Annotated in this window: 52 protein-coding genes (2 of these 52 cut by a window edge); 26 read left to right on the forward strand and 26 right to left on the reverse strand. The window is 50.9% G+C overall.

Annotated elements, in window-relative coordinates; all coding sequences use genetic code 11:
- A protein-coding gene (locus AC286M_RS34600; RefSeq protein WP_488208720.1) for a response regulator crosses the window boundary here: on the forward strand, positions 1-154 show its 3' end. 239 nt of this gene lie to the left of the window's left edge; only the last 154 of its 393 coding nucleotides appear in the window; its start codon lies off the left edge, out of view; its stop codon occupies positions 152-154.
- Between the two features lie 124 nt (positions 155-278).
- On the opposite strand, the gene AC286M_RS34605 is transcribed toward AC286M_RS34600, so the two are convergent.
- A complete protein-coding gene (locus tag AC286M_RS34605) occupies positions 279-476 on the reverse strand; it encodes a hypothetical protein (protein ID WP_488208721.1) in 198 nt (65 codons plus the stop codon).
- A gap of 672 nt (positions 477-1148) precedes the next feature.
- Between AC286M_RS34605 and uvrC the strand changes: the two genes are divergently transcribed.
- A complete protein-coding gene (uvrC, locus tag AC286M_RS34610) occupies positions 1149-3053 on the forward strand; it encodes an excinuclease ABC subunit UvrC (RefSeq protein ID WP_488208722.1) in 1905 nt (634 codons plus the stop codon).
- A gap of 421 nt (positions 3054-3474) precedes the next feature.
- Here uvrC and AC286M_RS34615 read toward each other — a convergent pair whose 3' ends face one another.
- Positions 3475-4029, reverse strand: coding sequence for a hypothetical protein (locus AC286M_RS34615; protein WP_488208723.1), 555 nt, complete (start codon positions 4027-4029; stop codon positions 3475-3477).
- A 204-nt stretch (positions 4030-4233) separates the two neighbouring features.
- Positions 4234-4779: a DUF1499 domain-containing protein gene (locus AC286M_RS34620; RefSeq protein ID WP_488208724.1), complete on the reverse strand. Its 546-nt coding sequence runs from the start codon at positions 4777-4779 to the stop codon at positions 4234-4236.
- A 98-nt stretch (positions 4780-4877) separates the two neighbouring features.
- On the opposite strand from AC286M_RS34620, the gene AC286M_RS34625 reads away from it, so the two are divergent.
- Entirely contained in the window at positions 4878-5390 is a 513-nt protein-coding gene (locus tag AC286M_RS34625) for a C6orf136 family protein (RefSeq protein WP_488208725.1), read from the forward strand.
- A gap of 209 nt (positions 5391-5599) precedes the next feature.
- On the opposite strand, the gene AC286M_RS34630 is transcribed toward AC286M_RS34625, so the two are convergent.
- The 3 genes from AC286M_RS34630 to AC286M_RS34640 form a co-directional block, all read right to left on the reverse strand.
- Entirely contained in the window at positions 5600-6100 is a 501-nt protein-coding gene (locus AC286M_RS34630) for an acyl-CoA thioesterase (RefSeq protein ID WP_488208726.1), read from the reverse strand.
- A gap of 153 nt (positions 6101-6253) precedes the next feature.
- Complete coding sequence (locus AC286M_RS34635; RefSeq protein WP_488208727.1) at positions 6254-7822, reverse strand: S-layer homology domain-containing protein; 1569 nt, start codon at positions 7820-7822, stop codon at positions 6254-6256.
- 416 nt (positions 7823-8238) lie between these two features.
- Positions 8239-9000 carry a dienelactone hydrolase family protein gene (locus tag AC286M_RS34640; RefSeq protein ID WP_488208728.1) on the reverse strand — a complete coding sequence of 254 codons (762 nt, stop codon included), beginning with the start codon at positions 8998-9000 and terminating at the stop codon, positions 8239-8241.
- A gap of 258 nt (positions 9001-9258) precedes the next feature.
- Between AC286M_RS34640 and AC286M_RS34645 the strand changes: the two genes are divergently transcribed.
- Both AC286M_RS34645 and AC286M_RS34650 read left to right on the forward strand, forming a co-directional pair.
- A complete protein-coding gene (locus AC286M_RS34645) occupies positions 9259-10308 on the forward strand; it encodes a GntR family transcriptional regulator (RefSeq protein WP_488208729.1) in 1050 nt (349 codons plus the stop codon).
- A gap of 93 nt (positions 10309-10401) precedes the next feature.
- Positions 10402-11070, forward strand: a complete 669-nt coding sequence (locus tag AC286M_RS34650; RefSeq protein WP_488208730.1) for a nitroreductase family protein — start codon at positions 10402-10404, stop codon at positions 11068-11070.
- 306 nt (positions 11071-11376) lie between these two features.
- On the opposite strand, the gene AC286M_RS34655 is transcribed toward AC286M_RS34650, so the two are convergent.
- Positions 11377-12426 (reverse strand): fatty acid desaturase, encoded by a 1050-nt coding sequence (locus AC286M_RS34655; protein ID WP_488208731.1) that lies wholly within the window; start codon positions 12424-12426, stop codon positions 11377-11379.
- 507 nt (positions 12427-12933) lie between these two features.
- On the reverse strand, positions 12934-14916 hold the full coding sequence (locus AC286M_RS34660) for a protein kinase domain-containing protein (RefSeq protein WP_488208732.1): 1983 nt from the start codon (positions 14914-14916) through the stop codon (positions 12934-12936).
- Here AC286M_RS34660 and AC286M_RS34665 point away from each other — a divergent pair.
- Both AC286M_RS34665 and pdxH read left to right on the forward strand, forming a co-directional pair.
- Positions 14848-15003 carry a hypothetical protein gene (locus AC286M_RS34665; protein ID WP_488208889.1) on the forward strand — a complete coding sequence of 52 codons (156 nt, stop codon included), beginning with the start codon at positions 14848-14850 and terminating at the stop codon, positions 15001-15003. The two genes, AC286M_RS34660 and AC286M_RS34665, sit on opposite strands and share 69 nt — an antisense overlap.
- Positions 15004-15446: 443 nt before the next feature.
- A complete protein-coding gene (gene pdxH / locus AC286M_RS34670) occupies positions 15447-16139 on the forward strand; it encodes a pyridoxamine 5'-phosphate oxidase (RefSeq protein WP_488208733.1) in 693 nt (230 codons plus the stop codon).
- Between the two features lie 121 nt (positions 16140-16260).
- Here the strand turns inward: pdxH and AC286M_RS34675 are convergent, their stop codons facing one another.
- Positions 16261-17109 carry an SDR family oxidoreductase gene (locus AC286M_RS34675; protein ID WP_488208734.1) on the reverse strand — a complete coding sequence of 283 codons (849 nt, stop codon included), beginning with the start codon at positions 17107-17109 and terminating at the stop codon, positions 16261-16263.
- A 298-nt stretch (positions 17110-17407) separates the two neighbouring features.
- On the opposite strand from AC286M_RS34675, the gene AC286M_RS34680 reads away from it, so the two are divergent.
- Positions 17408-17605, forward strand: a complete 198-nt coding sequence (locus tag AC286M_RS34680) for an NblA/ycf18 family protein (RefSeq protein WP_488208735.1) — start codon at positions 17408-17410, stop codon at positions 17603-17605.
- A 68-nt stretch (positions 17606-17673) separates the two neighbouring features.
- On the forward strand, positions 17674-17817 hold the full coding sequence (locus AC286M_RS34685) for a CAB/ELIP/HLIP family chlorophyll-binding protein (protein WP_488208736.1): 144 nt from the start codon (positions 17674-17676) through the stop codon (positions 17815-17817).
- A 133-nt stretch (positions 17818-17950) separates the two neighbouring features.
- Here the strand turns inward: AC286M_RS34685 and AC286M_RS34690 are convergent, their stop codons facing one another.
- A complete protein-coding gene (locus AC286M_RS34690; protein WP_488208737.1) occupies positions 17951-19843 on the reverse strand; it encodes a sensor histidine kinase in 1893 nt (630 codons plus the stop codon).
- A gap of 349 nt (positions 19844-20192) precedes the next feature.
- Between AC286M_RS34690 and AC286M_RS34695 the strand changes: the two genes are divergently transcribed.
- Positions 20193-21647: an FAD-binding domain-containing protein gene (locus tag AC286M_RS34695; protein WP_488208738.1), complete on the forward strand. Its 1455-nt coding sequence runs from the start codon at positions 20193-20195 to the stop codon at positions 21645-21647.
- 90 nt (positions 21648-21737) lie between these two features.
- On the opposite strand, the gene AC286M_RS34700 is transcribed toward AC286M_RS34695, so the two are convergent.
- On the reverse strand, positions 21738-22127 hold the full coding sequence (locus tag AC286M_RS34700) for a hypothetical protein (RefSeq protein ID WP_488208739.1): 390 nt from the start codon (positions 22125-22127) through the stop codon (positions 21738-21740).
- 191 nt (positions 22128-22318) lie between these two features.
- On the opposite strand from AC286M_RS34700, the gene queA reads away from it, so the two are divergent.
- Together queA and AC286M_RS34710 are read left to right on the forward strand one after the other, a co-directional pair.
- Entirely contained in the window at positions 22319-23446 is a 1128-nt protein-coding gene (queA, locus tag AC286M_RS34705; RefSeq protein WP_488208740.1) for a tRNA preQ1(34) S-adenosylmethionine ribosyltransferase-isomerase QueA, read from the forward strand.
- 129 nt (positions 23447-23575) lie between these two features.
- Positions 23576-24022 carry a transposase gene (locus AC286M_RS34710; RefSeq protein ID WP_488208741.1) on the forward strand — a complete coding sequence of 149 codons (447 nt, stop codon included), beginning with the start codon at positions 23576-23578 and terminating at the stop codon, positions 24020-24022.
- A gap of 228 nt (positions 24023-24250) precedes the next feature.
- Here AC286M_RS34710 and AC286M_RS34715 read toward each other — a convergent pair whose 3' ends face one another.
- Positions 24251-25312: a potassium channel family protein gene (locus tag AC286M_RS34715; protein WP_488208742.1), complete on the reverse strand. Its 1062-nt coding sequence runs from the start codon at positions 25310-25312 to the stop codon at positions 24251-24253.
- A 267-nt stretch (positions 25313-25579) separates the two neighbouring features.
- Here AC286M_RS34715 and AC286M_RS34720 point away from each other — a divergent pair, with 267 nt between their 5' ends.
- Positions 25580-27757 carry a GumC family protein gene (locus AC286M_RS34720; protein WP_488208743.1) on the forward strand — a complete coding sequence of 726 codons (2178 nt, stop codon included), beginning with the start codon at positions 25580-25582 and terminating at the stop codon, positions 27755-27757.
- Positions 27758-27805: 48 nt separating this feature from the next.
- On the opposite strand, the gene AC286M_RS34725 is transcribed toward AC286M_RS34720, so the two are convergent.
- Positions 27806-28652 (reverse strand): IS5 family transposase gene (locus AC286M_RS34725; protein WP_488203451.1). Its coding sequence is split into 2 segments (ribosomal slippage): positions 27806-28276 and positions 28278-28652, totalling 846 coding nucleotides; the frame shifts between segments, so codons are not numbered across the junction.
- A 240-nt stretch (positions 28653-28892) separates the two neighbouring features.
- Here AC286M_RS34725 and AC286M_RS34730 point away from each other — a divergent pair.
- Positions 28893-33152, forward strand: a complete 4260-nt coding sequence (locus AC286M_RS34730) for a PAS domain S-box protein (protein WP_488208744.1) — start codon at positions 28893-28895, stop codon at positions 33150-33152.
- A gap of 62 nt (positions 33153-33214) precedes the next feature.
- On the opposite strand, the gene AC286M_RS34735 is transcribed toward AC286M_RS34730, so the two are convergent.
- The 3 genes from AC286M_RS34735 to AC286M_RS34745 form a co-directional block, all read right to left on the reverse strand.
- Complete coding sequence (locus AC286M_RS34735; protein ID WP_488208745.1) at positions 33215-33562, reverse strand: hypothetical protein; 348 nt, start codon at positions 33560-33562, stop codon at positions 33215-33217.
- Positions 33563-33596: 34 nt separating this feature from the next.
- Positions 33597-34982, reverse strand: coding sequence for an aromatic ring-hydroxylating dioxygenase subunit alpha (locus tag AC286M_RS34740; RefSeq protein WP_488208746.1), 1386 nt, complete (start codon positions 34980-34982; stop codon positions 33597-33599).
- Positions 34983-35111: 129 nt separating this feature from the next.
- Positions 35112-35582, reverse strand: coding sequence for an OsmC family protein (locus AC286M_RS34745; protein ID WP_488208747.1), 471 nt, complete (start codon positions 35580-35582; stop codon positions 35112-35114).
- Between the two features lie 550 nt (positions 35583-36132).
- Between AC286M_RS34745 and AC286M_RS34750 the strand changes: the two genes are divergently transcribed.
- Together AC286M_RS34750 and AC286M_RS34755 are read left to right on the forward strand one after the other, a co-directional pair.
- Positions 36133-36537: a winged helix-turn-helix transcriptional regulator gene (locus tag AC286M_RS34750; RefSeq protein WP_488208748.1), complete on the forward strand. Its 405-nt coding sequence runs from the start codon at positions 36133-36135 to the stop codon at positions 36535-36537.
- Positions 36538-36602: 65 nt separating this feature from the next.
- Positions 36603-37067 carry a GNAT family N-acetyltransferase gene (locus AC286M_RS34755; RefSeq protein ID WP_488208749.1) on the forward strand — a complete coding sequence of 155 codons (465 nt, stop codon included), beginning with the start codon at positions 36603-36605 and terminating at the stop codon, positions 37065-37067.
- Positions 37068-37371: 304 nt separating this feature from the next.
- Here AC286M_RS34755 and AC286M_RS34760 read toward each other — a convergent pair whose 3' ends face one another.
- Positions 37372-38001: a 4-hydroxyphenylpyruvate dioxygenase family protein gene (locus AC286M_RS34760; RefSeq protein ID WP_488208750.1), complete on the reverse strand. Its 630-nt coding sequence runs from the start codon at positions 37999-38001 to the stop codon at positions 37372-37374.
- Positions 37995-38489 carry a VOC family protein gene (locus AC286M_RS34765; protein WP_488208751.1) on the reverse strand — a complete coding sequence of 165 codons (495 nt, stop codon included), beginning with the start codon at positions 38487-38489 and terminating at the stop codon, positions 37995-37997. The genes AC286M_RS34760 and AC286M_RS34765 overlap by 7 nt, the downstream gene beginning before the upstream one ends.
- Positions 38490-39090: 601 nt before the next feature.
- On the opposite strand from AC286M_RS34765, the gene AC286M_RS34770 reads away from it, so the two are divergent.
- Positions 39091-39636, forward strand: coding sequence for a type IV pilin protein (locus AC286M_RS34770; protein WP_488208752.1), 546 nt, complete (start codon positions 39091-39093; stop codon positions 39634-39636).
- A gap of 124 nt (positions 39637-39760) precedes the next feature.
- On the opposite strand, the gene AC286M_RS34775 is transcribed toward AC286M_RS34770, so the two are convergent.
- Entirely contained in the window at positions 39761-40141 is a 381-nt protein-coding gene (locus tag AC286M_RS34775) for a hypothetical protein (protein ID WP_488208753.1), read from the reverse strand.
- A gap of 204 nt (positions 40142-40345) precedes the next feature.
- Here AC286M_RS34775 and AC286M_RS34780 point away from each other — a divergent pair, with 204 nt between their 5' ends.
- Entirely contained in the window at positions 40346-42034 is a 1689-nt protein-coding gene (locus AC286M_RS34780) for an NAD-binding protein (protein WP_488208754.1), read from the forward strand.
- Positions 42035-42066: 32 nt separating this feature from the next.
- Here AC286M_RS34780 and AC286M_RS34785 read toward each other — a convergent pair whose 3' ends face one another.
- Positions 42067-43707 carry a hypothetical protein gene (locus tag AC286M_RS34785; RefSeq protein WP_488208755.1) on the reverse strand — a complete coding sequence of 547 codons (1641 nt, stop codon included), beginning with the start codon at positions 43705-43707 and terminating at the stop codon, positions 42067-42069.
- Positions 43708-43958: 251 nt separating this feature from the next.
- Positions 43959-44303: a ribbon-helix-helix domain-containing protein gene (locus tag AC286M_RS34790; RefSeq protein ID WP_488208756.1), complete on the reverse strand. Its 345-nt coding sequence runs from the start codon at positions 44301-44303 to the stop codon at positions 43959-43961.
- Positions 44304-44559: 256 nt separating this feature from the next.
- Between AC286M_RS34790 and rpsD the strand changes: the two genes are divergently transcribed.
- The gene (gene rpsD, locus AC286M_RS34795) at positions 44560-45168 is read left to right on the forward strand and encodes a 30S ribosomal protein S4 (RefSeq protein WP_488208757.1); all 609 of its coding nucleotides are present in this window, start codon (positions 44560-44562) and stop codon (positions 45166-45168) included.
- Between the two features lie 236 nt (positions 45169-45404).
- On the opposite strand, the gene trxA is transcribed toward rpsD, so the two are convergent.
- Positions 45405-45725, reverse strand: coding sequence for a thioredoxin (gene trxA / locus AC286M_RS34800; protein WP_488208758.1), 321 nt, complete (start codon positions 45723-45725; stop codon positions 45405-45407).
- Positions 45726-45970: 245 nt separating this feature from the next.
- Between trxA and fabG the strand changes: the two genes are divergently transcribed.
- Complete coding sequence (gene fabG, locus AC286M_RS34805) at positions 45971-46732, forward strand: 3-oxoacyl-[acyl-carrier-protein] reductase (RefSeq protein WP_488208759.1); 762 nt, start codon at positions 45971-45973, stop codon at positions 46730-46732.
- A 156-nt stretch (positions 46733-46888) separates the two neighbouring features.
- Positions 46889-48097: an NAD(P)/FAD-dependent oxidoreductase gene (locus AC286M_RS34810; protein WP_488208760.1), complete on the forward strand. Its 1209-nt coding sequence runs from the start codon at positions 46889-46891 to the stop codon at positions 48095-48097.
- A 70-nt stretch (positions 48098-48167) separates the two neighbouring features.
- On the opposite strand, the gene AC286M_RS34815 is transcribed toward AC286M_RS34810, so the two are convergent.
- On the reverse strand, positions 48168-49928 hold the full coding sequence (locus AC286M_RS34815; protein WP_488208761.1) for a glycosyltransferase family 39 protein: 1761 nt from the start codon (positions 49926-49928) through the stop codon (positions 48168-48170).
- Positions 49929-49945: 17 nt separating this feature from the next.
- Positions 49946-51751: a translation elongation factor 4 gene (gene lepA / locus AC286M_RS34820; RefSeq protein WP_488208762.1), complete on the reverse strand. Its 1806-nt coding sequence runs from the start codon at positions 51749-51751 to the stop codon at positions 49946-49948.
- Between the two features lie 410 nt (positions 51752-52161).
- On the opposite strand from lepA, the gene AC286M_RS34825 reads away from it, so the two are divergent.
- From AC286M_RS34825 to AC286M_RS34835, 3 genes are all read left to right on the forward strand, one after another.
- On the forward strand, positions 52162-52392 hold the full coding sequence (locus tag AC286M_RS34825) for a type II toxin-antitoxin system CcdA family antitoxin (RefSeq protein WP_488208763.1): 231 nt from the start codon (positions 52162-52164) through the stop codon (positions 52390-52392).
- Positions 52393-52494: 102 nt separating this feature from the next.
- Positions 52495-53979, forward strand: coding sequence for an ATP-binding protein (locus AC286M_RS34830; RefSeq protein ID WP_488208764.1), 1485 nt, complete (start codon positions 52495-52497; stop codon positions 53977-53979).
- Positions 53980-54040: 61 nt separating this feature from the next.
- Positions 54041-54172, forward strand: coding sequence for a hypothetical protein (locus AC286M_RS34835; RefSeq protein ID WP_488208765.1), 132 nt, complete (start codon positions 54041-54043; stop codon positions 54170-54172).
- Here AC286M_RS34835 and AC286M_RS34840 read toward each other — a convergent pair whose 3' ends face one another.
- Positions 54173-55372 (reverse strand): IS4 family transposase, encoded by a 1200-nt coding sequence (locus AC286M_RS34840; RefSeq protein WP_488203413.1) that lies wholly within the window; start codon positions 55370-55372, stop codon positions 54173-54175.
- A 72-nt stretch (positions 55373-55444) separates the two neighbouring features.
- On the opposite strand from AC286M_RS34840, the gene AC286M_RS34845 reads away from it, so the two are divergent.
- A complete protein-coding gene (locus AC286M_RS34845; RefSeq protein ID WP_488208766.1) occupies positions 55445-56203 on the forward strand; it encodes a 2-oxo acid dehydrogenase subunit E2 in 759 nt (252 codons plus the stop codon).
- A 149-nt stretch (positions 56204-56352) separates the two neighbouring features.
- On the forward strand, positions 56353-57042 hold the full coding sequence (locus AC286M_RS34850; RefSeq protein WP_488208767.1) for a hypothetical protein: 690 nt from the start codon (positions 56353-56355) through the stop codon (positions 57040-57042).
- 128 nt (positions 57043-57170) lie between these two features.
- On the opposite strand, the gene AC286M_RS34855 is transcribed toward AC286M_RS34850, so the two are convergent.
- Positions 57171-57671 carry the 3' portion of an amidohydrolase family protein gene (locus AC286M_RS34855; RefSeq protein WP_488208768.1) on the reverse strand. It continues 735 nt past the right edge of the window, so 501 of the gene's 1236 nt are visible here — the last part of the coding sequence; its start codon lies beyond the right edge, outside the window; the stop codon is at positions 57171-57173.

The following is a 57671-nucleotide window of genomic DNA, read 5'->3' on the forward strand; positions in this document are numbered from 1 at the left end:
ATCACCGAAATGGCAGCATGTTCCAGTTCTGGTGGTTTCCGCGCTATCGTTTAACCTTGATCGGCAGCGCGCCCTGAACTTGGGAGCATGCGATTATTTTGTCAAACCCGTGGATTTGAGATCCTTACTCGACACGATTAATCAGCACTTCTAAAAGTACTTTGGCTCATGTTCAAAGAACGTGCAAACCCATCTTGAAATAGACAGGTTTAGGTATCGATTTCACATTGTCTGAACATGAGCCAAGTACTTTTATACAGTATTTTTACTCGGTACTGTTAACGTTCCGACGACCCGATGTCTCGCCGGGACTCGTTCAGAAAACGTTCTACAACTTCAGTAAGCTGCTGCATTGAATGAGCAATTTCCGCTGCTTCAGCTTCAATTCGCTGATTGAGCAGCGTTACACTTTGGAGACGATTGAGAATCGAATCCAGCTGGTCACGATAGTTTGACTCAAATTCATCTAGCTTCATATCAGGGTTCACCAACTGCCTCAAGACAACGATAGTTCAGGAACATTTCAGGATAAATTTTCAGTCGATGCACACCTGTATTGTAGTTAAAATCACTTCGATTGAGGCGAAATACGGATGCTCGTATCAAACTCTTACACAATCTCAGAGTTGATTAAATGATTCCTAAATCGTGATCAATAAATCCGGAAAACGGGTATGAGAGAGTGTGGTTTAGACTTTGCTATTCTGCTTCCACGCATCGGGGCTTTTACCCAATTGATCGTTGAATTTGCTTAGATAATCCAGTTTTATCAGCTATGATGCCTGCTTTTCTGGTTCTAGATTCTATGTCTTAGATGATGTTCTAGATCTTGGAATATTAAGTATAAAGAAAGACAAAGTGCTCATTTATACGCAGTTGCCAAGGTGGACGTAGCGTCTCAGTTGGCTAGCCCTTGATCTGAAATTTATTTAACACTAGTGGGTTAGAAAAAATCTGCAGGCATTTCTCCTAAAAAGGAAGACTAAAGATCAGCAACCCTGCGCATTGTGCAATTTGCTTGTACGAATTAATTAGGGTAGGATATCCGTTCCCACAAGCTGCCCACAACCTGATGGAGATTGCTATATCCTAGTCTGTACGGTCGTTGCTGCAACTCTCGGCTGTGTAGATTCGTCAATCGTCATGCTGTGTCTATCCCTGCTGAAACGCCAACTCTGGTCAAAGAGCCTGAACGCCTCGAAGCTCGCCTGAAGGAGATCCCGCTGGAACCGGGGGTCTACTTTATGCGTGATGCTAGCGACAATATTCTCTACATCGGTAAATCTAAAAAGCTGCGATCGCGGGTGCGTTCCTACTTTCGCAACTCCCATACGCTGCCGCCTCGGCTGGCGCTGATGGTGATGCAGGTGGCGGAAATTGAGTTTATCGTCACCGATACCGAAGCCGAAGCGCTGGCGCTGGAAGCCAATCTGATTAAGCAGCACCAGCCTCATTTCAACGTGCTGCTGAAGGACGACAAGAAGTATCCTTATCTCTGCATTACCTGGTCAGAGGACTATCCCCGCATTTTTATTACCCGGCGGCGACGCATGGGCAAAGCTCGCGATCGCTACTACGGGCCTTATGTAGACGTGGGGACGCTGCGCCGGACGCTGCACTTGGTGAAGCGGATTTTTCCGCTGCGCCAGCGGCCCCAGCCGCTGTTTAAGGATCGTCCCTGCCTCAATTACGACATTGGCCGCTGCCCTGGCGTCTGTCAGCAGCTCATATCGCCGGAAGAGTACCGCAAGATTGTGCAGCGGGTGGCAATGGTCTTCCAGGGCCGTACCGAGGAGCTGGTGAAGGTGCTGACCGTCCAGATGCAGGAGGCGGCAGAGAAGCTGAATTTTGAATACGCGGCTCGCCTGCGCGATCAGATTACGGCACTGGAGCATCTCAACGCCGATCAGAAAGTGGCCTCGGCCAGCGATACTGTCTCACGAGATGCGATCGCACTGGCTGCCGATCAGCATCATGCCTGTATTCAGCTTTTCCAGCTCCGAGCAGGTCGCCTGGTCGGTCGCCTCGGCTTCCTAGCCGAAGCGCAATCCGGTGAGCCGGGAGCCATCTTGCAGCGGGTGCTGGAAGAACATTATCAAACCGTTGATCCGGTCGAGATTCCTACCGAGATTCTGGTACAGCATGATTTACCGGATGCAGATTTATTGGCAGCGTATTTAAGCGATCGCAAAGGCCGCAAAGTGACCGTGTTCAATCCCCAGCGGCAGTCTAAGGCCGAACTGATTGAAATGGTGGAGCGCAATGCCGAGTATGAACTGGCTCGCACGCAGCGCTTTGCCGATCGCAACGCTCAGTCGCTCCAGGATTTGGCCGAGGTGTTGGATTTACCCGCTCTGCCGCGCCGGATCGAAGGCTACGATATATCCCACGTTCAGGGTTCCGATGCCGTCGGTTCTCAGGTCGTGTTTATTGACGGTTTACCTGCCAAGCAGCACTATCGCCACTACAAAATCCGCAATCCCAAAGTGACTAGCGGGCGCTCCGACGACTTTGCCAGCCTTGCTGAGGTGATTCAGCGCCGCTTCCGCCGCTACGCCGAGAATCCCGACATCCAGCGGTTTGGTAATCCCGATTGGCCCGATCTGGTGATGATTGACGGTGGTAAGGGGCAGCTTTCAGCCGTTATCAGCGTTCTGCAAGAGATGAATCTGCTGGCCGACTTGAACGTGATCAGCTTGGCCAAAAAGAGGGAAGAGATTTTTCAGCCCGGTGAATCGTTGCCGCTGGTGACTGACTCGGAACAAGCAGGTGTGCAACTGCTGCGCCGTTTGCGGGATGAAGCCCACCGCTTCGCCATCACCTTCCACCGCAAGCGCCGTAGCGATCGGATGCGACGGTCACGACTCGATGACATTCCGGGACTCGGTCATCATCGGCGCAAACAGCTCCTGGCGGCGTTTCGCTCGATCGACTACATTCGCGAGGCTTCGCCAGAGCAACTTCAGACGGTGGAAGGGATTGGGCCACAGCTGGCCCAGCAAATTTATGACTACTTCCATCCCCAAGCTGATCCCGTTACGCCCGGAAATTAAAAGATCCTGCCGTCAAATTGACTTTTATAACGATTGGTTGGCGGTTTGAATACGGCTCGATACACTGAGTCGGACTTAGGACAAATCGCCCCAAGTCCCCTTCAGTTCTCAATGAAAAGCTCCTCAGCGATCTGCCGAGGAGCCAGTGGAGTGTGAGTCTTTTTCCCACGATACTCAAAACTCAAGCAGATGCAAAAGCTGCTTTAGAGATCTTGAGGTTCTTTCATCGTAGAGTGTAGTTCTGAAGGAGCGCTATAGGCAAAGGGAAATACCTTTGTCTATAGCGTTTTCTGTTTGATATCTCTTTTGGGCCGTAGGACTGTGGATGGGTAACTGTAGGCGTCTGGGCAGGGGGGGCAAGGGAGCTTGATAGGTTAGCTGTCATCGAAGAAAGATTTTGGGTTGAGGTTCATTAACGGGATTAAGATGGCCTGTTGTCGAGGTTGAGGTTGAGAATGTTACGAATAAATTGAGCTGCGGAGACGCGATTCTCTTCAAAACCGCGCCGCCGTACGCCCTTCTCTCCGTCGGATGTGACCACTTGTCCCATTGCCTGATCCGGTGCCTGCCACAGTTTCAGATGGTCTACGGCAGGATCAGCGTAAAAATTTAATTCTCCCGCTCCTAACAGCACAGAACTCCAGTGGGTGAAGTGATCGTGGCTCATGCGGTAAATCGGAAAATCTGCCGCTAGCGGCACTCCCCAGCCGTCAATCGCAATAAAATTCGCGATCGCAATACCGCGATGATGCCAATACTGCGCTGCTGCGATCGCACCCACGACACCTGCACTAAAGGCGATAATGCTGACTGGATGATCCTGTAACCCCTGAGCTTGAAGGACCTCACCCATGAACTGCCGACAGTGAAAGCCGGAATAGGGCGGATGGGCTTCAGTCGGATAGACGGCATATTGGGGGCTGTTCATCTCATTCGTTAAACCTAGACCAGCGAGAAACCGATTGGTTAACGTCACGGGATGAACACCGGGGTAGATCAAAATCAAAACACTCTATTTTGAACGCGCCAGTAAACTCAGTAAACCCAGGATTATTTGAGTGGATAGCGTGAGACGCTATCCACTCAAACTGTTGAGGTTTATATTGCTTCTAAACCAAATCCAGGTTGAAAAGTAGAGTTTTCCCTGAGGGAAAACTCTACTTTTCAACCCTGTTGGGGTTTATACAGTGAATTGCTGGCGAATCGCTTCAATCCGCTTGCGGTTAACACCCAAATCCGACTGGCCGAGCCGCGAGGCTGAACGTACTTGAATCACGCCATTAGCTGCGTCAGCGTAAAACTCAACATCATCCACAAAACCCATCAGGTTGCTGGTGAATTCAGCGTAAATGTAGTCGTCACTCGATTCAATAATCTGCGTGCGCTCCATGCCGTTGATGATGCCTTTGAGCTGCGCGATCGCACCTGCGGCATCGCCACTGTAGACAATAGGTTCGATGTAGTGTTCGCCATCGGCTTTATTCGCTTGGCTAGAGACGCAGTTGGGCGAACTGGGACAAGTGGCGAGTTGACCGTCTTTCACGCCTAACGTGGCGGGACGCTTGCCGGAGAAGATCTGAGCGAAACCAGGTAGAGCAGCAATCATAGGATTAAGTGAAGAATGCGAGAGCGGAGTGGCCAATGCGGGAGTGACGGGTGCCCAAAGCGCGATCGCAAGCAGACCCACTACTCCCCAAACTTTGAATCTCGATAAGATTGAAGACATCGTTAACAATAGCTCTAGCAACAGGATGTTGTACCGTTCAGCATACTGTATTACTTTTACAAAAGTTCACGAATCCCGTTGCTTTTTCAATCTCGCTTATGACTTCGCCCAACCTGCCGCCCACCACACCCGATACGGATGCCAGCCCAGCGCCAACGGATTATTCTTCCGGCGTGACACCAGTTCTGGAACTTAGTGATTCTGAGCCAATCAACTACGTGTTGACCAAGTTGGCCAACGAACTGCCGACGCTATTTGAGAAAGACCTCACCTACGACATCTATACGTCAGATATCTATTTCAAAGATCCGGTCAACACGTTCAAGTACAAGTTCAATTACCGGATTATTTTCTGGACGCTGCGGTTTCACGGCCAGCTTTTCTTCTCGGATTTGCACTTTGACCTGCATCGCGTGTGGCAGGATCAGCCGGACTTAATTTTGGCCGATTGGACGGTGCGGGGGACGCTGCGACTACCGTGGAAGCCTGATTTACTCTTCAACGGGCGTTCCCATTACCATCTCAACGAAGAAGATAAGATTTACAAGCACATCGACGTGTGGGATCGATCGCCCAAAGAAATTCTGAAGCAGTTCTGGCGGCGAAAATAAGTAGCGAAATACTCGTGGAATTTGCGATCGCAGTTCCAACCAATCGGCAGCTAATCGAAATATCTTTGGTAAAGCAGGGCTCAGAAAAATAAAATCCCCAGTGCGAGACTGGGGACTGACCAGGGTGCATCTACCACTTCTCTCTTCTGAATGAGGGAACTAAATCCGGAACAATATCCACGATTTTGGAATTTTCTGAGAAAAAGTTACTACGTATGCGCATCTAACGCCTGCTGCAAGGCGGGTGGTAAACGCCGCAAAACCTTCCGAGTGTTTGGATCGAGTGGCACCAGTGAGACCTCAGCTGTAACGTACAGAATCTCTTCGTCAGGTGACTGGATTTGAAAGTCCCAAACCAGCCGCACACCTTGACGGGGCAGCATGCGAGTTTTGACAATTGCCTCACTGCCCATGACCATCCACTGGTGATAACGCAGCGACAAGTCAACGACTGGCAGTTCGCAGCCCATTTCCAGTACGTCTTTATAACTCAGACCGCTGGTTTTTAAATAAGCAATGCGGGCTTCTTCTAACCACTGGACATAGGTGCCATGCCAAACTACACCAGCATAGTCCGTATGATGGGGATGAACCTGGATCGGATAGTGGAACCAAGTCGGTTCGCTTGTCGCTGCAATGGGCTTGTCGGGTTTGACGGACTTATCTTTCGATGCTGACTTACCTTTAGAAGCCGACTTATCTTTTGGCATTGCTGGAGCAGATTGATACAAGGATGAGCAATCTTAGAATACTGGATTATGCTCTAAGGATTGTGGATTAAACAACCTGTAAACCGTTACACCTAGGGACACAGCAATGCCGTATCCCTACCCCAAAGATTTCACCTGATTAAGTCCGCATTCCTAAGTGCCTGTATTGGAATTTTGGGCATCCCGATTCAGCACTTCCTCAGCGGTCACGCCCTCGTTTTGATTACCAATTCGCCACAGCACTGCTGCTGCTTCAGCACGGGTCGCCGCTTTTTCCGGTTGCAGCAGCGTTGTGTAGCCAAATGCTCGCGGAATATTGGCAAAATCGCCATTTTGATGATCCGCCAGCACCGCCCGCAGTGCAGCCGGATTAATCTTACTCGCATCCTGGAAGCCCCAGGCTTCCTGCACGGCTTCCACACTGGCGCTAGGGAGTGCCTGTCGCGTATCCAGCGGCACTTTCCACAGCAGCAAGTCTTGGCGAGTTAGCGGCGCATCGGGTCGGAAGTTAACAGCCGTCGCATTGCCTGCCAGCGCACTGGGCACGAGTCCAACTTCCGCTAAGCCTTGAATTACGGCAAAATCTGGATCAGATTTAGGCACATCCTCAAAGGCTGGATTAGCGGATTCAACCGCTAGTCTAATCCGCTCCTTCGCTTCGTCGGCGTAAATGGTGTTGTTAGCTTCCACCAGCCAGCGAGCAAACTCGCGGCGAGTAATGACTTGATTTGGCTGAAACTGATTGGCTGCTGGCTGACCTTCACTTTCTTTCTCGCCTGCTGGAGCAGCTGTCACAATGTCCAATTCCGCCAGATCGCGAATGTAAGGCCGTAAATCTGTCGGAGCCTGATTCAGATCAGTAAACGTACCCGTACTCGTACTGTCCTGATTTTGCGGACTAGCTGTGCTGCGATTTTGCTCCGGCGAGTTCACTGGCCGAATCGAAAATCCCTCAGCATCATCAGACGCAGCGCTATCGGTTGCCTGTGAGTCCCGCTGATACTGAATCGTAAACGCCGTTTCTTCTGGATTGGCCGCATCCGGTTGAATCTCTACGCGCACCGTCAAATCCTGATTGCGAGCTGCGATCGCAGTCGGTTGATCCGCCTGAGCGTCAGCCGCCTCAGTTTCATCAGTGGCCTCGGCGGATTCTGGCGCTGGTGCTGCGTCCTGTGAGCCGTTTGCAGGATTGCTCGACTGAGCGCTACCCAACGGCTGCAAGGTAGCTGTATTTGAAGTATCCGCAGTCGTTGAGCCAGTGTCACTATTCTCCGCTGCATCTGAACTGGGTACAGTTTCCTCAGCCGCTTCCTCTGAGTCGATTTGCCAACCGTTGCTGCTCAACTCGTCGCGGTAAAACTGCCCAACCTGCTCGGCTGAGTCAGCCGTAGTGAAGTAGGTAAGGCGACCATACTGCTCGTCTGCATTGGCCTTAACGTCTGCTGGAGCCTCTTGTTCCTCGGCTTCTGGGTAAATGGGGATTTCTGGGGGCAAATCGGCTGATGCACTAGTGTCTGAGCCTCCCAACGTAGTGTCGTTCTGTAGCTGTGGATCAGCTTCTAAGGATTGCTGCATCTGTGCGCCCCAAGGCGTGTTGGCACAAGAGGATAGGGTCAGTAACCCCAGCAATAGTCCTCCAACCCACCAGCGTCGGGGGGTTTGTCTCTGAGGTTGAGGGTGTGGTCGTACTGGCTGATGACGTGCAGACTCCGCTTCAAACATGCCGTTTCTCGATTCAAATATGATTAAGGGGACGTTCCTTTACGCTAGCGCTGCCGTTCCCTAAACGTCTAACGATTGATGTCATTTTAGTTGGGTAAATACCGTACGAGTTGTCAAGATGTTCATGCAACCCTAGCGTATGACTCCGATCATCTGGATAAAATTCGGCAAGCTGTCCGTGAGAGTGAAGCTCTAGCCAATCAGTTTGCGGTTCAAACGCCATCTATTTTGGGGTGCAAACTGTGAGAACCAAATACCATCGCAGATGAAGTTGCACTTTGCCCCAGACATGCAAAACCATCTCTGATCGACGATAGACCCCAGTGGCAAGGGCGGGTTTAGCCGATAGTAGGTGTGACGCTTCTGTAAGAATTGATCAACAAAAACCGTCCCTACCGAGATTTTGGGGATATGTCTTACAACGTGGCAAAGAGTTGTTTGACTTGCTCCCAAGCAGCGGCAGCGGCTTTGGCATTGTAGCTGGCTCTGCGATCGCAAAAGAATCCATGCTCAGCGCCGTCATAGCGGAAAATTTTGTGATCAATCTTGTATTGATTGAAAGCTTGCTCAATTTCCTCAACATGTTCGGGCGGAATGCTGCCGTCCTCGTTGCCGAAAAAGGCGTAGATTGTGCCACTGATATCTTTTGTTCGGCTGACCGTTGGTTCTTCCTCTCCCGGTTGCCAGGTGGGAATGCCAGCACCATAGAACGAAGCCGTCGCTTGAATATCCAGTAAGGTCGCAGTTAAGTACACCACATGTCCGCCAAAGCAGAAGCCGATAGAACCCAGGCCACCCGATTTCACCTGCGGTAGTGATTTTAAGTAATCCGCTGCGGCCTGCACGTCTTGCAGTAGCTCTGTGGCTTTGGTTTTTTCCTTGTACACCCGGCCAATCTTGACATCTTCAGCGGTGTAGCCCACTTCAAAGCCGGGAGCTTGGCGCTGATAAATCGGTGGTGCGATCGCAACATAACCCTCTTTGGCGATACGTTCAGTGACATCGCGAATGTGCTCATTCACGCCAAAGATTTCCTGAATGACAATAATGCCCGGAAAAATGCCCGGAAACGACTGCGTAGACTGACTATCAACATCGGGCTGAGCGAGGTAACAGGGCAGGGTAACATCCCCACTCTGGACATGAACAGTCTGAGTTTTAATAGCGGATACGGTCATAGTTCAGGTGCGTAGACGACTGCAACAGGATTGACATCGGTTACGAGTGCATTATGGAGCATTATGGATAACTGGTGTAGGCAACGAGGAGATGAATCGTCTGGATTGTCTGGATCGGCTTTGGTGGGGACGGCTGTGGGCAACTGTCATCCTCCGTACATATTCTGTTGTGACAAAGTATTAAATCCTGTGACAATTTGGCTGGGCTTACGTCATGAACTCTAAGAGCGTCGCTATGGAGTCATAAGGTTAAAATCAATGAGTTCCAGCCTATTATCTGACCGTTCACACACCAGAACGCTCAATTCGGAGGTTTACCGCGTGGTGCAGTTTCACATCCAGCCGGATAGCGAAATTCCGGCTTCTGCTCAGCTTTATAATCAAATTCGCTTTGCGATCGCATCACGGCAGTATCCACCCGGAAAGCGCCTGCCCAGCACCCGACAGCTTGCCATGCAAACGGGGCTGCACCGCAACACCATCAGCAAAGTCTATCGGCAACTGGAAGAAGCTGGCTTTGTCGAAGCATTACCCGGCTCCGGTATTTATGTCCGCGATTCTGGCAATGGTGAAAATCTACAGGCTCCTTCGCCACTGCTGAGAGAATATCCCCAAGCCCGTAAGCTGATTCAGCGCAATTTGGACGAATTACTGCGGGAAGGCTTTTCGCTCAATCAAGCCCGCGAACTGTTTTTAGCCGAAGTAGACTGGCGGTTGCGCTGTAGTGCCCAGGTTCTCGTCACTACGCCCGCACAGGACATTGGCGCAGGTGAACTGATGGTGCGGGAACTAGAGCAAGAGCTGAAGATTCCGGTACAGCTTGTGCCGCTAGAAAGCCTAGAGCAAACGCTGTCCCAAACTCGCTCCGGGACGGTCGTGACCAGCCGTTACTTTATTGCCGAAGCCGAAGCGATCGCAGCTCCCAAGTCGGTTCGCGTCATCCCAATTGATATCTACGACTATGCTCAAGAGCTGAGCCTGCTGAAGGATTTACCGAAAGAAACCTGTCTGGGTCTAGTCAGCTTGAGTTCGGGAATTCTACGCGCGGCTGAGGTGATTATTCACAGTCTGCGGGGTGACGAACTGCTGGTGATGACGGCGCAAACCAATGATGCCTATAAGCTCAATGCCATTGTGCGCAGTGCCCAGACTATCTTTGCGTTCGATCAGGCCAGTTTCCCAGTCGTCAAGCGAGCTATCTCGGAAGCCCGTGAAGATCTGATTCGTCCACCCGAAGTGATCACCACCGATAACTATATTGGCAGCAAGTCTATTAGTCTCTTGAAGCGAGAACTCGGCTTAGAGTAGGAGGTGCGATCGCAGTTATCGCGCTATTCTGGAACGGAATCTGTCTGAAAAATTGACAAAACGATTCTGTGCCAACCGTTTGGGCGTTATTTTATGACCATTGAAGCTCAGCCCTCCATGGGGCTGCAAGATGCCATCCGTCTGCGTCGAGCATCACGGGCGTTTAATCCCGATCCGATTCCAGATGTGCTGCTGGAAAGGATTTTGGAGCTGAGTATTCAGGCTCCGTCGGGGTACAATTTGCAGCCTTGGCGCTTCATTGTGCTGCGCGATCAGGCCAGTAAAGAAAAACTCCAGCCCTGCGCCTTTGGTCAAGCTCAAGTGGTGCAAGCTCCAGTGGTTTTGATTTGCTGTGGCGATCGCAATGTTGGCAGTCCCGACTATATCGAGCAGGTGATTGAGCTAGGCGAAGCCAACGACGCGATTGATGAGAACTACGCCAATATCATGCGTAAGCAAATTCCGCTGGGTTTTGAGCAGCAGCCGAGCTACGGTTCGATGGAGGTTTGGACGAACCGCCACGTTATGCTGGCAGTTGCCCACATGATGATTGTGGCGAAAAGCTATGGGGTTGATAGCTGCCCAATGGAAGGTTTCTCTTCTGAACAGGTCAAAGAAGCGTTCAATATTCCCGATCACGTCGATGTCTGCTGCTTGCTGTGTTTAGGTTTTGCGACCGAACCCCACAAAAAATATAGCGGACGATTCGACCTGTCTAAGCTGTTTTATGGTGAGTCCTACGGTGAGATGTTTTCACTGTAGAATGCCCTATTAAACACATCAGAATTTCCGTGAACGCATCATAGGGCATCATAGAAACCTATTTCCTTTCGCCATGATAGGTAGGGTGACGGCTATAGTTGCTAAACCTGCCCTGGTAAAACGTTTTGAGGCTTAAAGAAACAGGCGGGAGCGCAATACGTTCCCGCCTGTTTCTTTCAAAGTTGATTCATACGAAGCTGGCTCATAAAACCAGTTTTGTTTTGTTTTGTTGTGAACGTCGGGTTGTGCCCGACGCTCACAACAAAACTGTTTTTTTCCTAGTCGGATGCGGTGTCAGAATTGAGCCTATTTTAGTTTCGCAGCGCGGAACGTTTGATAAGCCTGCTCAGGATGATAGAGATGGCAGTAGTCAACAATATCCTTCATTAATGCCCAAGAGAACTTACGTTCCTTCAGATAAGGCTGCCAGTTTTCTTTCAGGCTGCTGTGGGCTAACCGCAGATTGTACGAGGGGATGGCGACAGACAAGTGATGCGGCACATGCACATTGATGTCGTGGCAGAGAATCTCAACCCAGCGGGGATAGCTACAGTGAATGGTGCCCTCAAGTTGGGCAACCGCTTCGTTCCAAGAATCGACGGGTTGAAATGGTACGTCCATCGTGGTGTGATGCACGATGGTGAACGTGCTCATCCAGAAGTGATAAACCAGCCAGGGCAGCAGCCAAAACTTGACGAAGCCCCACAGCCCGGTGGTTGCAATCAAAACGGGGAAGAAAATCGCCGCGAATACGAGTACGACGGTAATCGAGAGTTTCACCTTTTTGCGATCGCGCTCAGCAAACTGCGACGGGTCAAAGTGAATGCCTGCCCAGTGAGCAATGGAACCCATCCACCACAGCCGACCCCGCAGCACTTCATACAGCTTGCGCATCACGATAGGGGTGTTGCGGTACTCTTCTACTTTCCAGGGTTGCCACGCATTGTCTACGTCCAGCTTGTTGGTGTGGATATGGTGATAGTCATGTCCCAAACGCCAGCAGTGAAAGGGATAAATCAGTGGCAGCATGGCAACATGACCGACTAAATCATTCACCCAGCGGCGCTTAGCAAACGAGCGATGGCCGCAGTCATGCCCAACAACGAAAAAGCCTGTTAAAGCAGTACCCGTGAAAATCCACGCAATCGGTAACAAGAGCCAGGGGGAATATGCGATCGCAACATAACCTAGAGTGACTGCCGCGACGCTGAGTAACGCTTGACTCCAAGCTTTGCGGCGGTTTTTCTGGAAACATTCCCGTGGCAGGGTTTTGATGATGTCCTTCAGTGTGACGTTGTTGCGTGCCAGTTCTGACAGCTCGTTATCAAGTTCAAATTTTTCAGTCGTAGCAACCATGAATTCGATCAATTCTCCATAATTGGCCAAGATAGCGCCTGCCACACCAAATCCGCTAGAACATAAGAAGAGAACAGTTTTTACCGTCCTAAATCTATACGTGATTTATGTCTAGTGTTGTGTTCCAGCTAAATCGCGACCGTGCCCAGCCAGTTATTGAGATGGATTCGGGACGTATCCCTTCAAAGGTTCCCTTTCAACCATGACAAATCACCAACTGAACAGGTTCGGTATGACGCTGATAAATGGGTGGTTCTTTCACAGCTAACTCATCAAAACACTGCCTCAAGCCAAACCTTGCACCACAACTAGCAGAGGCTATTTTGCTGCCGCATTGCGGCGGCAAAGTGCCCTTTGGGGTTCCAGTTATGAAAAGTACAAGATCCGAGCTAACGTACACTGCTAAAGCCTGAGAGCCGTTAAAAAACCTTAACATTTATACCATGCTCGTCGGCCATTGTTGCCGGACAAAATCGTAGATCTGCCAAGAGTAGTAACGATTTTATGCTAATTACCACCTGATGACGGCGGGGATGGAAAGTATTGCCAGATTTTCACGGTTTTATCGAGACTGCCACTGACCACAATGCTGGCATTGGGCGTCACGGCAACGGATTTCACGGCGTTAACATGATTGCTCAAGGTGTGCATCAGTTGCCCGGACTGGAGATCCCAAATCCGCACCGTGGCGTCACTGCCGCCGCTGACCAAAATTTTGCCACTGCTGCTGATGGCGACAGCGTTGACCTCGCGAGTATGGTCAGTCAGGGTATGCAGCAAATTCCCCGATGCCACATCCCAGAGCCGAATGGTTTTATCTTTGCTGGCGCTGGCGATGATTTTGCTGTCGGGACTAATGGCCACGCTGTTGATCGAGTTGAAGTGGCCGGAGAACACCTGCGTCATTTCGCCCGTTTGCAGATTCCACAGGCGCACTTTATTGTCTAAACCGCCGCTGACCAGAAGCTGATTTAGCGGATCAAGTGCGATCGCTTTAATCATGCCTACCGAACCCGTCAGGGTTTGCATCAGTTCTCCACGCTGTATGTTCCAAATTCGAATGGTTTTATCTTCACTGCCGCTGGCGACAAAGCGGCTGTCTTGGCTGATTACGACCGTGTTCACATCGCGTGTGTGTTCGGTGAGCGTGTAGACTAAAGCACCTGTGCTAAAATCCCAGAGCTTGACCGTATCGTCATCGCTACAGCTCGCCACGATGCGACCGTCGGGACTGACCGCCACATCATTCACGCCCCGCGAATGGCCCTTGAGCGTATGAATATTTTGACCCGTGCGGGCATTCCACACCTTGACTGTGTCGTCCATGCCGCCGCTGACAATGGATGGCGGCTTTAAACATAAATCAACCGCCATCACCCAAGAGCCATGCCCTTCTAGCGTACGAATGCAGTTCCAACCCGTGCGGCGGCCCGAAGTCGGTGGACGTAAGGGGCGCGATCGCGGCGGCGAGGTGGGCGGTGAAGTCGGTGGAGAAGAGACAGCGCCAGGCGGAGAAGAAGAAGGTGAAGATTGTGACTCTTTACGAGACGGCAAGGCCGAACGCGCCTCAGAAGAATATGTATTAGCGTCTCCTCCAGCCGATGCATTGAGATCCTTCAGTACCTCATCGACTGACTGGTATCGCTGACTGACCAAATCTTCCACCAGCTTGTTCAGCACGTTGGCCAGGGCATCACTGACATAAATTTTGCGTCGTTCTAGCTTCTCGCGCCACAGCCACTTACCGTCCAGGGGATTGTAAAGTTCATCCGGGCGGGTCAGCGTCATCAGGTACAAGCACGTCGCTCCCAGGCTGTACAGATCGCTGGATGGATAGACCTTGCCGCTGCGCAGTTGCTCAATTGGCGAGTAACCTTCGGTGCCAATTTTGGTTCCCGGTTGCGACAAACCCTCTGCCGTCAACTGTTTTGCCACGCCAAAGTCAATCAGCACTACCTTCTGGTCAATGCTGCGTCGAATAATATTGGACGGTGTAATATCGCGATGCACCACCTGCCGCTGATGCACAAACCGCAGAATCGGCAGTAGATCATTTAGGACAGCGCGAATTTCGACCTCGTTAAATCCCTGTTTCTCCTGTGCTTCCTGAGTCAGTGTTGGCCCTTCGATAAACTGCTGGACTAAATAGAGATACTCATCTTGCTCAAAATAGGCCAGCAGCGCCGGGATCTGCGGATGTTCGCCCAGTTCATGCAGCCGCACCGCTTCTTGATTAAACAAGCGGATTGCTTTTTCGAGCGACTTCGTGCCCTGGGTCTGAGGCGCAAACTGTTTGATGACGCACTTTGTCTGGAGGCGATCTTCATCCAGCGCCAGATATGTCCGCCCGAATCCGCCCTGACCAATCAGTTGCACAGGTCGATAGCGCCCCCGCAGCGTCGGCATCAATTTCTCACCACAGTGCTGGCAGAAGTCTTGATCATCCAGATTCTGGGGTCGCTGGCATTTAGGGTTCAGGCAGCAGATCATCGATGGGTAGAAGCACTAAACGGCAATTGGCAGGGCAGCGATCGCAAATGGCAAACCATTCAACGACACTATGCGATGATTCTCTAAAGCTTATCCCAGAGCCTTCCGTTTAATAGCGACAAGATTCACAATTCAGAATCTTTCGGATCACAGGTTTGAGACGTTTCGGTCACTTAATATGAAGTCCGGTTAAAAAACTATAATTTATTTTTTGTGAAACGCTTGCTCCGCAAGCGTTTCACAAAAAATAAATTGGGTTCTTATACACAGACTTGACATAACAATGTGGTGGAATTGCTGATTTTAAGTCTGAATTGCGATGTAGGGTTGGTGTCCCTACATCACCATTCATCCCAGATTAAGCAGCGCCGCGAGAAGAACTCTAGATATTTCTCAGATAGATTCAGTGTTCCCACGCAAATGGTTTTCCTGTCAGTCGGGGAATAGATTCCTTACAATCGGTATTCAGGTGATAACCCAACCTAGAGATAGCGCATTTATAGACAGTTTAGAGAGATCTGCGATCGCACATGGATATTAGCCAACTTCGCAAAGAATATACCCAGGCTGGACTAACCCAAGAGACGATTAATCCCAATCCTTTTCAGCAGTTTGAGCTGTGGTTTAAACAAGCCTGCGATGCAGATTTATTGGAGCCGAATGCAATGGTGATCGCCACCGTATCCGCGACGGGACAGCCCACCCAGCGCACCGTGCTGCTGAAGTATTTTGACACCAACGGCTTTGTCTTTTTCACCAACTACGAAAGCCGCAAAGCCCAGCAGATTGCCGAGAATGATCAGGTCTCGCTCCTGTTCCCCTGGTATGCCTTGGAGCGGCAGGTTCACATCACGGGCACAGCAGCAAAAATCCCTACAGCTGAATCGCTGAAGTACTTCCTAACGCGGCCCCGTGGCAGCCAGTTGGGCGCGTGGACATCGCAGCAAAGCTCGGTGATTTCGAATCGTCAGCTTTTAGAGATGCAGTTCGAATCGATGAGGCGCAAGTTCCAAGATGGCGAGGTGCCGCTGCCGCCATTCTGGGGTGGTTTTCGAGTGCGACCAACGAGCTTCGAGTTTTGGCAAGGTCGCCCCAGTCGATTACACGATCGGTTTCTATATACGCTGACAACCTCGGCTAGCGCGGCATCATCGCATGAATCCACGAAGCAGCCTGATTTAACTAATCCAGAACTCTGGAACATCAACCGCTTATCGCCATAGAACAAGGCTATTCTTTCCTGAATCAGAATTCAACCGCAGACATTGTGTAAGGGCGGGTTTCGTTGACCAATTTGATCTTGAAACCGCAATTCGTCGGCTAAACCCGCCCCTACAGAAGGGTTTAGGGTTTTGTAGAATTTTCAATCGAACGCAGACCAAAGCGACGCTGTAGGATCTGATCCAGCCAGGGACAGGGCAAAACGGTTTTCAAAAATGGTAGTAGCCTGCTTTTCTTGCCGATACGTAGCACAGCAGGCGGATTTGGCCGCAGGGCCGCTTGAACCAAACGGGTAGCAAAATCCTGAGTCGGTGTCGCATCAACTTGAGACAGTTCAGCTCTAGCGCGAATCGTATCCTTGATACCGGAATACCAGGACTGATCGGTTAAGTTCGCCTCCGTGCGCTGACGAGCCGCAGTGCCGAAGTCTGACTGAATGGCTCCGGGCTGTACCGTCATCACTCGAATACCAAACGGTGCCAGCTCCATTCGTAGCGCATCCGATAAACAGTGCAGGGCAGCTTTAGACGAAGCATAAGCACCGGAAAACGGCGTAGGCATGATGCCGGAAATGCTGCCGATGTTGATGATCAGGCCAGATTGTTGCGATCGCATCATTGGTGCAGCAGCCTGAATCAACTGCAATGGCGCAAACAGATTGGTTTCAAACTGCTGTGCGAGCTGATCCGCTGATATATCAAGCAGCGGTGCAAATAGACCATATCCGGCATTGTTGACCAGCACGTCTAACCGCTGCTGCTCCCGCTGAATCTCGGTGAAGACAGACCGAATCTGGTCAGGGTTAGTCACGTCCAGCTCTTTGGTCAGCATTCCAGCCTCTTGCAAGGGCCGCAGTGTCTCCAGCCGCCGGGCCGTTGCGATGACGCCATACCCAAAGCGGTGAAATTCGTATGCCAACGCACGACCAATTCCAGATGAGCAACCTGTAATCAGAACAACTTTTTGACGCATTTTGCGTTTTTTATTCCATCATCCATCCACGCTATCACTCATCCACCCTCATCACTCAGGACTCAAAACATGAGGTGAATGAATAGATAATCAAACTGTGGCAACCGCTACAAATAGCGAAACCTTATTATTACTATTGGTACATTTTGGCAAGTTTTATTGCTGAATCGTAATACTCCGTGTTAAGTTAGTTTACAAGAAGATATGTAACGCCGCAGCTATACAGATACGAGCAGGTTTGCTAGTTGGGTGTTGCTCAATCTCGGTAACCCCTTCACTTCGTGTTAAGGAGACGGACATGGACAGTTCTGCGCAATTATCTCTCGAACAGCAATTTAACTTACGGACATTCTCTGATCAGGTTCAGCGGATGTCCCGCGAACAGGCTCAGGAGTTCTTGATTAAGCTGCAAGAGCAAATGATGCTGCGGGAAAACATGTACCAAGCCTTCTTGCGTAAGGATTGGGGACTAGATTCTGACGCAATGTCAATCTAGCTTGCTTTAGCTGAACGGTTCGCGGTCTTTGGAATCATTGTTCATTACTGATAGCAGAGGTAACTTTCATGGATAACCAAGAGCAAAAGTTCGGTTTTACAGAATTCGCAGAAAACTGGAATGGCCGTTTGGCTATGCTCGGTTTCGTTATTGGTTTGGCAACTGAATATCTAACTGGACAAGGCATCCTGTCTCAGCTAGGCCTAATGTAAGGTGCTTCGATATTTGATGAAACAGCCCTCGGTGCAGTGCATCGAGGGCTGTTTGCTTGGCATTCAAAGCATGAGGCGAAAGGAGTAAGGAGTGAGCGCGATTCAGCACTTAGTCTTAATCATCGCTGTATGGCTAGTTTGCGACGATCGCAGTTTGAGCTTGATTCGACGGGGCTAGAGGAAGTTGAATTGTAATGATCAAGGTGCGATCGCGATTGGTGGCAGTGATGGTACCGTTTAGGCTTTGAACGAAGCGTTTAACTAACGCTAAGCCTAAGCCGGTACCGCGATGCTGCCAGCGATCGGATTGGGGCAACCGATAGAACCGATCAAAGATGTGATTCAGCTCTTGCGGCGGAATGTGAATGCCAGAGTTGCTGACTTGAATCAAAACAGTATCCTGCAGCCGACGGGCAGAAATCTGAATTGTTTCACCCGCTGGTGTGTATTTAATGGCGTTTTCCAGAAGTTCCCGCGTAATTCGCTGGATTCGCTGACCGTTGAGGGCCAGATTGTTGAGATCCGCTGCAAGATTGACGTGTAAAACACGAGCATGCTGCTGTAATTGATCCTGATATTCACTCAGCAGTTGCTGGATCAGCTCCTCTAAATCTAGCTGTTCTCCCCATCTAATAGGCAGAACGGATATGGCCGTGTTGTCTGAGACGGACTGCCGCAGATCGCTATCATCAAGCGAAAAATCCAGCAAATCGTTGATCAGATCAACTTCCCGCTGACATTCGGTTTGTAGAATATCGAGATACTGCTGTAAGCGGGGCTTGATGTGTAACGGCACGATAGTAGTTGTTATCTGTGCCGAATCTACCGGATTTAATAGTGTCGGATCAAGCTGAGCCAACATAATGCTGAGCATTTGGGTGGCCATTTTAATGCTGGCCATCGGCGTTCGCAATTCATGGGAAATTGTGCTTAAGAAATCATCTTTAATCTGATTTAAGCGTTCGAGTTCTTTTACCTGAGCTTGGGCAGCCTGATAGAGCTTGGCTTGGCGTAGCGCAATCACGCACTGATTGGCCACCTGCTGCACTAAGCGAATGTCTTCTGCTTTAAAGCCGTAGTAGCTCTGATTAATCAGCCAAATGTCGCCAATGACCTGATCTTGGTCAATCAGCGGTACAGCCAGCAGTGCTGAGCGGCCTCGTTCGGGGTGGGGCAGCAGGGAGCAAAATTGAAATGACGTACCCTGTAGCAGCTGATTATAAAGTTCCGGAAATTTTTCCATCTGTGCCACTCGGCCCTGTCTCGATCCTGCCGAATGGGTAGACTCGTACACCACTTTTGAAACATTCTGATCTAAATCATAGAGTGCTGCATTGCAGCCATATACACCAACTGCGATCGCAAGTTCCTCAACCGCTGTTTGTAAAATTTGCTGCTCGTTTAGGCTGTCACGAACCTTATCGGTAATTCGTTTCAGAGTCGCTTCAAACTGATTTGCTAGCTCCAGCTGCACCGTCCGCAGCTTCACCTGCCGCTCTAGGGACTGATTGAGGTGCCGCAAATTATTCTCGGACTGTATCGCATCGGCGGCTTCCATAGAGGCAGAAACCGACGCCAGCACCGATGATGATTCCGCCACATTCAGGATCTGGACAATGCTAAGCGGGTCGATCTGCGAGTCGTCCACTGGTAGCAGTGCTTCTTTAAGCAAAACAGGATAAGTTTGGCCATCGGCAGGGCGATAGGTATAGACCATCTCAATCTGCTCAATTTTGCCAGTCCACAACTGATGGTGAAGCGCTGCATAAGTTGGCTGATCGGGTGCTTGAATGAGTTCTACCAAAGATGACCACTGCGCTTTCTGCACGCTCATCTCAAACGTCATGCAGAACGCTGGATTGACATAGACAAAGGTTCCGTTACGTTGCACAATAGCGGTTCCGATGGGAGCAAAATCAAGAATTTTTTGCCACGATGCCGTCTGCGTCAGCCAATCGCGTAAGCCGCTCGCTTGATTTCCTCGCGGGTAGCACTGTAAACGATCGAAAGGTGACGGCTTATCCATAGAGTGTGAACGCTTTATCGTCCGTGAAGGCTGCTAGTGGTGTGTAGAAATCCTGATTTGAGATTCCGTCAATTCGATAGCGATGGCTCATGACGACTCGAAAAACAGCTAGAGAGCAGATACCTAAGGCTATTGTCTGTATAGATTTTTCATTTAGTGTCCCCATATAACAGACCTAGATCCCATCCCAAACCTAAAGAAGACATTTAATTTCATTAAACTGGTATAAATGAACTAAAAATAAGATTGAATAATCCCCGGTCGGGACTCCCTCTTAATTTGTCGGATTTGAGTGGTCTTATGTTTAGCGACTTTTAAAGCCTGCAGCCGTTACTTTATCGATTGACACATGACAAAAAAAATTATCTTTTGGCATCGCCGTGACCTGCGCTTCTCCGATAATCGGGGGCTGGCGTCTGCCCGGCAGGAGAGCGCCAAGGTGATTGGCGTCTTCTGTCTCGATCCCAAAATTTTGGATCGTGATGATGTGGCTCCGGCGCGCGTTACATATATGTTGGGTTGTTTGGAGGAACTGCAGCAGCGATATCGAGCCGCAGGCGGACAACTGCTGATTGTACAAGCTGATCCCACAATTGGATTGCCGAAACTGGCTAGGACACTGCAAGTCGATGCTGTGCATTGGAATCAGGACGTTGAACCCTACGCTCAAAGTCGCGATCGCACCGTTGCCGATGCCTTAGAAAAAGAGAACATCACGGTCAAAACTGGCTGGGATCAGCTGCTTCACGCTCCCGGCGAGATCCTGACCAAGACCTCGGATCAGCCCTACACGGTCTACACCCCCTTTTGGCGCAACTGGAATAGTCAGCCAAAAGGGGCTCCCTACGCGGCACCGACCGGACTGGAATCGCTGACAGAAGCGGAGCAGAAAGCGGCCCAGGCAGCGGGTGTGATCGAACTGCCCAAGCCGGAAGATTTAGGATTTCGCTGGGACGGAATTATCCCGCTCAATCCGGGTGAAACGGCGGCTCAAGAACGACTGGACACATTTTGTGATGGTGACCAGCAATCAGCCCGCGATCGCGGTTTGTGGGAATACGACGAACAGCGCAACTTTCCTGCTCATCCCGGTACCTCCCAGCTCAGCGCAGCCTTAAAATTTGGTGCAATCGGCATTCGCCAGGTTTGGCAGGCGACTCAGGGCGCTTACAGCCGTGCCCGCAGCGATGACAGCCGCGCCAATATTCAATCCTGGCAGCAAGAGCTAGCTTGGCGCGAGTTCTACCAGCATTCCCTCTATTTCTTCCCCCGTCTAGCCGAGGAACCATACCGCGACGAGTTTCGCGATTTTCCTTGGGACAACAACGAAGAACATTTCCAAGCCTGGTGCGAGGGACGAACGGGCTACCCTATTGTCGATGCTGCCATGCGGCAGCTCAACACCATCGGCTGGATGCACAATCGCTGCCGCATGATTGTGGCTAGTTTCTTAACCAAGGATTTGATCATCGACTGGCGCTGGGGCGAAAAATACTTTATGCAGAAGCTGTACGACGGTGATTTGGCCTCTAACAACGGTGGTTGGCAGTGGAGCGCTTCCTGCGGGCTTGACCCAAAACCGCTACGGATTTTTAATCCGGCTAGTCAGGCGCAGAAGTACGATCCCGAAGCGGAGTATATTCGGGCCTGGCTACCGGAACTCCGCAGCGTTGATACCGAAGCACTGGTTACAGGTAAAATTTCTCCGTTGGAGTGTGCTCGCTGTGATTATCCCACTGCTATTGTGGATCACAAGCAGCAGCAGCGAGAATTTAAGGCCCGCTATCAGGCCCAAAAGGGCTAACGTTCAGTGGTGTGAAGCAAAAAAAATCCAGGTCGAAAGACCTGGATAAGCAGAAGCATATTCTCCCTATGTGTCTAGACTCACAGATGCCTAAGCAAGTGTTTCCGGACAGTAACCGAGTCCCGATACAAACTGCTTGCGAAATTCTTCAATTTCACTGCCGTTCGGATTACCATGAGACACAATTGCCACCTGATAGCGACGCATAATATCCACTGGAGACTGGCCGATTTCCAATCCCCATAGCGCCATCCGAACGCGATCGCTGGGTTCGAAGGGAACCCCAACCTCATTGAGGAAAGCCCTCATATCTGCCTCGTCTTCTGGATCTAGCAGATGGCCAAGCTTAATCTTAATGATCCATCCATCGATTTGATGAATTACTGTCACAAAACGAACGGGCAACCATTTCATGTTGTGTAGGTATTCCACCACCCGAAGTGTTAGACTCGCATTCGCAAGGTAGTAAATGTATTCCATAGCGCCAAACGGGTAGTTTGTCTGAATTCTCTACCTGTATTGTCGCAACTTAGACCAATGTCTAACAGGGGAGATGCACCCGACCTCCATAAGGGGTTCCCCCCAATCCCCCAAATGTGATCCCGGTCGCGATTTCAATACTTCCAGCAGTTTGAATGAGGAACCAACTGTCTTCTCCTTAGCTTCTACTTATGACTAATTCATCGCCCAACATGAATCATCCTGAAGACCTTACTCTCGCGGCCTATCAGTATGATTTACCAGACGGCAAAATCGCCCAGAACCCAGCCATGCCACGGGATCAGTCACGGTTGCTGGTTGTAGAGTCATTGACGCAACATCAGCACTGTATTTTCCGGGACATTACCCAGTTTCTCCAGCCTGGGGATTTGCTGGTGCTCAACGATACGCGGGTAATTCCAGCTCGCCTCTATGGGCGTAAGGTCGGGGGAGCCACCATAGAAATCTTGCTCTTGGAAGAACAAGCTCCGCTGCAGTGGTTGGCGCTGGTAAAGCCTGGACGCCGTCTCAAACCGGGGGCCGTGATTCAGTTTGCTTTACCGGAACAGCTAGCCAGCGTCGATCCGCAGGCTGAAACGTTACCCAGTCCGATACTGAGCGCTACGGTGTTGAGTACAGATGAGGCCACGGGAGGCCGCATTCTCCGGTTTGAGCTGCATACTGATGAACCGTTGGTGACAGTCATCGAAAAACTGGGACAGGTGCCGCTGCCGCCCTATATTACTCAGTCCCAAGCGCCAGCCGAATGCTACCAGACCATTTATGCTCGCCAGCCAGGAGCCGTAGCCGCACCGACAGCGGGTTTGCACTTCACGCCAGAACTGTTCGAAGAGTTAACCCAGCGGGGAATTCCTCAAGCTTACCTAACCCTACATGTAGGGCTGGGTACATTTCGTCCGGTTGAAGCTGAGACGATCACGTCTCACCAGATGCACGAGGAGCGAATCGAGATCCCACCCGATACAGTCGAGAAAATTCAGCAAACCAAAGCGAATGGTGGTCGTGTGTTTGCTGTAGGAACAACGGTTACCCGTGCTCTAGAGGGAGCAGCTCAAACGGGCTCACTGCAACCATTTGTCGGCAAAACCGACCTATTTATTTATCCGGGCTACCAGTGGCAGGTAATTGATGGATTGATTACCAATTTTCACCTGCCTGGTTCCAGCCTGCTGATGTTGGTGAGCGCCCTCATCGGTCGCCAACGACTGCTGGATTTGTATGAAATTGCGATCGCAGAAGACTACCGATTTTATTCTTTTGGCGATGCCATGCTAATCCTGCCAGAGGCGCGAATTTGATGTCAGGGAAATGTGACCTTGTCTCAAAAAAGTAGACAGATATGTTAGCGGTGCAACCGGAGGTGCGAGCCCTGGCCTCAGAAGCCGCCAACAAGTTGCAAGCTCTGGTGATGCATCGCTCCCAACTCGTTGAGGCTCAGTGCCGAAGGCAATCGTAACTGCGGTGCTCGTCCCCCTTGGGCCAAAGCTCAGATTGAGCACCACATCGAGTGGTTAAGCCAAGAGGTCAAGCAGCTGGACGAGCAGATTCAAGAGCAACTCAATCAATCTCAGCACTGGCAACAGCAGCAGGCACTTTTGCAATCAATTCCCGGCGTTGGACTCGTCGCATCAACAACCCTAATTGCCATTCTCCCGGAACTCGAACAACTGACTCGCCAGCAAATTGCCGCACTCGTTGGTGTGGCTCCCATCAACTGTGACAGTTTGTCATGGGTGGCGCTCGACGGTGCGCTCAGTCTTGTTTACGGCTGCTCTGGTCGCTACCCAGTTCAATCCGGTGATTGCCGCCTTCTACCGCCGATTGTTGGCTTATGGCAAACCGAAGAAGGTGGCCTTGGTCGCTTGTATGTGTAAGGTGCTGGTCATCCTTAACACCATGTTCAAGCACAATCAGCCTTGGCAGCCTCCGACTGCGCAATCTACTTGACTTTTTTTTAAGATAATCGCTCAGCATTGACCTCTGTAGCGCTAATTCTACGAACTAGTGGTTTGTCAACCTTGTTTTGGTGGGTTTTGATGGTTGGTATGCCGCGCTCTGCGCGGCATACCAACCATCAAAACTGATTTGACACAGCACTAGTCTTACCGCTTCATCCGGGCACCGCGATAGCGTAGATTTTGCTGAATGGTATGGCGACGGAGAAACTTGGGTAAATCACCGCAATGTCCCATGATTAGCACCGTATCCCCTGCCGCCAAGTGAACCTCACGATCGGGGTGAATCATGACCGCACCGCTATTTTGCCGCAGCGCCACGATAATAAACGTGCCCTTGCCGCGCATTTCAATATCGCCAATGGTGCCGCCGATCAGGGGCGAGTCATGGGGAATGGCGAATTCATCCATTTGAATATCAATATCAGCCAGTAGCTCATTTAGATCCGATCTGCGATCGCTCTGGGCCAAAAAGTCCATCGTCGTCGGCTGAGTAATTAACTGCGCCATGCGCAACGCTCCAATCGAGGCAGGAAGTACGACGTGATTCGCGCCCGCTAGCCGCAGTTTCTTTTCGGTTGATGGCAATTCGCCACGAGCCAGGATCACTAACCCTGGATTAAGTTCCCGCCCAGTCAGGGTGATAAAGACATTCAGCGCATCGTCTGACAGCACCGTCGCCAGCGTCTTCGCTCGCTCAATGCCTGCCGTCTTCAGAATCGCCTCGTCCGTCGCATTGCCCCGACAGGTAAGATATCCCATCTCTTCCGCTTCAGTCATGCGGTCTGGATCGTTATCAATGACTACAAACGGCTGCTGAGATTCCTGCAAGCGACGCGCCAGCATTTGGCCAATTCGACCAAACCCACAGATGACGGCGTGCTGATTAAGATTGTCGATTTCGCGAGTCATACGTTTTCGAGTGAGGGCGCGATTAATTTCTCCTTCCGTCACCAGTTGCACAAAACCACCCACGATATAAACGGCAGAACTGGTGCCAGCAATGATCACTAAAATGGTAAAGATCTTGAGCGCAGGTGATTCTAGCGGTTTGACTTCGCCATAGCCGACTCCAAAGATCGTGATAATCACCATGTACAGGGCGTCCAATGGTGTCCAGCCCGCCAGCATATAGCCCGTCATTGCCACAATTAGCGTGATGACGAAAAAGACGGCACCTATAATAATTCGGCGGGAGGAAGCCTGCATAAATCAGCGAAAGTCAGATTCAAAATGCTGATTGTAAGCATGGCACATTTATTTGGCTGGATGATTTTGAATCGTTGACATGCTGCTATCTCGCATGTGTAATCAAGAACTCGAAAGATTTATCGTCGCAATGGGCAGCGAATTTCTTCCGAATTCTGGGTGCAGAATGTGAGCCTGCGTAAAGGTTAATAGACAAGTGCCCCAAAAGCAGGACGGTCTCAGTCAAGATTGCGTACCATTAGCAAAGGTAAGACTCTCTACATCGCCATGGCTCCGACATTTGTTACTCGCTATCTGCTCGCGTTCCAGCAATATAAATGGTATGGGCTGGCTGGGGCTTTGACCGTATTTGGCATTTCCAGCGTGATTGCCATTCAACCACCGCCACCGCCGACCTTCAAAGCAGAGGCGGTCATGGTGCCGACTGGGCCACCCGTTGCGTTCACGCAGACGGGAAGCGAAATTCAGGTGGCAGGCCAAGACGTCAGCGAATATTTTTTGCTTTCAGATGCCGTGCTCAATGCAGTATCGGAAAAGCTCATTGAGTCTGGTATTCAAGTTGATCCAGTCGGGCTCTATCAAAAAACACGGGTGCGGCTGTCTCGCAATGAAACCTCAGGCCGATTAGAAGCAATCGGTGTCACCTACGACGGTGAAGCACGCCAGGAAGCAGAAGCGGCGATTCAGCTTCTGCTTACGGCGATGGTGAACCAGAGCCGGGATGCTAATAAAGCGCGATTACGTAGCGTGATTGATTCGATTAACGAGCGATTGCCGTCCGTAGAAGCCGAACTGCGAGCAGCCGAACAAGATCTAGAGCAGTATGACCGTCTGGAAGGGCCAGCCATTCAGGCCGCTCAAGACGGTAGTCTGCTGAGCAACATTACGAATAGTGAGCAGCAGCGGCGTCAGATTGACCTAACACTGGCGGGCATTGAGGCCCAAATTCAAAGTTTGCAGTCCAAACTGGGACTGACTCCAGATCAAGCCTATGCCTCTTCGGCGCTGAGCGCAGATCCCATTATTGCCAATCTGCGATCGCAGATCTATACCACCGAATCGCAAATGGCGATTCTCTCGCAGGATTTGCGGCCTGAACACCCCACCATGATCGAGCTACAGCAGCAGTTGAACGCCTACGATCAGCTCCTGCAAGCGCGCGCTGCTGAGGTGATCAGTGGGGGACAAGGTGCCGCCTTGACGGGAGCGAATTCCATTCGGCAAGACAGCAGTCTAGATCCAGCACGACAGGCACTGGCCAATGAGCTAGTGGGGCTCGAAACCCAGCGGGAAACCCTAATTCAGCAGCAGCGCACTCTGCAACAGACCGAGCAAGATCTGCGCCAGCAGTATGCCGCTTTGCCGAATAAGCAGCTAGAGCGGAATCGCTTAGCCCAAGTCGTGGCTGAAAAGCAGGCCATTTACGAGCAGATGGTGGCTAAACGGATTGATGCTGAAGCGGCTGAAGCTGAAACCGTGGCGAGTTTGCGGGTTAGCCAACCCCCCCAAACCCAGAGAGTTGAGCCAGAAGTAACCAGTGGCATCATCGTCCTGATTGCGGGTGGCTTCATTGGCATTATTGTTGGGGGAGCCATTATCTTCTTGCTGGATGCAGTTGACGGCACAATTCGGACAGCGGGCGATCTGCAGTCCTTGCTCAACGAACAGGATGCGCCTCTGCTGGGTCTCATTCCCAATTTGCCCCAACGACCATCGCAAGGGCTACCGATTTTGCTGTCGCCCCAGTCGGCCTATCACGATGACTATGAGCGGCTGCGGAGTAATTTGCGACGGGCTACAGAAACCGCCCCTCAAACGCTCTTGGTCACCAGCACTATCCGCCAAGAAGGTAAAACGGTGACGGCGTTCAACCTCGCGATCGCATCGGTGCGGGCAGGCAAACGAACGCTAATTATTGAAGCAGATCTGCGATCGCAGTCTCAGGCAATGGCCCTGGGGGTTGAGCCAACATCCGACAGTCAGTACGAACCGCTGCACTATTACGGCAATCCCAGCCAGAGTATTCAGCTTGTCCCTGCGATCGCAAACCTCTATATCGCGCCCAGCCCTGGCCCTCAGCGTCAAACCGCCGCCATTCTTGAATCGAGTGAGATGCAGCGCTTTTTACAGGACGTCAAAGGTCGATTTGACATGGTGGTGATTGATGCGCCAGCTCTCAGCCTCAGCAACGACACCTTGATCCTGGAGCCATATACCGATGGCGTCGTTCTCGTCACCCGACCACAGGTGAGCCAATCGGCTATGTTGAATGAAGCCCTAGAAGAAATGACGGAATCAGAGGATATTCGCTTCTTGGGTGCGGTGATCAGTGGGTCGGACTCAACAGCCGAAGTAGAACCGCTATTAACGGACAACGGAGCCGGACTCTCTGCACCACAGCCCCTGAATCAAGCTAGCGAAGTCCCTGGCCTATCCCGAGTTTGATACGAGTTTGATAGTGGCCTTTGCCTATCGTCGATATCCGTTAAGAGCCTATCCGAAAACCTCAGATGAGCGAAATGTGATGACCGCACTGGCAAGTTGTAAGAACGCCAGATAGTTTTCGGGCTTCTTCTCCCAGCGGATCAACAGACGGCGAAACCGATTCATCCACGAATGAGTCCGTTCGACCACCCACCGTCTGGCCCGATAGTTGGGAATGTCGTGAATCACTAGGTCACCCTCGTTTTGAGGCGGAATATGCCCTTGATAGCCCCACTGCTTGAGAATCTGGCGCACCGGGTGATAGTCGTAGCCGCGATCCAGACAGAGATGTCTTGATTCCTCGTCCTCCACATCCGGTGGCACCAGCGGTTGAGCCTCTAAAGTTACCTCAACAAGTTTCATGTCATGCCGATTAGCGGGTGCGAGCACAAAGGCCAGTGGGATGCCGTTGCCATCGGTTAAAACCGAGCGCTTGGTGCCCAACTTGCCACGGTCAGTCGGGTTGGGGCCTGTCTTTTTTTCCCCCCAGTGGTGCTTTGACCATCGCACCATCCATCGATTGCCAATGCCAGTCCACTCCTTGAGTGCGGGCATACTCCATCAATCCCGCCTGCCAAAAGCGAGCAAACGTGCCGTTGGTTTGCCACTCTTGAAAGCGGTCATGCACCGTACTGGAGGCCCCTAAACACCGAGGCAACGCATTCCACTGACAGCCGGTGCAAAGGATGTAAAAGATCGCATCTAAGGCTTGGCGATCATCCATGCGAGGGCGGCCTCCCTTAGGCTTGGGTGGCTCCTCTGGAATCAGAGGATGCAGGCGCTCCCACAGCTCATCGGGCACCCGATAACGAGGGTCAATTTCGACGGTTGAACGAGGAGGCGTCACGGTAGACATCTGGGACTGCTCCTATGGCGACACCTTCACCTTAAGCACTCATCTCTCGAACAACATCGGTTTTCGGATAGGTTCTAAGTCTAACCAATGGATGTTGCCACTGCAGTGCAGCGGCAACATCTCCCTGCTGTTTTTTGGTGCTATTACTCGATATGGGCCGATAAAGAAATCAGTCCAAAGAGGTATAAAAAGTGCCAGTGTCGATAAGAGATAATGGAAAGATCCGTTCCTCAACAGAACATGCTGAGTATTCTTCGTGGCCCAATACGGTATTACGCTGCTGCCATTTTTGCCGTATTTGTTGCTGGAGGCCTAAGTGTATTTCTTGATCCCTGGCTAGATCTGACCAAAACTCCGTTTTTGCTCTTTTTTAGCGCTGTGATGGTGAGCGCTTGGTATGGCGGATTGCGGGCAGGCAGTGTGGCAACGCTGTTATCGGCTGCGGCCAGCTACTATTTTTTTCTTCAAGCTGATTATGCTTGGGCATCCAGTCTGGACTCGATTGCTCGATCCGGTATTTTTGTGATAGAAGGAGTTCTCTTTAGCTTCCTCTGCGAAGCTCTGCGCCGCTCAAAGTGGCGCGCAGATCAAGCCCTGCAATCGCTGGGTGAACAAGAAGAATCACTGCGCAACGCCACGGTTCAAGTCTCAAATCTACAGGAATCCGAGCGCTATTTTCGTCAGCTAGCAGAAAATATTAACAGCCTATTTTGGGTATTCGATCTAGCGACGGGTCAGCTCCTCTACGTTAATCCAGCCTGTCGGACACTGTTAGGCCAAACAGAACAGGATCTGTACCACAATCCATCCTGCTGGTTGGACAACATCCACCCTCAGGATCGCGAGCGGATTCGTCAGGCCAGAAATCAGCTTTATCAGCAACAGATCAAGTTTGACGAAGAGTATCGGATCTATGCTGCTAACGGAGAGGTTCGCTGGGTGTGGGCCAGAACTTTTCCCATTTACGATGAAACAGGGGAAGTTGTTCGCGTTGCCGGATTAGCCGAAGACATTACCGAACGCAAACAAGCCAGCGAAGCACTACAAGAAAGCGAACGTCGCCTGCGCCGCCTGGTTGAATCTAATCTGTTTGGCGTCGCTTTTGCCAAGGCTGATGGCACCCTCAGCTTTGCCAATGGCTACTACCTCAATATGCTGGGCTACAGCCGCGACGACTTAGAGTGCGGCAGACTCAACTGGCAACAGATGACGCCATCAGAATATGCGGTTCTCGACCAACGTGCGATCGCAGAAATCCAGCAGCAGGGCACGGCTGTTCCATTCGAAAAAGAATACATCCGCAAAGACGGCAGCCGCGTACCCGTTCTAATTGGCTGCACCAGCTTGGAAGACGCAACTGATGCTGACTGTACCAATCCAGAAACGATTGCATTTTTGCTGGATTTAACGAATCTAAAGCACACCGAAGAAAATCTGCGCCAGCGAGAACTCGAACTCAAGCTGATTGCCGATGCAGTGCCGCCCCAAATTTCGTTTGTCGATCGAGATGAACGCTATCAGTTCGTTAATCGGCGCTACGAAGAGCGATTTGGGTATCCAGCCGAGGAGATTTGCGGCAAAACCGTTCGCCAAGTTCTGGGCGAAGATGCCTATCAGCGGGTTTCCCCTTACATTCAGCAGGTTTTGACCACAGGTCAGCCCGTCGCGTTTGAAAATACGATGCGGTACGCCAACGGTCGCTCCAGCCATCTGCATGTAACGTATGAACCTCAATTTGATGAGCACCAACAAGTGACAGGCTTTGTGGCCTTTGTCAACGATGTCACCGAACAGCGACAAGCCGCCGCTGCCTTAGCTCGGAGTGAAGAGCGCTATCGCTCGCTGGTAGCGGCATCTACGTCGATTGTCTGGACCGTGAATGAGGCAGGCGAGTTTGTTGAACCTCAACCGCTGTGGGAAGCCTACACCGGGCAAACCAAAGAACAATATCAAGGGTTAGGCTGGCTAGACGCACTCCACCCCGATGATCGCGATCAGCTCTATCAAACCTGGATCAGGGCTCGCGACCAGCAGAAAATCTACTGTTCAGAAGCTCGGATCTGGCATGAACCTAGCCGGTCTTACCATTACATCGTTTCCCGTGGTGTGCCGCTTTATGATGACAATGGGGACGTTCGGGAATGGATTGGCACGATTACGGATGTTGAAGAGCGTCAGCAAGCGGTAGAAGCTCTGCGTCAGCGAGAACAAGTACTGGAGCAGCAGCTTCACATGCTCGACCTAGCAAACGACAGCATTATTATCTGGAATTTAGAGCATCATATTACCTACTGGAATCAAGGAGCCGAGCGGGAATATGGCTGGAGCAAAGCTGAGGTGCAGGGCCAAACGATCCATCAGCTTCTCCAAACGACTTTCCCCCAACCGCTGGAACAGTTGCTGGCGATTTTACAAAACCAGGGGCATTGGCAAGGTGAACTTACCCAGATTTGCCGCGACGGTACGGCTATCATTGTCAGCAGCCGCTGGACGCTGCAGTACGACAGCCAAGGGCAGCCAAAAGCGGTGTTGGAAATCAACAACAACATTACGGCTCAAAAGCAGGTCGAAGAAGAGATCTATCGCACTAATGAGCGGCTGCGGGTTGCGCTCAAGCACGCACCGATTACCGTTTTCAGTCAAGACCAAAATCTGCGCTATGTGTGGCTATACAATCTGCCCACTCAGTTTGGGCTCCGGGATGAGGAAGTGATTGGCGTATTTGATACCGATCTATTTCCTGACTCCAAGGAAGCCGAGCAGCTGATGCAAGTGAAGCGGCAGGTACTCGAAACGGGCGTGGGTGCTCGCCAAGAGGTCCAGGTGACGGTTCACGGTCAAATGCATATCTATGATTTAACGGTTGAACCCCTACTCAATGCCCAAGCTGAGCGAGTAGGCGTGACCTGTGCAGCCATTAACATCACAGAACGCCAGCTCTCTGCGGCTGCCCTACAAGCAAGTGAGGAACGGCTCAGCCTAGCCATGGAAGTGGCTCAACTCGGGTTCTGGGATTGGGATATTACCAAAAATCGGATGACCTGGTCATCCAATCACGCCCATTTACTCGGTCTGTCACTCAACGAATTCGAGCAAACTCTCGATAGCTTGATCGCCTGCATCCATCCTGAAGATCAGGCACAGGTGCGAGAGCGAATTATGCAGGCCGTTACAACCGAATCCTATGCGGCTGAGTATCGGATTATCTGGCCAGATAACAGCATCCGCTGGCTCGTCAGCAAAGGCCAAGTATTCCATAACGATCAGGATGAACCCGTGCGGATGATTGGCGTAGCCTGGGATGATACTGCGCGTAAGCAGATGGAGCAGGAGCGAATTAAGCTGCTGGAGCTGGAGCGTTCGGCACGGGAATCCGCCGAGGCCGCCAATCGGATCAAAGATGAATTTTTGGCGATTGTGTCCCACGAACTGCGATCGCCCTTAAATCCGATTTTGGGCTGGTCGCAAATGTTGCGATCGCGCAAGCTTGATACCGAAACTACGGAGCGGGCACTCGAAACGATTGAGCGCAATGCTAAACTCCAGTCGCAGCTCGTCGATGATCTACTGGATGTATCGCGCATTTTGCGGGGCAAGCTACGGTTGGAGGTACAGCCAACTCAGCTGCAACCTGTTATCCTCGAAGCGATTGAAACGGTACAGCTTTCGGCTCAGGCGAAGGGCATCGACATTCAAACAAAATTTCAGGCTGATTTAGCCCCCGTGCTGGGTGATGCCAATCGTCTCCAGCAAATCGTGTGGAATTTGCTCTCGAATGCCGTTAAATTTACCCCCGAACAGGGGCGAATCACCGTGCAGCTCACGCAGGTTGACCATATCGCTAAGCTAGAAGTACAAGATACGGGCTGCGGCATTGATGCTAAGTTTTTGCCCCATGTATTTGAATATTTCCGGCAGGGCGACAGTGGAATTACCCGCGAATTTGGTGGCTTGGGTTTGGGCTTAGCGATTGTCCGCTACCTGAGCGAACTGCACGGCGGTACGGTTAAAGTTGCTAGTCAAGGGAAAGATCAAGGCTCAACTTTTACAGTTCAGATCCCGTTGATGAAACCCTCGGAGATTAATTCGAGCGAATTTGCAAACACGGCCATTATTGAACCGAAATCACTAACGGGAACGCGCATCTTGATTGTGAATGATGATCCCGATATGCGATCGCTCACGGCTGAGTTTTTGACGACTCAAGGAGCCCACGTCCAAGTCGTCTCTTCAGCAGCGGAGGTCATTGCCCAACTCGATCGCGAGGTGCCGGACGTGCTCATCAGCGATATGGCCATGCCAGATACCGATGGGTATAGCCTGATTCAACTCATTCGGCGTCGTGCCCCTGAAGCAGGAGGCAAAGTACCTGCGATCGCAGTTACCGCCTACACGGCACAGCTCGATCGTCAGCAGGCTCTGACGGCTGGATTTCAGCGCCATTTGGCTAAACCAGTCAATCCACTTGAGCTAACGCAAGCGATCTTGGAGGTGCTGTAGAGCTGATGTGCGGTATAAATCACCTGTAGCGCTGATTTGCAGACCTGATACTATCTGGCAGTCTATCCGCCCGCTTGTGAACTATTCTGCTGCAAAATCTCGTAGATGCGGCGGGCCATCGTCGGCGGAATGCCTGCCGCTGGGCAGAGGAACCGCACATAGTCCAGTCCTGCCGCTGTAATGATTTGACACGCATCAGGTAAACCGTGGCTGGCCTGGGCAAATTTCTCTAGAAATAGCCGACGATCGGTGCCAGTCGTGAGCGGAAAAGACGCAGACAAATCAATTAATAAATCTTGAATGCGATTCGCGGCCTGCTCCAGTTCCTCGGCAGCAACGGCTGGATGAGCGGCATGAAGCTGTTCCGCGGTCGGGGAGATATCATTTCCCGGATGCTGTTCTTCTGTCATATGTCAGGGTTAACGTGGGCAACCAAACTTGATATTAGCGATCAGCGTGTACGTAATCTACAAAATAAAACTGCGGCTCTAATCGATATTTCAACCAACCATATCCAGCTAGTGCCAGCAAGGCAAGCAGCACTAACGGTAGGCCAACCCAAAGCCGCTGAGCATCGGGGGTCAGAGCTGCGATCGCAACAGCAACGGCACAAAAGGCCAATAGACCTAGCTTGACCCGCTGAATGGTCTGCAAGGCTGAGCGGCAACTGCTGCAAATCAGCGTGTGCTGATGGTAGCGATCGAGTAACTGCTGGCGATCCGGCAGCGTCCACTGGGCCGGATCGGGTGTTTCCCAAGGCAGAGAGGGCGCATAGCGATCCAGCCAGCGGCGAAATTCCATCACCATTCGGTCGGACTGCGTCGGCAACCGATAAGCCGTTTTCCAGGTCTCTGTAGCGCTACGTGCTTGCAAAAATCGCTCCTGCTCATGCAGCAGAATCATATCGCCATCCAGAATGGGATTACGTACGCGCAGATGCTCCAGCCAACGGGGCGACCAGCGCTGTATCTTAGTAGCAAAATTACGCGAGAACTGAGCCACAATGCGGGACTGTCCCGCTGCAATCGGTACGCAGTAGGCAATCAGCCCCACTTGACGCTTGGCATCGAAATGGATTTCATATTCAACTCGACAGGGCGGCATAAACAAAATGCGCGTTTTCGGCATCCGATCAATCGTCACCTCAATACAGTCGGGCGTTGACTTTGTTACTTCTATCGGAATGGGCCGACCGAGATCGCGGTTGCCCTGCAAGCCGTGATGGGCAAACTGGACATGGGCCGGATCGGCCACGTTCTCAATCAGCGTCTGCCAGTCATAGGCTAAATCCCGCACCATTGATGTCGCCACAAAGCCTTCGGTTTCAACTTGCTCCGATAGCGGTAGTGGGTGTTCATGGGCCTGGGTCGCTGATTCCGCATCGGGCCACACCCACAGCAATCCGTTGGCGACTTGCGTGGGCAATGCCTCAACGCAGTAGCGATCGCGCTTTTTCGTCACGATGTCTGGATCATCGGCTTGAGGAATCCGGGTACAAACGCCCTCGGCATCAAACTGCCAGCCGTGATAGCTGCACATCAAATGTCCTGTCTTTTCGTCTATGCGACCTTCACTCAGTGGCGCAAGCCGATGGGGGCACTGGTCGCGAAATACTCGAAACTGCGGCGAACTCGTCTCGATGCTGGATGATTGAGCCGAGCTGCCGTACGCAGAGACACCGTTACTAGAAACGTTAGTAACAGTACCTGCATTCCAGACAACAAACCGCTGCCCCAACAGCATAATCGGCATGGGACGGCGGGTATCGAGATCAATAATCGGCGCAATGGGATACCACTGCTGCCAAAAGTTGAAGGCTGTCTCTGTCATGGGGGCAAATGCAGATTGGTGGAATGGGAATCACACCTAGTATTGCGCGATCGCATCTTTCAAACTCGCATTTGCAACAGAATGTCAGATGTATGAGCTGTTGACACTTGGATCGGCGTGAAAATGGGATTAAAGAGCAACAACAGCAGTTGTGCTGGAGATAGAAACGAGCGCCTGTTCGGTCGCTGTATTTTCAGTTCCGACATCATGGGCCAAAATCTCAGTTGAGATGCTAGGCGAATTGAGCAGCGTGTTGTGAATAATGCAAGCCTCGACCGCTTTGTGCAATCCTTTCTCATGCCGAGGCTCTAGTTCATAAGGCAGTATGATGCGAATGCTGATGCTGCCTAAGCGAGCGGGTCGGCCAACCTTCTCAGCCGAAACGCTAATGCTCAGATTGTCTGTATCCAGATGACGCGTTTCAAGATATTTAACCGCATAGAAGCCTGCACAACTGCCTAAGGCGGCCAGCAGCCATTCCGGCGGCGTCATACCGCGATCGCAACCTCCATTACTAAAGGGCTGGTCACTAACTATCTGGTGAGATCGTGCTGAAGCGATGAACTGGAGTCCATCCTGGTGAGAAACGTTAACCTGCATGATGCTCCCTCTGAAATAGTAAAACTTGTGCTGGAAAACAGATAAAGTCCCTATAAAGCAGTGCGATCGCAAATCCGTTGGCCAAATCTTAAAAATTAAGATGTTGAAGAATCTAGGGGAGCTGGAGGGATGGCTCCCCTAGATGCAGGTCAACGCGGCAATTTCAGGAATCCATCAAGCTGTAGCTGAGCTATGAAGTGATTACAAAGTTGCCTCAAGTCCTTGCAAGTAGCACACAGGAGACTTGTTCCTTGTCTGCCTTGATCCTGCTAGATCCCATCGGGGATCACAAGACGTTACGGTAACAACCGCTTAGTTACCAAAAGTAAAAAATTGCCATTCCGCCTACAATTGAAGAAGCTATAAAGAATTATTAAAGCTTGCACGATGTCTACCCCGAACCAGTGGGAATAAGAGAAAACATGAAAAAGAAGTCTATTGCTTTGATGGCTCTAAATTCAATTCGCTATCAAATTGGAGCCATCTTTCCTAATTGTTGGAAGTGCGCAGCACTCTGCTTCCAACAATTAGTTTTAAATTTTCGAAGTTCATGCCCTTTAAAGATTATTTAGAAAGTGCGATCGCACCTATGATGCATCAACCGTTATACCCAATTTGTCAGGACAATTCCCAATGTCCAATTCAGTTTGTCGTCGATTTGATTGGCAGCAAATGGGCCATTTTAATTCTGCGGGAACTATTTAAAGGGAGCTGTCGGACTCACGATTTCACCGATCGTCTGCCCGGACTCAGCACTAAAACACTGATGGTGCGGCTCAAAGAACTCGAACGACACGGACTGATTGAGCGTCGCGTATATGCCGAAATTCCACCCCATGTTGAATATTCACTGACACCCAAAGGTCGAGAAATTCAGCCGGTATTAATTGCACTCTACGACGTTGGCCATCGCTGGCTGGCCCAGACAGACTGCACCTGTCCCATTACCGACTAACCTAAACTTTTCCATGTGATGGCTCAGCTCTCGCTCCTTGCCAATTGAGAACCCACCGAATAATTTTGCTGCCGTATTTTGCTGCCGTGATGCTGCCTGACCACTACCAAATTCGCCCCGCCACCGCACAAGACCTCTGGTCAATTCGTAAGCTGGTCTTTTCCGCTAAACTCGACCCTACACAACTTCGCTGGCAGCAGTTTTGGGTCATTGATCACGCTGGGCAGGTGATTGCCTGTGGCCAACTGCGAGACTTTGGTGATGCACAAGAATTAGGCAGCCTCGTTGTGCAACCCGATTGGCGCGATCGCGGATTGGGACGCATGTTGACTGAGTATTTGATCCAGCAGGCAACGAAACCACTCTATCTGGAATGTTTGGGTCAGAGACTAGCCCAGTTCTATCGCCAATTTGGGTTTCACGCGGTGGACTGGCCAACCTTGCCTGCGGCAATCCGCCATAAGTTCCGCATCACGCATTTGTTAGCAACGCTGTTTCGCCTACCGCTCTTCATCATGCAGCACGATTAATCACGGTTCTACAAATTAGCCGACAGATGAGGTCAATTGAGGTCAGTATTGAATGCCTGCTGAGTGCTAAGGAGTGTGAATTTAATAAGGTGGAAATCTTTGGGGTAGGGACACGGCAATGCCGTGTCCCTACAGATGGAAAGGTTTACAGGCTATTTAATCCACAATCCTAAGTGCTGTAACTTGCTTCCGCGTAGCGATGGACTGAGTCATTAATTTACAGCGGTAATTTAGAGAATTGGCATAATGCGAGTCAGCCATACTGAATCGCTCTTACTGAATCGCTCTTACTGTAAAGACATCGCTATCCCACAGGCGATCGCGATTGCTGAATTTGACGAACCTGTTGTTCGCGTTCAATCGCTTCAAATAGCGCTTGAAAGTTACCTTCGCCAAAGCCAACGGCCTGCTGTTGTTGTCCAGCGAGATCAACCGTTTGCCGCTGAATAATTTCAAAGAAGAATGTGGGCTCGGCAAAAATGGGCTGGGTGAAGATTTGCAGCAGCATGGCCTCGGGCGTTTCTTCCGACTGATCGACCAAAATTTCTTGCTGTGCGATCGCAGACCAATCAACCCTCTGCAAGGCGCGATCTACGCGATGTTCGACCTGCTGATAATAGGCAGCGGGCACCGTGAGAAATTTCAGGCCGCGCTTTCGCAACTGTTCTACAGTCGCCACAATATTATTGGTTTCTAACGCTACATGCTGAATGCCGGAACCGCGATTTTCATCCAGAAATTCTTGAATTTGTGAAGTAGCAGAGGTTGGCTCATTAATTGGAATTTGGGCACTGCCCTCTGGATGATTGAGCACCTGACTCCGCAAACCAGAGCGGGGCGTTTGAATCGAGAACTCTCGCTGTCGCTGAAATCCCAGTACCGATTCGTACCAATCAACCGCACGATGTAACTCTCCCTGCGCGATATTCAGCACCGCATGATCAATCCGCAGCAGTTCCCCCCCGATAGCGTCGCCAATTTGGGGGCTGATGCCTGAGTCGCGAGTGGAAATCCCGGCATCAAGGGCGTCTGTCCCTGCCGCTCGACCAAAAGATGAACCAGATCACCCCAGCCGCGAATTTTGGCCCATTTCAGCTGCCCTTGCTCCTCGGTTTGGACTTGGATAGGCGTAATTAGCTCTGCGCCCGCTGCGATCGCAGTGGCTACGACTCGATCCAAGTTGCGCACCCGCAGCCCGACTTCAGCAATCCCGGCTGGATGACGCCGCAGATAATCCGCCACCACTCCTTGAGACTGAAGCGGTGCCGAAAGTGCGATCGCAATATTATTTTGCTGAAAAAGCTCTGTATGGCAAATTGCAGTGGTTTGCGTCGCAATGGAACGACAGCCCAGCATATGCACCAGTTGATAACGGGCCGCCTCTGCCTCTTTTACGTAGAAGTGAACGTGGTCAATATCCATAGGAAACGAAAGGAAACAAACAAGAAACAAGCAGCTAAAAGCTAGCAGCGAAATTTGCAGAGGAAACTTCTGTTCAAGAATCCGCTCGTTAAAACCCCATGAGCTTTTTATAAACTTACACTGGGAAATTCTCAAACTAGATTCCGTATTACTCTCGATTCTGCCGAATTTTAGCGATTTACTAGTCTTTCTTGGGGAAGAATCCTGCCGTAAAACCACTGATTCCCTATTCTTACTATCCGACAACGCTATCAGACGACGGAACAGGGGGCTTATCTACCCTTGTATCCCAAAACGCATTTGTCGTCCGAATTTTGGCGGATCGGGCTTACCTCATGACGAGCGAGATCAGACCGAGTCTTGGCTGTCACGACGATCCTTAAGCTTCAGTAAGTTTTCAGTATTTATACTGATAATTTTTCATAAACGTTGCCAATTGCATGAAGCTTCAGTGAACTCTCCGGTTTTATAGAGAAAGTCCTGCATAAGTTTTTAGATCCTTGATTAAAAATCCTAACTAAGGGTTTTCACTCAAACGTTTGGATAACTAGGGCAATATCCTCTGCCCAGACAATATCTAGAGACTAAAACTCTAAAACTCATGAACAATCGTCATCAGCCAAACTCTTTCTCTCTGCAGCGGATATATTCCCTCTCATTGCGGCTGCGTCGTCAATCTGCTGGCGATGACGGCATGACCCTGATGGAAGTCCTGATCGTTGTTTTCGTGACGGGTATCCTCGCCACTATTGCGTGGCCAAGCTGGCTGAACATGCAGCAAAAAGCATATTACGCAGAAGCCCGCGCCTATATGGACGCTATGCGCGATGAGTTGGAAATGTATCGGCTGGAAGCGGGTGATTTTCCGCCGGACGTCAACGCCAATACTCGACCAGCGGGCATAACAGGTAAATGGTATCTAGCGGCTGATATGCCCTACAACAGCGGCACAGACTACGAACATTGGGGCGTTGGCTCCGAGGAATGTGTCGTAGCCATTACCTGGTTTGGTAGAAACCAACAGCGGAACTCTCCCGCCCACACCAAATCCGCAGGCAAAAGTGCGTTTGCAGAGTACGAGGATGATTTGGTCTTAACCCTGAATCAGTACAGCTGCCCAGGGACAAAAAAAGGCAGCAAAAGATAACCGAATTGATTCCACTAGCTAGCGCCAGCACGCTAAAAAAATCCAAAACCGGGGGCATGCCCTCTTTTTTTGTGGATGTTTGCTTTTGGGTATTTGGTCTAATTTGGGGTAGCCGACTCCCGATTCAATAATCCAGGAACACCATATCGTAAGGACTGCTGTCCTGATTGGGATTGCCTGGCTGAGGCGAAGCAGATGACGCGATGGATGGAGTGTACGGTTCTCTTCGAGATGGCAAAGCCGAATGCACATCAGCCAACGCTGCATCAGATGCCTGTCCCAACTGCTCGGCGGCATCTTTCAGGTGATCAATATGTGCGGTAAGTGTTTCCAAGCGAACATAAATTTGCTGCTTTCGCTGCTCAATTGCCTCTAGTTCCTGTTGCAGCCGTCGTTTTTCAATCACAAGCTTGTGCAACTCAAGATAGCTCGTTGCTTCGGATGCCTGGCGGGGCATCGTGCTAATTTTCGGCAGAATACGGCCTCTGGGGGAACGAGGATACATAGGGCAACTCCAAAACAAATCGTTTTTAGTAGTGTGCCCGCTCAAGGTTGGCTGATATCTTGCGGTCATCCAAACTAAGGCAAAAAGGAACAGAAACCAAAGTTTTGTAATGCGGTGTTTTGGGCTACAGTCCCACCGTTACGTTTACCAAACAATGGAGGTTTAGCGTTGGAGGTCGAATCCATCACCTTCCTGATCCCCCGTATGAAACCTCGAATTCTCGTCTGTGGTTTAGGTCGCACTGGCTACAAAATTTTTTCACTGCTAGAGCAGCAGGGAGCCGCCGTCGTTGGCATTAGCGATCGCAGATTCCCCAACCAGCCCGATCACATCGTCACTGGCGATATGCGATTGCCCGAAACGCTGATTGCTGCCGGAATTCAAACTGCTCATACGCTACTGTTAACCAATTCCGACGATACACTCAACCTAGCGATTCTCACCCAAGCACGCCTGCTTAATCCTAAAATTCGCATCATTAATCGCCTTTTTAATCACAGTTTGGGAGATCGCTTAGACCAAACGCTGACCCACCATACAAGCCTCAGCGTCTCAGCACTTGCAGCACCGCTACTCGCATTTGCCGCTCAGGGCAATCGGGCGATTGGCCAACTGCAAATCTTTGATCGCACCTGGCCGATTCAAGAAGAGTATATTGATCCCGATCATCCCTGGTTAGGCAGGAGTTTGGCCGATCTGTGGGCTGATCAGAGCCGCATGCTGATTTACTATCTTCCTGCCCAGGATGGGATTGATTTAGTATCGGCTGTGGTGGAAGGTCGGACGCTGCAAGTGTGCGATCGCATTATTGTAGCCAATCGGCCCAAGGTCAAACTGGGCCGCAAATCCCTACAGCAGCGCTGGTACAGTCTTTTAACTGGACTCCAGCACTTCCGCAAGCAGATTCAATCGGGCTTAGCGATTACGCTGGTGCTGCTGTTGATCGTCTGGATCGCCACGCTGACCTATACGTCAATTAGCCTCAATACCTCCATTGTCGATGCGCTCTACTTCTCGGTCGGCATGATCACCGGGGCGGGGGGCAATGAAGAAGTGGCTGAGCAAGCACCTGAATTCATTAAGGTTTTCACTGTAATCATGATGCTGTTGGGCACAGCGGTGGTCGGCGTGTGTTACGCCATTTTGAATGACTTGATCCTGGGTTCCCACTTTCAGCAGGTGGTGAATGCCGTGCATCTACCCCAGCGGCATCACTATGTGGTTTGTGGTTTGGGTGGCGTGGGCTTCCAGGTGGTGCAGCAGTTGCATCAGGCGGGCCATGAAGTGGTGGTGATTGAGCGCGATGCCACCTGTCGCTTTATCGGGGCCGTGCGCGCCATGAAAATTCCCGTCATTCTGGGCGATGCCAACGTGCCGACGATTCTAGAATCAGCCAACCTCCAGCGGGCGAACGCGCTGCTGGCTCTGACCAGCGATGATACGGCTAATTTAGAGATTGCTTTGACCACAAAATCCTTTGCGCCCAAGCTGCGCGTGGTGGTGCGGATTCAGGATGCCGAATTTGCTCAACAGGTGCAGCAGGTATTTGAGTTCGATATGGTGATGAGCCCAACGGATCTAGCAGCTCCTTCCTTTGCGGCAGCAGCACTGGGTGGACAGGTTCTGGGCAATGGCATGACGGCCAATAGCCTTTGGGTGGCATTGGCAACAATGATTACGCCCAATCATCCCTTTTTCGGCAAGTGCGTCCGCGATGTGGCAATGGTGGCCGACCTTGTGCCGCTCTACATCGAAGCTAATGGTCGCACCCTACACGGCTGGGATTTACTCGATTTTGAGCTGGATACGGGCGACGTGTTGTACCTGACGATGCCTGCAAGTCGTCTCGATCTGCTCTGGCGCAATATGCCGTCATCATTGCTGGCAAGTTAGGAAACTAAGTGGCAGAAACATGCCTCGCTCTCTCACTTAGGCTGCTGCGTAATTTGATAGAGGCGCTGAGTTTGCTCCCGCAGCGCCTCGACATCTTCCGCCGCGAGGGACTGCACATAGTTAATCTTGATTTCCTCCAGCAGCACCGTCACCAAAGTCTCAAACTCCTCAACCGTATCGCCCTTTCGCACCTCAGCCTGAAGATTACGGACAATGCTATCCACCAGCGACTGCACCAGTTCAGCTCCCTTTTCATCCCGCACTGTTGAGCGCAAAATACCCGTCACGCTTTCATAAACACTGTGCGTCACCTGCTGGGAAAGCTGATGCGACAGGGCTTCAAAGCCGGGGAGAATTTTCATATTGCTGTAGAGCGGAGCAGAATGGAGCGAGCGCTCTAGGTTGTGATCCAGCAGCGCTTCCACCTGGGGCCGCACTTCCGGCAGCACCTTATAGACCAGGATGGACACCAAGCGCCGCGTAATCGTTTCCACTTCATTCACATTATTCAGATCGATGTAGCGCCTTGTACTATCAGGCGTGAGCAGCATTTTGGCCACTTCACCTTCACGTACCCAATTTTGAATTTGATCGATGACCCGAATGATGACGATTTCGGTCATTTCAATCGCAAAGTGCGTGACAAAGGCGCGGCGAATCCGGTTACTGATCGGCTCTAGGTTGATCAGATTGGACTGGTTGATTCGGATAATCACGGGAATAATGCGGAGCCAGCGCCAGAAGGGCAAAAGCAAAATAATGTCGTACCAGCGCCACAAGATCGCATCGATAAAATTGGTGCCTTTGTAGCGACGGCTGAGATAAATGCTGCGCAGTACTAGCTCAGCCGCAAACAGAGCAACAAACCAAATATCGATTTTGATAAATAGATCAGTGGGATTACCATCCAGGCCAACACCGCGAAAATAATTCGTTTCAAATAAGGGCCGAATTTCATCATTAAAGAACTGCAGCTCGTTAACCCAGCCCGCTTCATTGAGATATTCAACGCTCCAAAACGTCTCAAACGCCTCTGTCGATGACTCTTCCTCAACCCGCTCTCGCATCCGCTGCTTAATCCGCTCCAGCGTGCCGGTTTTATCGGCGATCTCGAACGGATTTTCATCAATGATTTCTGCACTGGCAACCTGTAATTCGTTCAGTAACGCGAGTACCGACTGAGCCGACGCATCGGCTTCAGTTTCATTCGCTAACGCTTCTGGTTCAGCAGTATCTTCGTCCGTATCTCCGTCAATATCTGTGTTAATGTGAGCGTCATCTGCTTCCAGCTCAGCCCCAAAATTCGCTGATTCAATATCCCGATCGGTCGCTTGCTCATCCTCCAGCGGCACATCATCGCCTGTTTCACCTGCTGCACCGACATCTGAACTGGCGGGTAAACCGTTGGCCTCCAGTGCTTCAACGAGTTCATTCACCGTATCCAGGTATGCTTCCGTCGTGCGATAGGGTTCAATTCCCTTAAACTGCTCACCGTACCAAGTGGTAAACTCCGGCAGATATCGCAGATAAACGTCACGCAGCGGAATATAGCTTAGATCAAACAGAACTAAGAGGTAATTGAGAAGCGCGATCGCAGCCATGATTTTCTCAAAAACATAGCTACGGTTACGCTTGGGTAGCTTTCCTCGCGTTCTCGGTTGAATAATTGTCATAGTTCAGTGGGGTTCAACAGGGGCCAAATCGCTCTATTTTTGCCGGATAGTTCCTCATCAAAGAGTTTAAGGGGCAATCCGTCATCTACGCCCAGATAGAACCTGATTTTCAAGAAAATTGTCGAGGAAGTTAGGGGGGGCCAGGGGAGACAAGAAGACGAACAAGTAGCTGTTTACAAAGCCACGTAGATCACCTGTAAAGCGCTCTTGCCCCTTGCTCCCCCATCCCTAATCGTTCTAATGAGCCATGCTTAATGCTTAGAACTGCCGAGGCTGTCTGACTTGAGGGGCACGAGTTTGCCAGATGTCAGCAGTCCTAGCAAGATTGGCTCTTGCGGCTGAATGTCTTGCCCAGTTAAATAACACTGATCGCTGTTTTGTGCGATCGCATTCATGGTGGCGCATATATCTGAAGCGGAAATCTGCGATCGCGCCTGCTCGCTATGTTGATGAACGTAATCCCATAAAATATCTCGGACGAGGCTCTGATAGCCCCGATTGCCAGCTAGATCTTTGAGCTTCTCCTTGAGTTCTTTCTCAAAGCGAATGCTCGTAACTTCCATTTCGGTGGTTGGGGTGCGAGTTGCTAACGTCATAGGTACAATAAGCCTCCATAGGTCTGCTTCAAAATTTCATAATACAATTGTAGTATTTTTGTTTACTGTCCTCAATAGGATCACACTTACGCCTTGCCAATCAAATCTCAAAAGGATCATTGTGTCGCCGCGACGCCCCAGTACAATGCTCCTCTTGAGTCTTCGCCAGCGAGAAAATTCTCAGCTCCAGGTGCAAAACCGCAATCATAACTGTATAATTGAAGTCTTTGGGTAGAACTCTTAACGGAGAAATTTTATGGCGCGATATCGAGGCCCTCGCCTCAGAGTGGTGCGTCGTTTAGGTGAACTGCCGGGTCTAACTCGTAAGTCTGCTAAGCGATCCTATCCACCAGGACAACATGGTCAGGCTCGCAAGAAGAAGTCTGAGTTTGCTATTCGTCTAGAAGAAAAGCAAAAACTACGCATGAACTACGGCGTCAGCGAAAAGCAGCTGATTCGCTACGTCAAGAAAGCGCGTCGGTCAGGCGGTTCCACTGGACAGGTGATCCTTCAGCTTCTGGAAATGCGGCTGGACAACACTGTTTTCCGGATGGGTATGGCTCCGACAATTCCGGCAGCGCGTCAGTTAGTCAACCACGGACATATCACCGTCAATGGCGGTGTGGTAGATATTGCCAGCTATCAGTGTCGTGCTGGTGATGTCGTTGCGGTTCGCGATCGCGATCGTTCTCGTAAGCTAGTTGAGCAAAACTTACAGTATCCAGGTCTAGCGAACCTGCCGAGCCACTTGGAGTTTGACAAGAACACGATGGTCGGTAAGGTGAATAGTCTAATTGACCGGGAGTGGATTGCACTTCAAATCAACGAACTGCTGGTGGTTGAGTACTATTCTCGCCAAGCCTAGCATTCTCAATCTCCCCGCGTTCATCCGACGTTTTCTACCATTTTTCGCGGCAATTTAGATTTTTCCAAAATCTTCAGAACCCCCTCAAGTCCGTCAGCTTGAGGGGGTTCTTGTATGTGAGATCTTCATTGGCCTGGCATTAAGTAGGACTTATGCACTTCACGGTCACAAACGTTGGGTTTGGATGATTTTCAAGGCGCTCCGCATCTTGAAAATCATCCAACTGCCAGTCCTGATTAAGACAAATGAGCGCTCAACCGCTGTATTAGTTGATCGGCATTCAGCACTCCTTCAATCCGATCAACAGGCTGTCCCTGCTTAAACAGAACCAGCGTGGGTAAAGCCTCAATTCGGTGCTGAGAGGCCAAGGTGGGATAGTTGTCTGTGTTAATTTTGATCACTTTAACCTGCTGCTTGAGGCGCTGATTCACCTCTTCCAAAATCTTAGCCATCATCTGGCAAGGGCCACACCAAGGCGCATAAAAATCGACCAGGACAGGTAATTCAGAACCGGCCAACATGTCTTGGAAACTGGAAAACTGTTGCTTGGTTGCCATACTAATACCTTTACCGCTAACCTTTTCTCGATCCTAGTTCAACGACTCTGGCAACCGCAGAGATCCCAGAATGACTTAAAATAATCGAGCTAAACCCATGTTGGTATTTTTTAGCTTTTGCACCTTGCACTTTGAGAACTCGAAGAGGTTATCTTGCCGCCGCGATGCGGCTGCAAAATGCCCCTTCTGGGTTTAAGTACAGGATGTGAGTATTACTTGAGAACATTCGCGAGAGGAAGGAGTTTATGGCATCGGCAACCGATCAAATGATGCAGGATCAAGTGGCAATCGTGACGGGGGCATCCCGTGGCATTGGCCGATCAGTGGCGTTAGCTCTGGCAGCAGTGGGCGCAAAGGTTGCGGTGAACTATGCTCGTTCTAGCACCGCTGCCGATGAAGTCGTTGCCGAAATTGAATCGAATGGCGGCAGTGCGATCGCAGTTCAAGCTGATGTATCCCAATCGGATCAGGTCGATGCGCTGATCAAAACCGTCACGGACAAGTGGGGCCGGATTGATGTCCTCGTCAACAATGCGGGCATTACTCGCGACACGCTGCTGCTGCGGATGAAGCTGGAAGACTGGCAGGCGGTGATTGACTTAAACTTAACGGGTGTCTTTCTCTGCACCAAAGCCGTCAGCAAAATTATGCTGAAGCAGCGTTCGGGTCGGATCGTCAACATTGCCTCTGTAGCTGGACAAATGGGCAACCCTGGACAAGGTAACTACAGTGCAGCCAAAGCGGGCGTGATTGGCTTTACCAAAACCATTGCCAAAGAGTTTGCCAGCCGGGGCGTCACTGTCAACGCGGTTGCGCCTGGATTTATTGCCACTGATATGACTCACGAGTTAACCAACACCGAGGAAATCCTCAAGTACATTCCCCTCGGTCGCTATGGTGAAGCGGAGGAAGTGGCTGGTCTAGTGCGCTTCTTAGCGGCTGATCCGGCTGCGGCTTACATCACTGGCCAAGTCATGAATGTCGATGGCGGCATGGTGATGGCCTAGCGGCTGCTGGCCCTTATTCCCCAGCCCCAGCCCCTTCTCCTATTTTGGGAGAAGGGGAGCTAGAGAGAATCAATCTGCCGCATTACATAGCCTTGCCAAGGGACTGCGCGTTACCATCTTGGAAGAACGACAGTCTTAAACACGATAGTCACGGTTATGAGCGATCGCAAACGAATTTGTATTCTCGGTGGTGGATTTGGTGGACTCTACACGGCGCTGGCGCTCGATCGGCTGCCCTGGATGCCGCAGGTGCGTCCCGAGATTGTCCTAGTCGATCAGCGCGATCGCTTCGTGTTTTTGCCGCTGCTGTATGAAATCGTGTCGGGCGAACTGGAATCTTGGGAAGTGGCTCCGCCCTATACCGAGCTGTTGGCGGGTACGAATATCCGGTTTCAGCAAGCGGAGGTCTCCAAGATTGGCATCGATCCGGCAGAGGTGCAGCTTGCCGGTGATTCCACGATTGCCTACGACTATCTAGTGCTGGCGCTGGGCGGCAAAACGCCGCTGGATATTGTGCCGGGGGCTGAAACCTACGCCATTCCATTTCACGATATTACCCATGCCTATCGGCTTGAGGAAGCTTTACGTGAGCTGGAACAGTCACCTGCCGATAAAATTCGAGTTGCGATCGCAGGTGCAGGCTACAGCGGGGTTGAGCTGGCCTGTAAGATAGCGGATCGCCTAGGTAAACGGGGCCGAGTGCGGCTGATTGACATGGCCGAAGATATTTTGCTGACTGCGCCGGAATTCAACCGGAATGCGGCTCGCAAAGCTCTTTCTGACCGGGGTGTCTGGCTGGATCTGGAAACTGCAGTTACCGAAGTGGGCGAAAATACCATCTCCCTCAAATATCGCGATCAGATCGACGCTATTCCGGCTGAAATTGTGATCTGGACAGTAGGCACTCGCGTAGCCGACCAAGTGCGATCGCTACCCATTCCCAAAAATCAGCGCGATCGAGTCCGGGTTGAATCAACATTACAGGTGATCGATCATCCGAACATCTTTGCTCTAGGCGATTTGGCTGACTGCAAAGACGCCGACGGTCAACAAGTGCCCACCACCGCTCAAGCAGCCTTCCAGCAGGCTGACTACACGGCCTGGAATCTTTGGGCATCAATCACAGGCGACCGTCCGCTGCTCCCCTTCCGCTATCAGCATTTGGGCGAAATGATGGCGCTAGGTATGGATAACGCAACATTGACGGGTTTGGGCCTGAAGCTGGATGGCACTGCCGCTTATGTCGCGCGTCGATTAGCTTACCTCTACCGAATGCCGACCCTGGGACATCAGCTCCGCGTCGGTTTGAACTGGATTGGTCAACCCCTGCGATCGCTACTATCAACCGCATCAGACAAGAACTAGAGTGATCTGTGCTCAATCTAGTCAATGAAAGGGATGCTAAACGCCCTCCTCATTGGTTCTAGCTGTAGCTCTATCGAACAACCGATTGACAACGATACGCCTGATAGGGATAGCCGATGCGACCGTAGTGAGTCCGGTCAATTCGGCACATGGCGTTTGTCAGCGTTTCGGTTGCAGGATTTTCCGTCACAAGCCAGAACTGATCGCGATAGTCCACTTTGCGGATAGCGCGAGTGCCGACAACCCAGAGATTGAGCGATTCAGATTTGGGTATTGAAAGGTTTAGCGGCTGCAGTTGTCCACCTAGCTGCTGCCAAACAGGATCAAACTGAGGATAGCCATGAATAAAGATTAGGTTTGGCGGCACCGATGAGCGCTCTGTTTCCGGTATTTGCCCCAACGTCTGATCCACTTCCAAAGCAAAGCTAAAACCAAGCGCTAGCTCCTGTAGCGAACGATAGCCAACTGCGATCGCAACGGGTTCCTGCGGCGCAAACAGCATGTCTCGTGCCACTTCATGGGGCAAAAAGGGACGATGAAAAATCAAGCCGTTGATCAAAAAAATCCAGCTTATGAGTCCGGCTAGAATAACGCTGACTTGAGGAATCGAGACTGTTCGGGGCAACCATGCCTGCTTAAACTGCGGACGGTCGCAAAAGCCCAAACAGGCGGCCAGCAGCAGACAAAGTCCCGGATAAAACACGAAATTGTAGCGGGGAGCCAGTGTCAGATCCTTGCCTAGACCGTAGATAATTACAGCGAACTCCAGCAGCACAATGCCGACATAGAGCGCGATTGTCAACCAGGCTGCGCGATGGGCGGGTTGTCGCCACAGGTTGCGAAATCCCCTGATGATGTAGCGGCTTAGCCAAATCACAACGGCCAGCATGATTGCCCCGCAGGGAATCGTGATCCACAGCGGTCGCCGCTCCACGGGCAGCATAATCACGGTAATCACCCAGCCCGCCAGCATCTGAAAAATGGGCGCAACTAATTGTCCTAAGGATGGATCAACCAGGGCTAGCCAATCGTCTTCTGAACGCCCCATATTCTCCAGCAGCGTTGGCACCCAAGGCAAAAAGATCAGTCCCACGCCCAAAGCTGAACCCGCCACCGCGAACCAGTGGCGCAGACGAGCACGCAACCCCACTAGCCAAACCAGCAGCACCCCCACCTGCGCCGCCACGACCAGCAGATAGAAGTAATGGACATACAGACCAATACCGTTGACGACAATCCACGCCAGCCAAACCCAGGGCTGCTGAATCTGCCGCTTCTGTAAGTCCTGCTGCATCTGCACCAGCGCCATCAGCGACAGCGTAATCAGCAGCATGGGTAGCGTGTAATGCCGCGCTTCCTGTGATAGGTAAACCGCGAAGGGCGACACGGCCATAAATGCCGCTGCCAGCAGGCCAATTTTAGGTGAAAAAGCCAGCCGTCCCAGCCCATACATAACTGCGATCGCACTTATGCCAAACAGAGCAGGTAGCGATCGCACCGCCCAAGCCAGTCCTGCAAGATCAGGCCGGAGCAGCCGCAGCCAACCGTGCATCAGGCAGAAAAACAGCGGCGGATGGGTCGATTCTGTGCTGACGGCGGCGGCAATCTGAGCGCAGCTCGTCGGGCGCAGCGCTAAAATTTGCGGCAAATCCGCAAAGGGAATGAACTGATTAACCGGAACGTCGGCTGAGCCTAAACCCAAGCTGAACAGGGATGTAAGAATTTCGTCCAGCCACAGCGGCTGACTCGCCAGTCCCCAAAATCGCAGGCATGTGCCCAGAAGCAGAATGCCTGCGAGTAACCAGTAGTGCTGCTTTACCTGTGATTTCACGTCAATGGCGGCAGGCTTTAGCCCAGTTTCAAAACGGCCATAAATGCCTCTTGCGGCACATCAACCGTACCGATCGCCTTCAGACGCTTCTTACCCTTGGCCTGCTTTTGCAGCAGCTTTTTCTTCCGGGAAATGTCACCACCGTAGCACTTGGACAACACGTCCTTCCGCAGAGCTGGAATGCTCTCACTGGCAATGATCCGGCTCCCAATCGCAGCCTGAACCGGAATCTTGAACTGGTGTCGGGGAATCAGCTCCTTCAGCTTCTCCACCAGCGCTTTGCCCACATAGTACGCTTTATCGCGATGCACAATCGTTGCTAGCGGATCAACCGGATCACCATTAATCATCACATCCAGCTTGACCAGATGATTCGTACGATAGCCAATCAGGTGGTATTCCATGCTGGCATAGCCCCGCGATCGCGACTTCATCTGGTCGAAAAAGTCGGTTACCACTTCCGCCAACGGAATCTCATAGGTCAAGGTTGTGCGTCCCTGCGTCAGGTAGCGCATGTCTTTGAACTCACCCCGACGACTTTGGCTCAGCTCCATCAGCGGGCCAACAAACTCTTCGGGCGTAATCATCTCCACCTTGACGTAAGGCTCGGCGATGGACTCCCGCTCCTGCGGCTCGGGCAGCAGGCTGGGGTTATCAACTTCAATCACGCTGCCATCGATCATGGTGACGCGATAGATTACCGAAGGCGCAGTCGTAATCAGGTCAAGATTGTATTCCCGCTCCAGCCGCTCCTGGACAATCTCCATGTGCAGCAGGCCCAAGAAGCCGCAGCGGAAGCCAAAACCCATCGCACTAGAGGTTTCCGGTTCAAAGTAGAGGGCGGCATCATTGAGACGCAGCCGATCCAACGCCTCCCGTAAATCTTCAAACTGATCGGCATCGGTGGGAAATAGACCGCAGAAGACCATTGGCTTTGCTTCTACATAACCAGGCAGTGGCTTCTCTGCCGGATGCTTAGCCAGCGTAATCGTATCGCCGACACGAGCATCTTCAACTGCTTTAATCGCCGCTGCAAAGTAGCCCACTTCGCCCGCATGCAGTTCGTCCACCTGAATCTGGACGGGAGACAAAACACCTAGTTCGTCAATTTCGTATTCCTTGCCCGAGGCCATCAGCCGCACGCGATCGCCTTTTTTCACCGTGCCGTCCATCACCCGGAAATAGACAATCACCCCTCGGTAAGGGTCATAGTAGCTGTCGAAAATCAACGCCCGTAGCGGTTCCTCCACGGTGTCCTGCGGCGGTGGAATCAGGTAGACGATGGATTCTAAGATTTCCTGAACACCGATGCCCTCTTTTGCAGAGGCCAAAATTGCGCCGCTACAGTCGAGACCGATAATTTCTTCAATTTCGGCCTTGACCCGGTCAGGTTCTGCTCCCGGCAGGTCAATTTTGTTGAGCACCGGAATGATTTCTAGGTCATGTGCCAGAGCTAGGTAAACGTTAGCCAGCGTTTGTGCCTCAACGCCTTGAGAGGCATCAACTACCAGCAGCGCCCCTTCACACGCGGCGAGAGAGCGGGACACCTCGTAGGAGAAGTCCACGTGTCCCGGCGTATCGATCAGGTTTAGGACATATTTTTCACCGTCCCGCGCTTTGTAGTTCATGCGGGCGGCCTGCAGCTTAATTGTGATGCCCCGTTCCCGCTCCAGATCCATCGAGTCGAGAAACTGCGCCTTCATATCGCGATCGCTAACGGTTTCAGTGACCTGCAACAAGCGATCGGCCAGGGTAGACTTACCGTGGTCGATGTGGGCGATGATGGAGAAGTTACGGATGCGAGAGACCGGAGCGTCAGTCATATAGTTTTGAGAATTGATTCAGCAGTGTGTGAAAGGTGATATGAGATGGAAATGTCGCTAGCACTAGGATGCCCTAAATAGGTCATCACATGAGCGCAAAACATTAGTCGAACACAATCCCCTCTGTAAAATATTGTAATGCTTTACTCCAGAATGAAAATATTTCCGGACTTTATCAGCTGAATGTGACTGAACCTGAATCAAATGCAAGCGGTGCTAGAACAAGTTTTAGAGCATGTCTAGAACAAGCATGACTTAAGCCAGGGAACTAATCCAATCATCATTTCTGAAGTGAGCTGATGTTGCCAACTATTTTCCAGAAACAACTGGGTTCTCTAACCCACAGACTTGGAGTGAGATGTCGTGAGGTTAAGATTTAGAATGATGAATAGGACTATAGCGCAGTACACATGAATAACCCCACCACCCGTCCGGAACAATCTGGTGAAAAAGTATCGCTTTCGATTAGTATCGACCCTGAACTGTTGGATCAAGTACAGCACTTGACCAGCGATCCGAGCAAAGTGATTGAAGTGGCGTTACGCCAGTGGTTACGGGGTGGTGCACGCCGCGATGATGATTTATCCCGGACGCTACCGCGCAATCCGCCTGTACCCCCTCGGGGTGAATGGAACGATTGATCCGGTTTTCCAATGGGTATAAAAGAAAGAGGGAGTAGGTTTATAGACGGAGACACCGCTTCTATTGCCGCCCGATCGCATCCTTAATCCGGAATGCTAGTTATGAGTTTGCCTGCCAAATCGTCAACTGCTTATGATTCAGCCCATTACCAGCGGTTACTGAATCAAATTACCTGGAATATTCGACGAACTCTAGATTTAGAGACAATTTGGCAGCAAACGGTGGAGGGATTTGGGCAAGCGCTACAGGTGAGCCGCTGTCTAGTTTTCGATTATCAAGATGATCGCCATCAGCGCGTTTTGCCCCAGGCCGAATACTGTACAGATTTGGTTGAATCGTGTTTGGAGTATTACGATTGCCCTGAACTACGCCAGCTTGTTCAGGAAGCGCTGCTGTCGCTCAAGCCAGTTTGCCAGCCCATTTCTATTCCTGCCGCTGATGCCACAGCTCAGCCCAGTGCAATTGAGCTAGCGGGTAGCGCGAATCCAGCAAACGCGGCAGTCAATTCATCGCAGCGTTCTACGGTTTCTTGCTTAGCGATCGCAACTTGCTATCAGGATCAGCCAAATGGGTTGGTCATCCTCCAGCAGTGTAATGCGGTTCGAGAATGGACTGAGCTAGAAATTCAATTTGCCCAAGATCTGGCGGATCAGGTTGGAACTGCGATCGCACATGCCAGCCTGTTTGATGAAAGCCAAACCCTGGCGCGAGAATTGCAGCGGGTCAACGAAGACCTGCTCGAAAAGCATCGAGAACTGGCTGAGGCCAAACATCAAGCGGAAGAAGCCCGCAAACAGGCCGAAGAAGCATCCCGGCTCAAAAGTGAGTTTCTGGCCAATACATCCCATGAACTGCGTACGCCGCTGAACGGCATGATTGGCTTTCTCAAGCTGGTGCTGGATGGGATGGCCGATGATCCGGAAGAGCAGAATGAGTTTGTGCATGAGGCGTATCAGTCGGCGGTCCATCTGTTGCAAATCATCAACGACATTCTGGATATCGCCAAAATTGAAGCGGGCAAGATGCAAATTGAGATGAATCCGGTCAAGCTGATCGATTTACTCAATGCCGTCGAAAACTTCACCCGCACCCAGGCCGAACAAAAGAATCTTAAGTTCGAAATCCTCATGCCGGCTACCCGCGATGAAGTGCTGCTCTATGGCAACTATCAGCGGTTGTTGCAGGTGCTGCTCAACTTGGTCGGAAACGCGATTAAGTTTACCCACGAAGGCAGCGTCACGATTAGCGCCGAAGTGTTGCCAAAGCCGCCGGACGTGCCGAGTGATGCCTGGTCGGGATTTGCCAAGCTGAGCGTGGCGGATACAGGCATTGGCGTTTCGCTGGACAAGCAAGACAAACTGTTCCAGTCCTTCAGCCAAGTGGATGGCTCCCGCACGCGCCAGTATGGCGGTACAGGTTTGGGGCTGACGATTTCGCAAAAGCTGGTAGAAGCAATGGGCGGCGAAGTCAACTTCTACAGCATGGGTGAGGGGTTAGGCTCAACAGTGACGTTCACCGTGCCGCTCTATCAGGAGCCGGTAATGATTTCGTCCGAGGGCGATTCTTTGGTCGATCTGCAAAGTTAAAATTGCGTCGCCATCCATACGCTACGACGACGTTCAGCATGTGCAATCCAAGAGCGCAGTCATGGATAAAATTGGCACCTATGAGGAACAAAGATTCCCAGCGTTTCGAAATCCAACGCTGGATATGCTAGATCTGGGGCAAGCCAAGCATCACATTCCGCTCTTACTCGAAGCTGAAAGGGTGACAACATAGCTAGATAGCTTGCTGCATCAAGGATAGGGCACGGAGACCCCGCTGAAAATAGAGGCGTTTGTGGGGTTTGAGCGCCATCAACTGAAACGCTTGATTGGCCCACAGTTCCATCCCATACGTCCACCGTTGCCCATAGAGAGCCAAGCTGAACTCACTGTGTCGCAAGGTTTTATCTTGGTGTTTTTGAATACGTCCAGCATAGTGGTCAATGCGGAGTTGCCGCATCCATTGCCCCTGTAGGGTGGCCAAACTGTACGCGATCGCAATGAGTAAGAGCAAGGCTAAAAATCGGGGTTCATTGACCTTGGTGTCCTCTAAGTTGTAGCCCCCAGTCTTACAGTCCTTGAAGAGCTGCTCAATGCCCCAGCGACAGCGATAGATCTCAATGGCCTGCTTCAAATTAGGCAGATTGGTGAGAATATACCAGGGGTCTTTCGGGCCTTTGTTACGATAGCTTCGTTTCCAATAGATCGCCAAATTAAAGGGACCCAACCCATCGCCTTTGTTGGCCAAGATGCCCCGATAGAACTGTCTCATGCCGGGTTGAATGCCCAAGTCTTTCACCACGGTATACTCCTGTTGCACACTCACTTGAAAATGAAGGTCTTTCTTCTGCCGCAAGGCAAACATGATGCCCCTGGAGTCTAGCCATTTAGCTAGTTTTGGACTATGGAACTCTCGGTCTCCAAGCACTAAGACGGGGTAGGATTTCAACAGGGGGAAAACGGCTTTTAGCAGTCGTTTTTGAGTCCGAAGGTCGCTGTTGCCGCTTTGCTTTAAGACCTCCCAATACAGGGGCAGGGCATGGGTGCCCCAGATCAGAGAGACCATGAAGATATTTCGCCCTTTCCACTGAGTGCGGTCAATCGCCAGAATCCAGTAGCCATACTTTTGATGCTTCAGTTGTTTGAGGCGGCGGCGTTGGGATCGATTCAATCCCCGTCCGGTTTGCTCTTGCCGAATCCAGTATTTCACCAGCGGAAACCACAGCAGTTTGACCCTCAGTTGAGGCAAGACTAAAAACCGCTGTAAGTTCCGTTTTCGACTGCCATATTGAATCGGTTGAGGAAAGACACTGGCTAAAACTGACAGTTTGACCTGACGATGGGCCTGTAGCAAACATAACAAGAGCTGCAGGGTCAAATACTGCGGGTCGCTCAGATGAGCTTGGAGGGTGGTTTGGTAGAATGCAGGAAACATATTTGGTTGGGGGAGTCTGCTCAAGGCTCCCTATTTCTTTGCCTCTGTTATTCTCTCAAAGCTTTGTCCACCTTGGTTCTGAACTCGCTTGTCACCCGGTTAGTACTCGAAGTTGATGTCACTGAGGCTCGCGATCTCATCCGTGATCTGCAAGCGCAAACGGGTGAAAAGCTCTCGTTTACGGGTTTCGTTATCAAATGTATCGGTCAAGCCATCACCGAACATAAGCCAATTCACGCAATGCGCAAAGGCAAGACAAAGCTGGTTATTTTTGATGATGTCGATGTGTCTGTTTTAGTGGAACGGGTTGTTGATCAAGGTGATCATCGTTCGACATCGCTACCGATGCCCTATGTGGTGAGGCGAGCGAATCAGAAAACGGTGCAGGAAATCAGTGACGAGATTCGCACCGCTCAAGCCGAGTCTCTTCAAGCTGGAGAAGTCCAACTCGATGGTCATCAAAACGCGAATTTAACCAAAATCTTTATGTTGATGCCCAAATTTATCCGAAATTTGCTGGTCTGGCGGCGGCTAGTTCACGATCCGTTTTTTGCTAAACAAGTGATGGGAACAGTAGTGGTTTCATCAATGGGCGGTGCGGCGAAATATAGCGGCTATGGCTGGGCAATTCCGATTGGGATTCATCCGGTGATTTTTGCGCTGGGTAATATTGCTAGAAAACCGGGTGTGATCGGTGACGAAATCCTGATCCGGGAGTATTTAAGCCTGACCATTCTGTTTGACCATGATGTTACCGATGGTGGCCCAGCAATCCGATTTGCTCAGCGATTAAATGAGTTACTCGAAGCTGGATATGGTCTGGATGCGTAAAGCTAAATTATGCTAGGCCATGCTGATAAATATGTGCGATCGCAGCTATATTTTCATTCTAAACGTCCGACAAAATTATTTAGGATAAATTCCTCCAATCAACAGTTATATAGCAGTAACTAAATCTTATGTTCTACAACGGTTGAGCTATGGAACTATCTTCTATTACTCACAAACGAGGCTTTGAGCTTGATTATTATTCCGGTTCTTGTGCTTTTATATTAGTAAAAGCCGAAATTACTCATGTTAGCCATTCCTTATCAACATTGCTACAGAAGCCACTTATAGAAAACGTATATAGGAATTACGAAACTATTGATAGTAATCAGATCCTAATTTGGCAATATGTTAATCACTTTTGGACGCTTTTTGAATATGCGGTTGGCAGGCGGGAAATTCCACAATTTATTTCCGCAAGCTTGAACACAGATTGTATATACTTTGCATATGAAGAGGTATCTGGTTGGCAACAATATATACTTTTTAGAAGCGGTGAGGCGGTTGAGGTATATTCTTTTGGAGTGGACTATCGTCCAGACTGGATCGAGTTCCATTATGGATCAGCAGAGAACCTACCAAAAGAAACAGATCACGGTATACCTTGGGATATTAATACAACTAACGAAAAGGGATATCAATTTTTATTTCGTAGCACCCTTCAATTTGTATCGGAGGATGAAGTTAAGAATCCTGAAGTATTCCTAAATAGCTTGTTTATAAGTCAAGATACATGGTTGCCAAGCTCAACATACATGCCGTCAAACCTAGCAATTGTAGAAGGTTATCCTCCAGAAATGTCAAAATTCTTTGTTCGTATTGATATGGTGAAAGCGATCTAACACTACGTTCACTACTTTGGAACGGCGAAATAAGCACGATTGGCTGTCATGTAGAGATTGCTTACCGCCTCTCAACTGTGCCACTAGGAAAAATACAATAAAAAGTAACAAATCAATTCTTCAAGAAGCTACGCTGAAACCAGTAGCTTCTTTTGCAAACTCGTTTGCGCGACCACCTTCCCTCGTTTAATCGTCGTGCGACTAGCCGGAGCAGTTGCCACGGCCTCGGAGGCTGAAGTTGCATCTAAAATGACCAAATCCGCTGCACAGCCCGCCGCGATACCGTAATTGTGAACGCCAATTGCTTGTGCTGCGCGAGTAGTCGCCATCTCCAGGCAAAGTTCATGCCCGGTTGTTGTGCCCAACTGCAGCACCTGGGCGATCAGCGTAGCAATTTTCAACACATCGCCATCGCCAAAGGGCGTGAAAAGATTTTGCACATTATTGGTCGCAATCCCCGCATTAACACCTTGCTGAATCAAGTAGTGGATTGGGGCCACACCGCGCCGGACATTATGCGTATCGGCCCGCGACATCATGTAGAGATCCGATGCCGGTAAGGCCAAAATCGAAATGCCCGCTGCGCGTAATCCTGCTGCGATCGCATCCAATTCTGCGGGAGACAACCC

This window comes from Thainema salinarum CENA647 (assembly GCF_057732415.1).

Coding starts and splice junctions, on each gene's coding strand:
- AC286M_RS34635 (WP_488208727.1), bottom strand. CDS start 7,822: ATGTTTGAAGCGGAGTCTGCACGTCATCAGCCAGTACGACCACACCCT.
- AC286M_RS34645 (WP_488208729.1), top strand. CDS start 9,259: ATGAGTTCCAGCCTATTATCTGACCGTTCACACACCAGAACGCTCAAT.
- AC286M_RS34650 (WP_488208730.1), top strand. CDS start 10,402: ATGACCATTGAAGCTCAGCCCTCCATGGGGCTGCAAGATGCCATCCGT.
- AC286M_RS34655 (WP_488208731.1), bottom strand. CDS start 12,426: ATGGTTGCTACGACTGAAAAATTTGAACTTGATAACGAGCTGTCAGAA.
- AC286M_RS34605 (WP_488208721.1), bottom strand. CDS start 476: ATGAAGCTAGATGAATTTGAGTCAAACTATCGTGACCAGCTGGATTCG.
- AC286M_RS34715 (WP_488208742.1), bottom strand. CDS start 25,312: ATGCAGGCTTCCTCCCGCCGAATTATTATAGGTGCCGTCTTTTTCGTC.
- AC286M_RS34680 (WP_488208735.1), top strand. CDS start 17,408: ATGGACAGTTCTGCGCAATTATCTCTCGAACAGCAATTTAACTTACGG.
- fabG (WP_488208759.1), top strand. CDS start 45,971: ATGGCATCGGCAACCGATCAAATGATGCAGGATCAAGTGGCAATCGTG.
- AC286M_RS34785 (WP_488208755.1), bottom strand. CDS start 43,707: ATGACAATTATTCAACCGAGAACGCGAGGAAAGCTACCCAAGCGTAAC.
- AC286M_RS34700 (WP_488208739.1), bottom strand. CDS start 22,127: ATGGAATACATTTACTACCTTGCGAATGCGAGTCTAACACTTCGGGTG.
- trxA (WP_488208758.1), bottom strand. CDS start 45,725: ATGGCAACCAAGCAACAGTTTTCCAGTTTCCAAGACATGTTGGCCGGT.
- AC286M_RS34690 (WP_488208737.1), bottom strand. CDS start 19,843: ATGGATAAGCCGTCACCTTTCGATCGTTTACAGTGCTACCCGCGAGGA.
- AC286M_RS34735 (WP_488208745.1), bottom strand. CDS start 33,562: ATGACAGAAGAACAGCATCCGGGAAATGATATCTCCCCGACCGCGGAA.
- AC286M_RS34640 (WP_488208728.1), bottom strand. CDS start 9,000: ATGACCGTATCCGCTATTAAAACTCAGACTGTTCATGTCCAGAGTGGG.
- AC286M_RS34830 (WP_488208764.1), top strand. CDS start 52,495: ATGAGTTTGCCTGCCAAATCGTCAACTGCTTATGATTCAGCCCATTAC.
- AC286M_RS34790 (WP_488208756.1), bottom strand. CDS start 44,303: ATGACGTTAGCAACTCGCACCCCAACCACCGAAATGGAAGTTACGAGC.
- pdxH (WP_488208733.1), top strand. CDS start 15,447: ATGGATATTAGCCAACTTCGCAAAGAATATACCCAGGCTGGACTAACC.
- AC286M_RS34825 (WP_488208763.1), top strand. CDS start 52,162: ATGAATAACCCCACCACCCGTCCGGAACAATCTGGTGAAAAAGTATCG.
- AC286M_RS34740 (WP_488208746.1), bottom strand. CDS start 34,982: ATGACAGAGACAGCCTTCAACTTTTGGCAGCAGTGGTATCCCATTGCG.
- AC286M_RS34840 (WP_488203413.1), bottom strand. CDS start 55,372: ATGTTTCCTGCATTCTACCAAACCACCCTCCAAGCTCATCTGAGCGAC.
- AC286M_RS34730 (WP_488208744.1), top strand. CDS start 28,893: ATGCTGAGTATTCTTCGTGGCCCAATACGGTATTACGCTGCTGCCATT.
- queA (WP_488208740.1), top strand. CDS start 22,319: ATGACTAATTCATCGCCCAACATGAATCATCCTGAAGACCTTACTCTC.
- AC286M_RS34810 (WP_488208760.1), top strand. CDS start 46,889: ATGAGCGATCGCAAACGAATTTGTATTCTCGGTGGTGGATTTGGTGGA.
- AC286M_RS34745 (WP_488208747.1), bottom strand. CDS start 35,582: ATGCAGGTTAACGTTTCTCACCAGGATGGACTCCAGTTCATCGCTTCA.
- AC286M_RS34695 (WP_488208738.1), top strand. CDS start 20,193: ATGACAAAAAAAATTATCTTTTGGCATCGCCGTGACCTGCGCTTCTCC.
- AC286M_RS34850 (WP_488208767.1), top strand. CDS start 56,353: ATGGAACTATCTTCTATTACTCACAAACGAGGCTTTGAGCTTGATTAT.
- AC286M_RS34835 (WP_488208765.1), top strand. CDS start 54,041: ATGGATAAAATTGGCACCTATGAGGAACAAAGATTCCCAGCGTTTCGA.
- AC286M_RS34780 (WP_488208754.1), top strand. CDS start 40,346: ATGAAACCTCGAATTCTCGTCTGTGGTTTAGGTCGCACTGGCTACAAA.
- AC286M_RS34770 (WP_488208752.1), top strand. CDS start 39,091: ATGAACAATCGTCATCAGCCAAACTCTTTCTCTCTGCAGCGGATATAT.
- AC286M_RS34775 (WP_488208753.1), bottom strand. CDS start 40,141: ATGTATCCTCGTTCCCCCAGAGGCCGTATTCTGCCGAAAATTAGCACG.
- AC286M_RS34630 (WP_488208726.1), bottom strand. CDS start 6,100: ATGCCAAAAGATAAGTCGGCTTCTAAAGGTAAGTCAGCATCGAAAGAT.
- rpsD (WP_488208757.1), top strand. CDS start 44,560: ATGGCGCGATATCGAGGCCCTCGCCTCAGAGTGGTGCGTCGTTTAGGT.
- AC286M_RS34620 (WP_488208724.1), bottom strand. CDS start 4,779: ATGTCTTCAATCTTATCGAGATTCAAAGTTTGGGGAGTAGTGGGTCTG.
- lepA (WP_488208762.1), bottom strand. CDS start 51,751: ATGACTGACGCTCCGGTCTCTCGCATCCGTAACTTCTCCATCATCGCC.
- AC286M_RS34660 (WP_488208732.1), bottom strand. CDS start 14,916: ATGATCTGCTGCCTGAACCCTAAATGCCAGCGACCCCAGAATCTGGAT.
- AC286M_RS34750 (WP_488208748.1), top strand. CDS start 36,133: ATGCCCTTTAAAGATTATTTAGAAAGTGCGATCGCACCTATGATGCAT.
- AC286M_RS34685 (WP_488208736.1), top strand. CDS start 17,674: ATGGATAACCAAGAGCAAAAGTTCGGTTTTACAGAATTCGCAGAAAAC.
- AC286M_RS34765 (WP_488208751.1), bottom strand. CDS start 38,489: ATGGATATTGACCACGTTCACTTCTACGTAAAAGAGGCAGAGGCGGCC.
- AC286M_RS34625 (WP_488208725.1), top strand. CDS start 4,878: ATGACTTCGCCCAACCTGCCGCCCACCACACCCGATACGGATGCCAGC.
- AC286M_RS34675 (WP_488208734.1), bottom strand. CDS start 17,109: ATGCGTCAAAAAGTTGTTCTGATTACAGGTTGCTCATCTGGAATTGGT.
- AC286M_RS34720 (WP_488208743.1), top strand. CDS start 25,580: ATGGCTCCGACATTTGTTACTCGCTATCTGCTCGCGTTCCAGCAATAT.